Annotated in this window: 55 protein-coding genes, 2 pseudogenes and 2 riboswitches (2 of these 59 only partly in view); of the genes and pseudogenes, 32 read left to right on the top strand and 25 right to left on the bottom strand. The window is 71.2% G+C overall.

The window, feature by feature from the left end:
• On the bottom strand, window positions 1-1,249 hold the 5' portion of the coding sequence (locus tag AWC30_RS05135) for a fatty acyl-AMP ligase (RefSeq protein WP_085109120.1). Its footprint begins 578 nt before the window's first position; the window shows 1,249 of its 1,827 coding nt (coding positions 1-1,249); the start codon lies at window positions 1,247-1,249; its stop codon lies beyond the left edge, outside the window.
• A 136-nt stretch (window positions 1,250-1,385) separates the two neighbouring features.
• On the opposite strand from AWC30_RS05135, the gene AWC30_RS05130 reads away from it, so the two are divergent.
• Window positions 1,386-3,407, top strand: a complete 2,022-nt coding sequence (locus tag AWC30_RS05130; protein WP_085109119.1) for a prolyl oligopeptidase family serine peptidase — start codon at window positions 1,386-1,388, stop codon at window positions 3,405-3,407.
• Here AWC30_RS05130 and AWC30_RS05125 read toward each other — a convergent pair.
• From AWC30_RS05125 to AWC30_RS05105, 5 genes are read right to left on the bottom strand one after another with little or no spacing between them, the layout of a single operon-like run.
• On the bottom strand, window positions 3,404-4,219 hold the full coding sequence (locus AWC30_RS05125; protein WP_085109118.1) for a hypothetical protein: 816 nt from the start codon (window positions 4,217-4,219) through the stop codon (window positions 3,404-3,406). The two genes, AWC30_RS05130 and AWC30_RS05125, sit on opposite strands and share 4 nt — an antisense overlap.
• On the bottom strand, window positions 4,219-5,736 hold the full coding sequence (locus AWC30_RS05120; protein ID WP_085109117.1) for an aldehyde dehydrogenase family protein: 1,518 nt from the start codon (window positions 5,734-5,736) through the stop codon (window positions 4,219-4,221). Before AWC30_RS05120 ends, AWC30_RS05125 begins: the two co-directional genes overlap by 1 nt.
• A 53-nt stretch (window positions 5,737-5,789) precedes the next feature.
• Window positions 5,790-6,299, bottom strand: coding sequence for a mycothiol transferase (locus AWC30_RS05115; protein ID WP_085109116.1), 510 nt, complete (start codon window positions 6,297-6,299; stop codon window positions 5,790-5,792).
• 21 nt (window positions 6,300-6,320) lie between these two features.
• Window positions 6,321-6,716 (bottom strand): tautomerase family protein, encoded by a 396-nt coding sequence (locus tag AWC30_RS05110; protein ID WP_085109115.1) that lies wholly within the window; start codon window positions 6,714-6,716, stop codon window positions 6,321-6,323.
• Window positions 6,717-6,746: 30 nt separating this feature from the next.
• Window positions 6,747-7,322 (bottom strand): TetR/AcrR family transcriptional regulator, encoded by a 576-nt coding sequence (locus AWC30_RS05105; protein WP_085109114.1) that lies wholly within the window; start codon window positions 7,320-7,322, stop codon window positions 6,747-6,749.
• A 106-nt stretch (window positions 7,323-7,428) separates the two neighbouring features.
• Here AWC30_RS05105 and AWC30_RS05100 point away from each other — a divergent pair, with 106 nt between their 5' ends.
• The 3 genes from AWC30_RS05100 to AWC30_RS05090 all read left to right on the top strand — a co-directional run bounded on the left by AWC30_RS05100 (window position 7,429) and on the right by AWC30_RS05090 (window position 8,829).
• Window positions 7,429-7,899, top strand: coding sequence for a DUF1772 domain-containing protein (locus AWC30_RS05100; protein WP_085109113.1), 471 nt, complete (start codon window positions 7,429-7,431; stop codon window positions 7,897-7,899).
• A 62-nt stretch (window positions 7,900-7,961) separates the two neighbouring features.
• The gene (locus AWC30_RS05095; RefSeq protein WP_234807942.1) at window positions 7,962-8,288 is read left to right on the top strand and encodes a nitroreductase/quinone reductase family protein; all 327 of its coding nucleotides are present in this window, start codon (window positions 7,962-7,964) and stop codon (window positions 8,286-8,288) included.
• A gap of 28 nt (window positions 8,289-8,316) precedes the next feature.
• A complete protein-coding gene (locus AWC30_RS05090) occupies window positions 8,317-8,829 on the top strand; it encodes a hypothetical protein (protein WP_085109111.1) in 513 nt (170 codons plus the stop codon).
• Window positions 8,830-8,844: 15 nt separating this feature from the next.
• On the opposite strand, the gene AWC30_RS05085 is transcribed toward AWC30_RS05090, so the two are convergent.
• The 4 genes from AWC30_RS05085 to AWC30_RS05070 form a co-directional block, all read right to left on the bottom strand.
• Window positions 8,845-9,546 (bottom strand): GAF and ANTAR domain-containing protein, encoded by a 702-nt coding sequence (locus AWC30_RS05085; RefSeq protein ID WP_085109110.1) that lies wholly within the window; start codon window positions 9,544-9,546, stop codon window positions 8,845-8,847.
• A 336-nt stretch (window positions 9,547-9,882) separates the two neighbouring features.
• On the bottom strand, window positions 9,883-11,019 hold the full coding sequence (locus tag AWC30_RS05080; protein ID WP_085109109.1) for a site-2 protease family protein: 1,137 nt from the start codon (window positions 11,017-11,019) through the stop codon (window positions 9,883-9,885).
• Window positions 11,020-11,048: 29 nt separating this feature from the next.
• A complete protein-coding gene (locus AWC30_RS05075; protein ID WP_085109108.1) occupies window positions 11,049-12,236 on the bottom strand; it encodes an RtcB family protein in 1,188 nt (395 codons plus the stop codon).
• A gap of 57 nt (window positions 12,237-12,293) precedes the next feature.
• Window positions 12,294-13,472, bottom strand: coding sequence for an MSMEG_1130 family ribosome hibernation factor (locus AWC30_RS05070; protein WP_085109107.1), 1,179 nt, complete (start codon window positions 13,470-13,472; stop codon window positions 12,294-12,296).
• 119 nt (window positions 13,473-13,591) lie between these two features.
• Here AWC30_RS05070 and AWC30_RS05065 point away from each other — a divergent pair, with 119 nt between their 5' ends.
• Complete coding sequence (locus AWC30_RS05065; protein WP_085109106.1) at window positions 13,592-15,328, top strand: N-acyl-D-amino-acid deacylase family protein; 1,737 nt, start codon at window positions 13,592-13,594, stop codon at window positions 15,326-15,328.
• A gap of 197 nt (window positions 15,329-15,525) precedes the next feature.
• On the opposite strand, the gene AWC30_RS17325 is transcribed toward AWC30_RS05065, so the two are convergent.
• A complete protein-coding gene (locus AWC30_RS17325) occupies window positions 15,526-15,780 on the bottom strand; it encodes a hypothetical protein (RefSeq protein WP_109561931.1) in 255 nt (84 codons plus the stop codon).
• Between AWC30_RS17325 and AWC30_RS17320 the strand changes: the two genes are divergently transcribed.
• The gene (locus AWC30_RS17320; RefSeq protein ID WP_474623358.1) at window positions 15,770-16,378 is read left to right on the top strand and encodes a DUF8017 domain-containing protein; all 609 of its coding nucleotides are present in this window, start codon (window positions 15,770-15,772) and stop codon (window positions 16,376-16,378) included. The genes AWC30_RS17325 and AWC30_RS17320 overlap by 11 nt on opposite strands.
• A gap of 9 nt (window positions 16,379-16,387) precedes the next feature.
• Here AWC30_RS17320 and AWC30_RS05055 read toward each other — a convergent pair whose 3' ends face one another.
• Window positions 16,388-17,404, bottom strand: coding sequence for an aldo/keto reductase family protein (locus AWC30_RS05055; protein ID WP_085109104.1), 1,017 nt, complete (start codon window positions 17,402-17,404; stop codon window positions 16,388-16,390).
• 38 nt (window positions 17,405-17,442) lie between these two features.
• Here AWC30_RS05055 and AWC30_RS05050 point away from each other — a divergent pair, with 38 nt between their 5' ends.
• Window positions 17,443-17,835 (top strand): pyridoxamine 5'-phosphate oxidase family protein, encoded by a 393-nt coding sequence (locus tag AWC30_RS05050; protein ID WP_085109103.1) that lies wholly within the window; start codon window positions 17,443-17,445, stop codon window positions 17,833-17,835.
• 7 nt (window positions 17,836-17,842) lie between these two features.
• On the opposite strand, the gene AWC30_RS05045 is transcribed toward AWC30_RS05050, so the two are convergent.
• Window positions 17,843-18,637 (bottom strand): MBL fold metallo-hydrolase, encoded by a 795-nt coding sequence (locus tag AWC30_RS05045; protein ID WP_085109102.1) that lies wholly within the window; start codon window positions 18,635-18,637, stop codon window positions 17,843-17,845.
• 152 nt (window positions 18,638-18,789) lie between these two features.
• Between AWC30_RS05045 and AWC30_RS05040 the strand changes: the two genes are divergently transcribed.
• Window positions 18,790-19,197, top strand: a complete 408-nt coding sequence (locus AWC30_RS05040) for a hypothetical protein (protein WP_085109101.1) — start codon at window positions 18,790-18,792, stop codon at window positions 19,195-19,197.
• Window positions 19,198-19,416: 219 nt separating this feature from the next.
• Here AWC30_RS05040 and groL read toward each other — a convergent pair whose 3' ends face one another.
• Window positions 19,417-21,042, bottom strand: coding sequence for a chaperonin GroEL (groL, locus tag AWC30_RS05035; RefSeq protein ID WP_066851992.1), 1,626 nt, complete (start codon window positions 21,040-21,042; stop codon window positions 19,417-19,419).
• Window positions 21,043-21,550: 508 nt separating this feature from the next.
• Here groL and AWC30_RS05030 point away from each other — a divergent pair.
• Genes AWC30_RS05030 through AWC30_RS05020 form a run of 3 tightly spaced genes read left to right on the top strand, consistent with a single transcriptional unit; the run spans window position 21,551 to window position 24,420 of the window.
• Window positions 21,551-23,227, top strand: coding sequence for a DEAD/DEAH box helicase (locus tag AWC30_RS05030; RefSeq protein WP_085109100.1), 1,677 nt, complete (start codon window positions 21,551-21,553; stop codon window positions 23,225-23,227).
• A gap of 39 nt (window positions 23,228-23,266) precedes the next feature.
• On the top strand, window positions 23,267-23,818 hold the full coding sequence (locus AWC30_RS05025) for a hypothetical protein (RefSeq protein ID WP_133053654.1): 552 nt from the start codon (window positions 23,267-23,269) through the stop codon (window positions 23,816-23,818).
• 41 nt (window positions 23,819-23,859) lie between these two features.
• Entirely contained in the window at window positions 23,860-24,420 is a 561-nt protein-coding gene (locus AWC30_RS05020; protein ID WP_133053653.1) for a hypothetical protein, read from the top strand.
• On the opposite strand, the gene AWC30_RS05015 is transcribed toward AWC30_RS05020, so the two are convergent.
• Together AWC30_RS05015 and AWC30_RS05010 are read right to left on the bottom strand one after the other, a co-directional pair.
• Window positions 24,351-25,832: a PH domain-containing protein gene (locus AWC30_RS05015; protein WP_085109173.1), complete on the bottom strand. Its 1,482-nt coding sequence runs from the start codon at window positions 25,830-25,832 to the stop codon at window positions 24,351-24,353. The genes AWC30_RS05020 and AWC30_RS05015 overlap by 70 nt on opposite strands.
• A 38-nt stretch (window positions 25,833-25,870) precedes the next feature.
• Window positions 25,871-26,386 (bottom strand): PH domain-containing protein, encoded by a 516-nt coding sequence (locus AWC30_RS05010; RefSeq protein WP_234807941.1) that lies wholly within the window; start codon window positions 26,384-26,386, stop codon window positions 25,871-25,873.
• A gap of 55 nt (window positions 26,387-26,441) precedes the next feature.
• Here AWC30_RS05010 and AWC30_RS05005 point away from each other — a divergent pair, with 55 nt between their 5' ends.
• The 11 genes from AWC30_RS05005 (at window position 26,442) to mnhG (ending at window position 38,667) form a co-directional block, all read left to right on the top strand.
• A complete protein-coding gene (locus AWC30_RS05005) occupies window positions 26,442-27,365 on the top strand; it encodes an SDR family NAD(P)-dependent oxidoreductase (RefSeq protein ID WP_085109097.1) in 924 nt (307 codons plus the stop codon).
• Between the two features lie 13 nt (window positions 27,366-27,378).
• Window positions 27,379-28,587 (top strand): molybdopterin molybdotransferase MoeA, encoded by a 1,209-nt coding sequence (gene moeA / locus AWC30_RS05000; protein ID WP_085109096.1) that lies wholly within the window; start codon window positions 27,379-27,381, stop codon window positions 28,585-28,587.
• Between the two features lie 50 nt (window positions 28,588-28,637).
• Complete coding sequence (locus tag AWC30_RS04995; RefSeq protein ID WP_085109095.1) at window positions 28,638-29,342, top strand: phosphatidylserine decarboxylase; 705 nt, start codon at window positions 28,638-28,640, stop codon at window positions 29,340-29,342.
• The gene (gene pssA, locus AWC30_RS04990) at window positions 29,339-30,223 is read left to right on the top strand and encodes a CDP-diacylglycerol--serine O-phosphatidyltransferase (protein WP_085109094.1); all 885 of its coding nucleotides are present in this window, start codon (window positions 29,339-29,341) and stop codon (window positions 30,221-30,223) included. Before AWC30_RS04995 ends, pssA begins: the two co-directional genes overlap by 4 nt.
• On the top strand, window positions 30,220-32,376 hold the full coding sequence (locus AWC30_RS04985; protein WP_085109093.1) for an AAA family ATPase: 2,157 nt from the start codon (window positions 30,220-30,222) through the stop codon (window positions 32,374-32,376). Before pssA ends, AWC30_RS04985 begins: the two co-directional genes overlap by 4 nt.
• Before the next feature lie 287 nt (window positions 32,377-32,663).
• Window positions 32,664-35,534, top strand: a complete 2,871-nt coding sequence (locus tag AWC30_RS04980) for a Na+/H+ antiporter subunit A (protein ID WP_085109092.1) — start codon at window positions 32,664-32,666, stop codon at window positions 35,532-35,534.
• Window positions 35,531-35,980, top strand: coding sequence for a Na(+)/H(+) antiporter subunit C (locus AWC30_RS04975; protein ID WP_085109091.1), 450 nt, complete (start codon window positions 35,531-35,533; stop codon window positions 35,978-35,980). The genes AWC30_RS04980 and AWC30_RS04975 overlap by 4 nt, the downstream gene beginning before the upstream one ends.
• A complete protein-coding gene (locus AWC30_RS04970; protein WP_085109090.1) occupies window positions 35,977-37,578 on the top strand; it encodes a Na+/H+ antiporter subunit D in 1,602 nt (533 codons plus the stop codon). The genes AWC30_RS04975 and AWC30_RS04970 overlap by 4 nt, the downstream gene beginning before the upstream one ends.
• On the top strand, window positions 37,575-38,087 hold the full coding sequence (locus AWC30_RS04965) for a Na+/H+ antiporter subunit E (protein WP_085109089.1): 513 nt from the start codon (window positions 37,575-37,577) through the stop codon (window positions 38,085-38,087). The genes AWC30_RS04970 and AWC30_RS04965 overlap by 4 nt, the downstream gene beginning before the upstream one ends.
• Window positions 38,084-38,353 carry a monovalent cation/H+ antiporter complex subunit F gene (locus AWC30_RS04960; protein ID WP_085109171.1) on the top strand — a complete coding sequence of 90 codons (270 nt, stop codon included), beginning with the start codon at window positions 38,084-38,086 and terminating at the stop codon, window positions 38,351-38,353. Before AWC30_RS04965 ends, AWC30_RS04960 begins: the two co-directional genes overlap by 4 nt.
• The gene (gene mnhG, locus AWC30_RS04955) at window positions 38,350-38,667 is read left to right on the top strand and encodes a monovalent cation/H(+) antiporter subunit G (protein WP_085109088.1); all 318 of its coding nucleotides are present in this window, start codon (window positions 38,350-38,352) and stop codon (window positions 38,665-38,667) included. The genes AWC30_RS04960 and mnhG overlap by 4 nt, the downstream gene beginning before the upstream one ends.
• A gap of 12 nt (window positions 38,668-38,679) precedes the next feature.
• Here the strand turns inward: mnhG and AWC30_RS04950 are convergent, their stop codons facing one another.
• The 5 genes from AWC30_RS04950 to AWC30_RS04930 are packed head-to-tail and all read right to left on the bottom strand — an operon-like array spanning window position 38,680 to window position 42,010.
• Window positions 38,680-39,303 carry an LON peptidase substrate-binding domain-containing protein gene (locus AWC30_RS04950; RefSeq protein WP_085109170.1) on the bottom strand — a complete coding sequence of 208 codons (624 nt, stop codon included), beginning with the start codon at window positions 39,301-39,303 and terminating at the stop codon, window positions 38,680-38,682.
• A 16-nt stretch (window positions 39,304-39,319) separates the two neighbouring features.
• Window positions 39,320-40,474, bottom strand: coding sequence for a glutamate--cysteine ligase (locus AWC30_RS04945; RefSeq protein WP_085109087.1), 1,155 nt, complete (start codon window positions 40,472-40,474; stop codon window positions 39,320-39,322).
• On the bottom strand, window positions 40,452-41,150 hold the full coding sequence (gene sodC, locus AWC30_RS04940) for a superoxide dismutase[Cu-Zn] (RefSeq protein ID WP_085109086.1): 699 nt from the start codon (window positions 41,148-41,150) through the stop codon (window positions 40,452-40,454). The genes AWC30_RS04945 and sodC overlap by 23 nt, the downstream gene beginning before the upstream one ends.
• 17 nt (window positions 41,151-41,167) lie before the next feature.
• Complete coding sequence (locus AWC30_RS04935; RefSeq protein WP_085109085.1) at window positions 41,168-41,641, bottom strand: LytR C-terminal domain-containing protein; 474 nt, start codon at window positions 41,639-41,641, stop codon at window positions 41,168-41,170.
• A gap of 60 nt (window positions 41,642-41,701) precedes the next feature.
• A complete protein-coding gene (locus AWC30_RS04930) occupies window positions 41,702-42,010 on the bottom strand; it encodes a nucleoid-associated protein NapA (protein ID WP_085109169.1) in 309 nt (102 codons plus the stop codon).
• A 135-nt stretch (window positions 42,011-42,145) separates the two neighbouring features.
• On the opposite strand from AWC30_RS04930, the gene AWC30_RS04925 reads away from it, so the two are divergent.
• The 5 genes and pseudogenes from AWC30_RS04925 to AWC30_RS04905 all read left to right on the top strand — a co-directional run.
• Window positions 42,146-42,742: a peptide deformylase gene (locus AWC30_RS04925; RefSeq protein ID WP_085109084.1), complete on the top strand. Its 597-nt coding sequence runs from the start codon at window positions 42,146-42,148 to the stop codon at window positions 42,740-42,742.
• Entirely contained in the window at window positions 42,739-43,665 is a 927-nt protein-coding gene (locus tag AWC30_RS04920; RefSeq protein WP_085109083.1) for an N-acetylglutamate synthase, CG3035 family, read from the top strand. Before AWC30_RS04925 ends, AWC30_RS04920 begins: the two co-directional genes overlap by 4 nt.
• Before the next feature lie 16 nt (window positions 43,666-43,681).
• Entirely contained in the window at window positions 43,682-44,482 is an 801-nt protein-coding gene (locus AWC30_RS04915) for an exodeoxyribonuclease III (RefSeq protein WP_207568395.1), read from the top strand.
• Window positions 44,483-44,717: 235 nt separating this feature from the next.
• Window positions 44,718-45,158 (top strand): annotated as a pseudogene (locus AWC30_RS04910) (hypothetical protein); the annotation flags it as partial.
• 759 nt (window positions 45,159-45,917) lie between these two features.
• Window positions 45,918-49,604 (top strand): annotated as a pseudogene (locus AWC30_RS04905) (HAD-IC family P-type ATPase); the annotation flags it as partial.
• Here AWC30_RS04905 and AWC30_RS18280 read toward each other — a convergent pair.
• Window positions 49,573-49,806 carry an Rv1535 domain-containing protein gene (locus AWC30_RS18280; RefSeq protein WP_372507277.1) on the bottom strand — a complete coding sequence of 78 codons (234 nt, stop codon included), beginning with the start codon at window positions 49,804-49,806 and terminating at the stop codon, window positions 49,573-49,575. The pseudogene AWC30_RS04905 and the gene AWC30_RS18280 sit on opposite strands and share 32 nt — an antisense overlap.
• A gap of 63 nt (window positions 49,807-49,869) precedes the next feature.
• On the opposite strand from AWC30_RS18280, the gene AWC30_RS04900 reads away from it, so the two are divergent.
• Window positions 49,870-50,145 (top strand): hypothetical protein, encoded by a 276-nt coding sequence (locus AWC30_RS04900; RefSeq protein ID WP_085109080.1) that lies wholly within the window; start codon window positions 49,870-49,872, stop codon window positions 50,143-50,145.
• A 10-nt stretch (window positions 50,146-50,155) separates the two neighbouring features.
• On the opposite strand, the gene AWC30_RS04895 is transcribed toward AWC30_RS04900, so the two are convergent.
• Window positions 50,156-50,335, bottom strand: coding sequence for an Rv1535 family protein (locus AWC30_RS04895; protein WP_085109079.1), 180 nt, complete (start codon window positions 50,333-50,335; stop codon window positions 50,156-50,158).
• A gap of 230 nt (window positions 50,336-50,565) precedes the next feature.
• A riboswitch (M-box (ykoK) riboswitch) is annotated at window positions 50,566-50,734 on the bottom strand.
• A gap of 180 nt (window positions 50,735-50,914) precedes the next feature.
• Window positions 50,915-51,024: riboswitch (TPP riboswitch) on the top strand.
• Between AWC30_RS04895 and thiC the strand changes: the two genes are divergently transcribed.
• The 3 genes from thiC (at window position 51,015) to AWC30_RS17310 (ending at window position 54,096) form a co-directional block, all read left to right on the top strand.
• On the top strand, window positions 51,015-52,658 hold the full coding sequence (gene thiC, locus AWC30_RS04890) for a phosphomethylpyrimidine synthase ThiC (protein ID WP_085109168.1): 1,644 nt from the start codon (window positions 51,015-51,017) through the stop codon (window positions 52,656-52,658). Its footprint overlaps the riboswitch before it by 10 nt.
• Window positions 52,655-53,485: a bifunctional hydroxymethylpyrimidine kinase/phosphomethylpyrimidine kinase gene (gene thiD, locus AWC30_RS04885; RefSeq protein WP_085109078.1), complete on the top strand. Its 831-nt coding sequence runs from the start codon at window positions 52,655-52,657 to the stop codon at window positions 53,483-53,485. The genes thiC and thiD overlap by 4 nt, the downstream gene beginning before the upstream one ends.
• A complete protein-coding gene (locus AWC30_RS17310) occupies window positions 53,482-54,096 on the top strand; it encodes an alpha/beta hydrolase family protein (RefSeq protein WP_109561927.1) in 615 nt (204 codons plus the stop codon). Before thiD ends, AWC30_RS17310 begins: the two co-directional genes overlap by 4 nt.
• Here AWC30_RS17310 and AWC30_RS04875 read toward each other — a convergent pair.
• Both AWC30_RS04875 and AWC30_RS04870 read right to left on the bottom strand, forming a co-directional pair.
• The gene (locus tag AWC30_RS04875) at window positions 54,082-54,816 is read right to left on the bottom strand and encodes a GAF and ANTAR domain-containing protein (RefSeq protein WP_085109077.1); all 735 of its coding nucleotides are present in this window, start codon (window positions 54,814-54,816) and stop codon (window positions 54,082-54,084) included. The two genes, AWC30_RS17310 and AWC30_RS04875, sit on opposite strands and share 15 nt — an antisense overlap.
• 7 nt (window positions 54,817-54,823) lie before the next feature.
• Complete coding sequence (locus tag AWC30_RS04870) at window positions 54,824-55,006, bottom strand: Rv3202a family protein (RefSeq protein WP_085109076.1); 183 nt, start codon at window positions 55,004-55,006, stop codon at window positions 54,824-54,826.
• A gap of 92 nt (window positions 55,007-55,098) precedes the next feature.
• Between AWC30_RS04870 and AWC30_RS04865 the strand changes: the two genes are divergently transcribed.
• Window positions 55,099-55,405, top strand: the start of a protein-coding gene (locus tag AWC30_RS04865; RefSeq protein WP_085109075.1) for a flavin-containing monooxygenase. The gene runs 1,178 nt beyond the window's last position; the window shows 307 of its 1,485 coding nt (coding positions 1-307); it begins with the start codon at window positions 55,099-55,101; its stop codon lies beyond the right edge, outside the window.

Genomic DNA, 55,405 nt, shown 5'->3' with positions numbered 1-55,405 from the left:
CGGTGTCGACGATGACCGCCCATTGGCTGCGCGCCACCCGGCCACAGGACACCTGGGCGACCGCGGTGGGCGCATCGGCGGCCACCTCCACCGCCCGACCGGCCCCCAGGGCCTCCCGATCGAGGTAGGTGGCCGTGGCCCGGGCGGCGGGGTCGATGGTGGAGACGAACAACGTCGCCTCGGCCATCCCGTAGGACGGTTTCACCGTGGTCGCCGGCAAGCCGTAGGGCGCGAACGCCTCGGTGAACCGCTGGATCGAGTCGATGTTGACCGGTTCGGAACCGTTGATCAGCCCCACCACGTTGCTCAGGTCGAGCTCCTCGCCGGGCTTCGGCCGACCGCGCTGCGCGGCCAGCTCGAAGGCGAAGTTGGGTGCCGCGGCGATCGTCCGCCCGTAGCGGGACTGCTCGGCGAGCTCGCGGATCCACCGGTGCGGCCGGCGCACGAACGCGGTCGGCGACATCAACGTGATGTGTCCGCCGCACACGGCCGGGAACATGATCATCAGCAACCCCATGTCGTGGAAGAGCGGCAGCCAGCTGACACTGCGGCTGGTCCAGTCCACCCCGACCGACATGATCATCTGGATCAGGTTGGTGAACACCCCGCGGTGGGTGATCTCCACTCCGGCCGGGGTGCGGGTCGACCCGGAGGTGTACTGCAGGTAGGCGATGTCGTCGGTGCCGATCGTCGCCGGGGTGTAGCCGGCGCCGACGGCGTCCGGCAGCGCGTCGATCGCGAGGACGCGGGGCCGGCGGGTGGGCGCGATGGCGCGCACGATCGGCTGCACGGTGTCGGCCACCTCGGCGGTGGTCAGCACGACCGTCGGCTCGGCGTCGGCCAACACGGCGTGCAACCGATCGGATTGGCCGGGTAGTTCGGGGGCGAACAGCGGGACCGCGATGCCGCCCGCGGCGATCGCGGCGAAGAAGCCCACCACGTAGTCGACACCTTGCGGCGCCAGGATCGCCACCCGGTCACCGGGGGCGCTGATCTGCTGCAACCGGGCGGCCACCGCCCGCAGACGCGCACCGAGCCGGTCCCAGGACAATTCGACGGCCCGCCCGTCGGCGGTGTGACGGTAGTCGAGGTAGCGGTAGGCGGTCGTGGCGGCGAGGTCGGCGACGTTGGCCTCGAGAACCGACACCAGGGTGGCGCCGTCGGGGATGACGATGTGGCCTTCGGAGTCGAGGAAGTCGGCAAGCTCGGGCTTACGCACCGCGAAACTTGTGGCAACTCTCTGATTCATAAGGACAGAATAAGAGTTCTATCTGTGAAATCCAGTTACATGTACATAACAGTCTGGTGATTTTCGCCACGACTCGACGGTGGTCGAGACGGCCCCCACCTCCCCCTTTCCTTCGGCCTTCGCCTCGGCGGTCACAATGAGGGCCGTGAACACCGACCCGCATCTCTGGCTGGAGGACATCACCGGCGACGCCGCCCTGGACTGGGTGCGCGCCCACAACGCCCCGACCGTCGAACGGTTCGCCGGCCCGGAGTTCGACGCCCTGCGCACCGCGGCGCTGGAGGTGCTCGACACCGACACCCGCATCCCCTACGTGCGACGGCGCGGCGAGTTCCTCTACAACTTCTGGCGGGACGCGCAGAACCCGCGCGGGCTGTGGCGCCGCACCACGCTGGAGTCCTACCGCCGCGATCACCCGGACTGGGAGGTGCTCATCGACGTCGACGCGCTGGGGCGCGACGACGACGTCAACTGGGTATGGGCCGGCGCCGACGTCATCGAACCCGAGCACGACCGCGCGCTGGTCAGCCTGTCCGCCGGCGGCTCCGACGCCGCGATCGTCCGCGAATTCGACCTGACCACCTGCCAGTTCGTCGCCGACGGATTCGAGCTCCCGGAGGCCAAGACGCATCTCACCTGGCTGGACGGCGACACCGTCCTGGTCGGCACCGACTTCGGCGCGGGGTCACTCACCGAGTCCGGTTATCCGCGGGTGGTCAAACGCTGGCGCCGGGGGCAGCCGCTCACCGCCGCTGAGACCGTGTTCGAAGGCGCCGCCACCGATGTCGCGGTCACCGCCCGCTGCGACCGCACCCCCGGCTTCGAGCGCACCTTCCTCACCCGGGCCGTCGACTTCTTCAACGACGAGGTCTATCAGCTGCGGGAATCGCCCGGCGGCGACGAGTTGATCCGGTTGGACGCCCCGACCGACGCGTCGGTCTCCGCACACCGGCAGTGGCTGCTGATCGAGCTGCGCTCCGACTGGACCACACCGACGGCCTCCTATGGTGCGGGCTCGCTGCTGGCCGCCGACTACGACGACTTCCTCGCCGGCACCGCCGAACTCACGGTGGTGTTCGAACCAGACGACCACACCGCGCTGCACCACTACGCCTGGACCCGCGACAAGCTGGTGCTGGTCACCCTCGCCGACGTGGCCAGCCGGGTGCAGATCCTCACCCCCGGCAGCTGGCGAGCCGACCCGGTGCCCGAGGTGCCGGCCAACACCAGCGTTGTGGTGGTCGCCGCCGACGACGACGGCGACGAGATCTTCATCGACTACAGCGGTTTCACCAACCCGTCCCGGCTGTTGCACGGCCCCGCCGGCGGGCCGCTGCACCAGATCAAGGCCGCGCCCGCGTTCTTCGACAGCGCGAACATCACGGTCACCCAGCATTTCGCGACCTCGGCGGACGGGACCGCGATCCCCTATTTCGTGGTGCGTCCCGACGGAGCGGCAGGCCCGACCCTGCTCGGCGGTTACGGCGGGTTCGAGGTAGCCCGCACTCCCGGCTATGACGGCGTGCTGGGCCGGCTGTGGCTGGCCCGCGGCGGCACCTACGTGCTGGCCAACATCCGCGGTGGCGGCGAATACGGTCCGCGCTGGCACACCCAGGCCATGCGGGAGGGCCGGCATCTGGTGGCCGAGGATTTCGCGGCCGTCGCAGCCGACCTGGTCGAGCGGGGCATCACCACCGCCGAGCGCCTGGGCGCCCAGGGCGGCAGCAACGGCGGGCTGTTGATGGGCATCATGCTCACCGCCTACCCGCACCTGTTCGGGGCGCTGGTGTGCAGCGTTCCACTGCTGGACATGCGCCGCTATCACCGGCTGTTGGCCGGGGCGTCCTGGGTCGCGGAATACGGCGACCCCGACGATCCCGCCGAATGGGAATTCATCGCGAAATACTCGCCGTACCACAATATTTCAGCGTCCGCCGAATACCCGCCGGTGTTGATCACCACTTCCACCCGCGACGACCGGGTGCACCCCGGGCACGCGCGGAAGATGACCGCCGCCCTCGAGGAGGCCGGCCACCGGGTGCGCTACTACGAGAACATCGAGGGTGGGCACGCCGGCGCCGCGGACAACGCGCAGGTGGCATTCCGGTCGGCGCTGAGCTTCTCATTCCTGTGGGAGATGCTCGGCGGCGCAGGCTAACCGCTGCGGCGCAGCCCGCCGAGCACACCGGTCAGCACGCCGACCGCCACCAGGATCCCGCCAGCGGCCAGGGTCAGGTTCAGCCAGAGATGCAGGCTCGCCACCGCGTGATCGACCATGATCTCGGCGATCCTGCGGATGTCCCCGGCGGTGGTGTTGAGGACCGCATCGAGACGGCCGCGCCCGACCTCGATCCCGGCCCACCCGCCGGCGCCGACCAGTAGTGCCGACACCCCCAACCAGGCCAGCGCACGGCCGCGCCTGCGAGCCATCGCGACCACGCCGAGCGCGGCCGCCGCGGCGAGCACGCTCGCGCCGATGCTCACCACCGGTCCCCACACCCGCAGGGCACGCAGTTGCCCGGACCGCAGCGCCTCGGGCGTCGCGGTCACCGGCACGGTCACCGTCGCCGGCACCTCGCCGATGAAGGGTCGAAAGGCGCTGTCTTCGAGCATCGGTGCCACATCGATGCTCAGGTCCTCGCCCTGACCCGCACCGGTGAACAGCCACCGGTGCGCAGCGCGGTTGACGTGCGCGAACTGGGCCGGAAAATCCGGACCGGCGGTGTAGGCGGCAGCCACGTCGTGCACCTGCAGGCTGTCGGTACCGTCGGCGTCGGAGACCCGCATCGCCTGGGTGGTCAGCTGCGCGGCCACCGCGGCCTGCAGACCCGGGTCCTCCGCCGCCTCGGCGGCCAGCGAACCGTAACCGTCGGTGTCGACGAGGTGACGCTGCGCCCACACTCCGGGGACCGCCACCGCCAGCGCAGCCGTGGCGATCAGCCACAGCACTGCCGTGGCGAGCAGTCGCACTACTTGGCGACGCGGCGCGGCCGCGCCAGCGCCACGCGGGTCATGAGCTTGTTCATCCGCGTCAGCGCCTTGAACGAGTTGTGGTAGTAGTTGCCGCCGGCGCCGGCGTTGGTGCGCGGGATGACGACGGTCTCCTGGCGGCAGAACTTCCGGATGCCGTCGACGCCGCCGAAGCGGGCACCGATGCCGGAGGTCTTCCAACCGCCCATCGGCGCGGTGGTGCACATCAGGTTGGTGATGACGTCGTTGACGTTGACCGCGCCGCAGTCCAGTTGCAGCGCGATGTCGCGGGCGCGGTCGTGGTCGCGGGAGAACACCGAGGCGCTCAGCCCGTAGGGGCTGGCGTTGGCCAACCGGATCGCCTCCTCGACCGTCGCGACCTTCATGATCGGCAGGGTCGGTCCGAAGGTCTCCTCGGTCATACACGCCATCGAGTGATCGACGTCGACCAGCACGGTCGGCGGGTAGAAGCTACCCGGGCCCTCGGTGCGCTTGCCGCCGGTGAGCGCGCGTGCCCCGGCAGCCTGGGCGTCGCGCACGTGACGTTCGGTGACGGCCAGTTGCTCGTCGTTGATCAGCGCACCGAAATGGGTGCCCTCGCCGGCCCCGACCTGCAACGCCTCGACGTCGCGCAGCACCGCGCTGACGAACTGGTCGTAGACCGGCTCGAGGACGTAGACCCGTTCGACCGAGACGCAGGTCTGTCCGGCGTTGAACATGCCTCCCCACACCGCGGCGTGGGCGGCCAGATCGATGTCGGCGTCCTCCAGCACGATCATCGGGTCCTTGCCACCCAGTTCGAGACTGACCGGGGTGAGCCGGCGCGCGGCACGCTCCATCACCTTCACACCGGTGGCGCTCGATCCGGTGAACTGCACGTAGTCGGCGTTGTCGATGACCGCTTCGGAGACCTCGCGGGCCCCTTGGGCCAAGGTGAACACTTCCGGGCCGCCGGATTCCAGCCAGCCGCGGCGCAGCAGTTCGGCGGTCAGCGGCGTGCGCTCGGAGGGTTTGAGCAGCACTGCGCACCCGGCCGCCAGCGCGCCGATCGCGTCCATCATCGCGTTGGCGACCGGGTAGTTCCACGGCGCGATGATGCCCACGACCGGACGCGGCCGGTAGTGGACGCTGATCTTCTTGATCGCCAGCAGCTTCGACGGGGCGGGGCGCTTCTCGGGCGCCATCGCCTTCTCCATCGTCTTGATCACGTAGGACAGGATCATGATCAGCAGCGGCACTTCCTGGACCGCGTCGGTCTTGGACTTGCCGGTCTCGGCGATCAGCAGGTCCTCGATCTCCTCCCGGTGCTCGCCGAGCCACACCGCGAAGCGCGCCAGTGTCTTGGCGCGGCCCTTGGCGCCGCGTTGTTCCCATTCCCGTTGCGCGGCGCGCAGCCCCGCGGCGATCTCGGGGATGGCGGCCGGATCGGTCCAGGTCACCTGCCCGGCGACCTCACCGGTGGCCGGGTTGTGAATGGTTCCGGTGTGTGGGGTCTGCAGGTCAGAAGTCGCGGTCATGACACCATGCTAACCGCCGGATGTGATCTCCGTTACCGTGCCCTCGACGGGTGTCAAGTCGGTGCGATGCCGCGGAGGTAGGCAGCCTGGCCCAGATGCTGGGCGCAGTCGTCGACGATGCTGACCAGCCGTACCCCGGCGGTGACCGGCGGGTCCCAGTTGCGGTCCACGATCCGGCCGAGTTCGGCGGCGTCGACCCCGCCGAGATAGTCCAGCGTCGCCGCGTGCACCGCGCGGTAGTAGCCGGCCAGCAGTTCGGCCGGCGCGCGGACCTTGCCGACCTGCTCGGGGGTGTGGCCGTATCCGGTGTCGTCGCGGTCCAGGTCGAGGCCGAAACGGTCCACCCACTCACTCCACACCTGGGTGGTGCCGGCGATGTCGGCGATCTGGAAATCCTGCCCCCGCGCCGAATGCCACAGCAGCCAGGCGATGCTGTTGGCCGAGTCGGTGGGGCGGTAGTCGGCGATCTTGTCGGGCAGGCCCTCGGTGAGCGCGTCGGCGTGCTCGATGAGCCGGGTGAACGCGTCGCGCAGCAGGGCCTGGATGGCGTCGGTTTCACTCATGGGCTCGACGCTACGCCCGCCTCACACCGTGACGGTGTAGCCCAGGTCGACGTCGCAGGCCGCCCGCCCGCCGCGAATCCCGAAGTTCTCCTTGGTGTTCTCCCGGACCACGATCGCGACGTGGTCACCCGGGATGCCCAACGCGGCGAGACGTTCGACGATGCCGCGGTAGAGCGCGCGTTTGGCCTGCAGTGAGCGGCCGGCGAAGCAGTCGATAGTGACCAGCGTGTACCGCTCGGGGTCGGCGAGCTTCGCCGGGCAGGCGAACCGGTGCGGTTCGTGGACCAGTAGTCGCACGCAGCGGCCGTCGGCGGGCACGTCGAACGCGGCCATCAGCGCGGCGTGCACCGCCTCGATCAGCGCCGTTTCCTCGTCGCGGGAGTAAGTCCGGCGGATCTCGATCACGGAGTTGGGCATACCGCGATCATCACATGCCGCGGCCACGGATCACCCCGGTACCAGCGCGGCGACCAGGAGATCGAGGCGCTCATGGACATAACCGGGACGCAACCGATGATCGCGGTCCAGGGTGACCAGCCCGTGCAGCGCCGCCCACACCACCTCGGCGTAGGTGTCGACATCAGCGGTCCCGGCGACCAGCGCGACCACTTCCCGCAGCGCGGCGAACGCGTCGGTCAGCGCCGCCGGGGTGTCTTCGGCACCGAAGTGCAAAGTGGACGACCGGGTGAACATCGCGTCGTAGAGAGCCGGGTGCTCGACGGCGAAGCCGACGTAGGCGGCGGCGAGCCGGCGCAGCGCCTCCGCGCCGCTGGACGCGCCGGCACCGGCGGCGCGCAAGGCCTCGGCGAGTTCGCCGAATCCTTCCAGCGCGACCGCCGCCACCAGCTCGTCCATGCAGCCGAAATGCGCATACAGCACCGGTTGGCTGTACTCGACGGCCGCGGCGAGGCGGCGCGTGGTGACCGCCTCCCAGCCTTCGGCGGCAGCGAGTCGCCGCGCGGCCGCGACGATCGCGTCTCGGCGGGCCGCCCGGTAGCGGGCGCGTCGGTCCGAGATAGCCATGGCAAGAATATAGCGCCGCTAGAAAAATTAGCGATGCTATTGCCAGTTCGACGCGACGCGGCTAGCGTTGCTAGCGATTCTAGCGTCGAATGTAAGGCGGCTGACGATGACAGAACCGGGTCAGGCCCCGACCCTGGTCGCGCTGCTGGGGGTGGCGGTGCTCTTCGGCACCGACATGTTCTGCGCGGTGGTGTTGCGGCCCGCGCTGGCCCGCCTCGATGATCCGGCGTTGACGGCGACCGCCGGCTACCTGCACCTCTACGGGGATCGCCGGATGCCGTTCTTCGGGGTGCTGGGCGCCGCCGGGGCAGCAATCAGCGCAGTCGCGGCCGTGCTGGCCGGCCATCCGCTGCGAGCGGTGACCGCGGGAATCGCGGTGACACTGATGGCGGTCTGGCTGCTGCTGTATCTGCGGGTGAGCGCACCGATCAACCGCGCCTTGACCGCGGCCGCCACCGGCAGTGGACCGGCCGTGGCGCCCCGCCGACTGCAAGCCGATTGGGACCGCATCATTTACCCGCGTGCGCTGCTGCAGGGGCTGGCGCTGGTGGCACTGTGCCTCACCCTGACCCAATGAGGACCTGACCCGATGAGGAAAGGACAGCCATGACGAGGAAGCGCTCGCTGGGACGAACTCTCATGCGTGCCGCGCCACTGTTCAACGCCCCGGTCACCGCCCTGGCCACCTCCCGGTTCAACCGGTTGCTCACCGGAACGGTGGCGCTGGTGACCTACACCGGCCGACGCTCGGGGCGCACGTTCACCATCCCGGTGGCCTACCGTCGCACCGGCGACACGGTCACCGTCGGGGTCAACCTGCCCGACGCGAAGACCTGGTGGCGCAACTTCCTCGGCGCCGGTGGCCCGCTGACACTGCGCATCGCCGGCCGGGACCACCCCGGCCATGGGGTTGCGATCCGCGACGAGTCGGGCGCCGTGCGGGTTGTCATCACGCTGACCGGTTAGCACCGCAGCCGACGTCGGCGCGTGGGCGTTGACCCACCACGACCGACTGGTCGTGATGATGGCGCTCTACACCGTCGGCGTCATGCTCTGGCTGCCCTTCGGCGCCGCCCTCTGGGCCTACCTCCGGGAACGGATCGAAGCCGGGTCGGCGCTACCGACCTGCTTCGGCACGGGGTTCGTCGGGCTGGTGCTACTCATACTCAGCGGGTTCAGTGCCTTCAACATGTTGCTTTACCGGGACCGCAGTTCCGACACCGCAACGCTGCTCTACGACCTCGCCTTCGGGCTCTTGGCGATGTCCGGCATCCCCACCGCAGTGGCCTTGACCTCGTTCGCCATCGCCGTCTATACCCGCCGGGTACTGCCGCGCTACACCGCCCACGTTGCGGCTGCGGCGGCTGCGCTACACCTGCTGTTCCTGGTGGTCTTCGGGATCCGCGGCGGTCCGCTGTCGCTGGAGAGCTACTCGATCTGGGTGATCCCGCTGTCGCTGTTCGCCTGGATCATCGTGACCGCACGCGCCATGCCGCGAGCCGCATAGGTCTGCCTTCCGGGGTCAGCCTTCCCGGAGTTTGTTCTCGTGCTGCTCGACCACCCAGCGGGCGATCTCGACGAGTTTGATGTTCGCGTTCTGCGAGGTGCGCAACAGCAGTTGGAACGCCTGCAACCCGGTGAGGCCTTCACGGTGCATCAAAATCCCCTTGGCCTGGCCGATCAGGTCGCGGTTGACCAGTGCGGACTGCAACTGCGATTCCGACATCGCCCCGGCGAGCGCGGCGGCGGCGTGCTGGGCCAAGACCTCCCCGACCATGATCGATTCCCGGTCGAAGACGCCCGGTTCGGTGCCGTAGAGGTTCATCGCGCCGAGGTTCTCCTCCCGGGCGAACAATTGGAACGCGGCCACGCTGCGCACGCCACGCTCGAGCGCCAGTCGCGCGAACCGCGGCCACCTCGTCTCGGTGCTCATGTCGTCGATCACGACCGTGTGGTGCTCGCGGACGGCGTTGATGCACGGGCCCTCCCCGAGGTTCGCCTGCGCTTCGTCGAGCTCGCCAACCAACACGTTGCTGGGCATCCGCGACTCGATCCGCCCCCGGCGGTTGAGCGAGATCCCCGCCCAGCGCGCCCCCGGCACCAGCGCGATCGCCCCTTCAACGATCACCTTCAACGTCGCCTCGGGGTCGGTCTGGCCCTGCATCTCAACGGCGAGGTCGCCGAGCAACGACGCCAGATCGGTGCCTGCCGCGCGCTCGCTCATGCCTCCTCACCGTAATCGCAGGTGGACCACGGCGGAACCGCGGCGGCGGTCCCGCGGTGCGCCTCCGACCGCCGGACGACTTGACGGCCGGAGGCTAAGCGACGCACCAGCCCGGGCTACCGCATCGCCTGTGCGGCAGGTACCCGACATCGCGCCGGTTTACTCCGAATCCGTCGAGCTGACGGTCACCGGCTCCCCGCCGCCGACAGCGTCGAGTGAAGTTCCAGGTAGACCGAGTGAAGTTCCAGGTAGGCGGAATCGCCGATTCGTCGCCGCTGAACTTCACTCGGGGCGCGGCTGGGCGCAACTCACCGCGCGGCTCGCGGCGCGCGGGGCTCAACGCTCGTCGAAGCGCGCGCCCAGGCCGTGCAGGGCGGCGGCACGGCTGATGTCACTCGGAGAGACGATGCCCACCAGCGCGCCGTCGGCCAACACCAACGCACGCCCGTCGGTGCATCCCGACAGCCGCGGCAGCAGCGCTGTCAACGCCTCGTCGGGGTGCGCGGTCGGCACCTCGGCCGGCGGGCAAGCCACCTCCCGCAGCAGCGTGGTCCCCCGCCCGTCGGGCGCGACCGCCCGGATCCGGTTGAACGTCACCAGCCCGGCCAGCCGGCCCGCGTGGTCGAGCACCGGGAAGCTGGAGTGCCGCCGCCCCAGCGCGGTGTGCTGGATGAAGTCCGCCACCGTCACATCGCCGCCGATGGTCTCGGGGTCGGCGGTCATCACGTCGCGCACCCGCACCCCGGCCAGCGCCGTCGTGGTGCGCAGCTGTTGTTCTTCGGCGTTGGCCATGGTGACCACGAACAACCCGAGCAGCACCCACCACAGCCCGCCGAATCCGGCACCGCTGATCGCTTGCAGGATGCCCAACGCGATCAGCACGAAACCGAAGATGCGACCGGCCCGGGCGGCGACCATCGTCGCCAGGTACCGGTCACCGCGCCACGCCCAGATCGCCGAGCGCAGGATCCGGCCGCCGTCCAGCGGGGCGGCCGGAATCGTGTTGAACACCGCCAGCACCACGTTGATCACCGCGAGGTAGGCGGCCACCGCCACCAGCAGTGGGGTCGCGTCAGCCTGGGTGCCCAGCCACATCAGCCCGTAGAAACCGGCGGCGATCAACAGGCTGCTGGCCGGGCCGACCGCCGAGATGCGGAAGTCGGCCCCCGGGCTGGGCGCATCCCCGCGCAGCCGGGCGATCCCGCCCAGCAGCCACAGCGTGATGCCCTCGACCTCGACACCGTTGCGTTGGGCGACCACCGCGTGGGCCAGTTCGTGCCCCAGCAGCGAGGCCACGAACAACGTCGCCGCCAGTACGGCGGACGCCAGGTACGCCGCGGTGGAGTAGCCGGGTTCGATGTGCGGAAATTGAACCGTCAGACCGGCGACCAACAGGGCCACGATCGCCAGCACACTCCAGTGCACGCCGACCGCCACCCCGGCGATCCGACCGAGCCGTACTGTCGCCTTCATCGTCGCCTCCCAGCTTCGGGCACCTGTGTTCAGGTGCCCTTGACGTTGAGCACTTGCCGCAGTTCCCCGGTGACCTCGACCAGGCCGGCCGCGTCGGCCATGACGACATCGATGTCCTTGTAGGCCTGGGGGATCTCATCGACCCACGCGTCACCGTGCCGGTATTCGACACCGGTCATGGCCGCCGCGAGATCGTCGGTGGTGAACAGTTTGCGCGCCTGGGTGCGCGAATAGCGCCGCCCGGCGCCGTGCGGGGCCGAGCACAGCGCATCCGGGTTGCCTTTGCCCCGCACGATGTAGGAGCGCGCACCCATCGACCCGGGGATCAATCCCGCCACACCCTCGTGGGCGTCGATCGCGCCCTTGCGCGTCAACCACACCTCTTTGCCACCGTGCCGCTCACGGCGGGTGTAGTTGTGGTGACACAACACCCGTTCCTTCTCGATGTGCTCGGCGTCGGCGGGGTCCACGCCCATCCAGTGGGCGAAAGCCTGCCGGAACCGGTCGGTCATCTCCGCGCGGTTCTCCAACGCGAACCGCTGCGCCCAGGTCAGCTCACGCAGGTAGGTGTCGAACTCGTCGGTCCCCTCCTCCAGGTAGGCCAGGCCCCGGTTGGGTAATTCGATGCCGCGGCGGCGCATCGACTGCTGGGCGGTGCGGATGTGGCGCTGGGCGATCTTGAAGCCGACGCCGCGACTGCCGCTGTGCAGGAAGAGCCAAACCCGACCCCGGTCATCGATGCACAGTTCGATGAAGTGGTTGCCGCCGCCGAGGGTGCCCAGTTGTAGCCGCCAGTTTTTGCTGTGCAACAGATCGACGCCGTCGTCGTCGGCCAGTAGCTCCAGGACCTCGATGCGCCCCGCGGTGAACGGGAACCGGTCGGCGCGCCGGTTGTACCGGCCCGGCGACAGCGGAATACTCGACTCGATCGAATCGCGCAGCACGGTCAGATCGCGGCCGACGATGTCGGCTTCGGTGAAGTCGGTGCGGACCGCGGCCATGCCGCAGCCGATGTCCACCCCGACCGCAGCGGGCATCACCGCGCCGAGGGTCGGGATGACAGTGCCGACCGCCGACCTCATCCCGAAATGCGCGTCGGGCATCAGCGCGACGTGCGGGTACACGAACGGCATACCGGCCGTCTGCTCGGCCTGCCGGATCGTCTGCTCATCGACCTGGCTGGCGAAATTGACCAACCGATCTGTTGTCGTCCCCATCCCTCTCACTCCCACCACCGACACCTACTGCGCCGCGGGGTGTTTCGAGCCTCGCGCCTACCAACGCAGGAGCGCGGCGACACCGTCGACGTCGCTCAACGTCCCGGCCGCCGCGCCCTCCACCGGGCTGATGCGTGCACCGGTCTCGAAGGCCCGCTCGACCAGCCGCTCGGTCAGCCGTGGCTCCTCAGCACCCGGGCGGCCGTCGGGACCGATCTCGTCGCCGCCGTAGATCGCGCCATCGGCGCCCACGGTGCCGGCGTAGCGCACCTCCGGGTCGTACACCAGCCGGTAGACCCGACCGGCGTTGAGCGCCGCGGCCACCTCGGAGAGCCCGAGGGCGGCGTTGCCGTTGCCTGCGGCGTCGCGCACCCGCTGCAGGAGCCGCTGTTCGTCGTCCTTGTGCTGGTCGTGCGCCCAAGCGCTCACCGTTGCGGTCAACGCCGCCTCATCGAGTCCGCTGAGATTGCGAGGGTCGGCGAACACCTTGTCGCGCAACGACTGAGCGAGGCCGCCCACCGCCCGCTCGGTCCAGCGCTCGCCGCCGCTGACCAGGATCCGTTCCCAGCCGCGTTCACCGGCCAGCGCGGTCAGCACGCCGGTCGCCTGGTCCAGGAACCGCTGCGTCAGATCCCGCTGGCGGGTCTGGCGCTGTTCCCGCACCGGGGTGTTGTACTGCCCCTGCGGCCCGCCGCCGATCTGCCCGGCCCGCTCGTGTGGCGCCTCGACATAGGGCTGCTCCATCCTGCTGAGCTCCCGCAGCGAACCCACCCGCCACTCGGCGATGCGGATCTCATCGGCGGACACCAGGGCGACACCGGCAGGTCGGCCTTCGTCGAGCAGTTCCAGCAGCGGGTGGATGAACGGACCGTCGTCCAGCACCACCCGGTTGCCGACCGGCATCGCGCCGTCCAGGTGCAGCGACCAGTCGCCGCTCAACGCGACGAAGGCGATCCTGCTGCGGCCCGACGCGATCGGTCCGGCCAGCGGCTGGATCTGCGGCCACACCCGCTCGAGCGCCGCGGTGGTCGCGCGCCGCTCCCCCGGCCCGGCGCCGTCCTCGCTGACCCGGCGCTGCAGTTCCCGGAACCGATTGGACAGATCGATCTCGGCGGCCTGCCGGTTGGCGTCGCCGGCCGGATCGGCGTTGACGTAAACCGACAGCACGCCGGCACTGTCGGTGCGTCCGGACAGTTCCCGCAGATCGTCCTCGTTGAGCCGCTCGATCGCGACCACGATTGCTCACCTCGATCATCTCGATAAACCCACTGGTTCTCCCTTCGACCATGCCACAACCGGGCCGACCCCGGCCGGGACCGAGCGCGGTCGCCCCGCCGCGGCCGTAGATTGGTTCCATGAGCTATGACCTGGTGATCCGCAACGGCAGCATCGTCGACGGGCTCGGCGGGCCGCCCTATGTCGGCGACGTGGCGGTCCGCGACGGGGTGATCGCCGCGGTCGGGCACGTCGACGGCGCGGGGTCCCGCGAGATCGACGCGACCGGCCTGCTCGTGACCCCCGGTTTCGTGGACCTGCACACCCACTATGACGGGCAGGCCATCTGGTCGGATCGGCTAAATCCGTCGTCGGCGCACGGGGTGACCACCGCGGTGATGGGCAACTGCGGGGTGGGGTTCGCGCCGTGCCGTGCCGAGGACCACGACGTACTGGTCGACGTGATGGCCGGGGTGGAGGACATCCCCGGGGTGGTGATGACCGACGGGCTGGACTGGAGTTGGGAGACCTTCCCGCAGTATCTGGACACCCTGGCGGGCCGTCGTCTCGACATCGACGTCGCGGTCTACCTGCCGCACTCCCCGTTGCGGGTGTACGTGATGGGCCGCCGTGGCGCCGACCGCGAACCGGCCACTGCCGACGATCTGGCCCGGATGCGGGCGCTGGCCAAAGAGGCGGTGCAGGCCGGGGCGTTGGGCTTCGCCTCGTCCCGGTTGGCCACGCACCGCACCGACAGCGGCGACCAGATCCCCAGCTTCCAGGCCGCCGAGACCGAACTCGCCGAGATCGCTCGCGGTGTCGCCGAAGGCGGCGGCGGGCTGATCCAGTTCGTACCCGATCTGCCCGGCGGCGGTTACCAACCGGTGCTCCAGCAGGTCTTCGACGCCGCCGCCGGCGCCGACCTGCCGGTCACCTTCACCCTGATCGCCGCGAACGCCGGGGACCGGGTGTGGCCGGAGGCGATCGACATGATCGAGCGGGCCAACGCCGGTTCGCAGCCGGATGCACCGCGGGTCACCGCCCAGGTGTTCCCCCGCCCGATCGGGTTGATGATCGGACTGGAGTTGACCGCCAACCCGTTCGTGCTCTACCCCTCCTACCAGGAGATCGCCGGGCTGCCGTTGGCCCAACGGGTGGCCGAGATGCGCAAATCCGAAGTACGCCAACGCATCCTGTCCGACACACCGAGCACTGTCCCGGCCAACCCGATCCTGTACATGGCGCAGGCCTGGGACTGGATCTTCCCGCTCACCGAGGCGGATCCGGGCGGCGCCGACTACGAGCCCGATCCGGCCGATTCCATCGCGGCGCGCGCCAAGGCCCGCGGCGTCTCGCCGGTCGAGGAGGCCTACGACCGAGTGCTCGACGACGACGGCCACGCCATCCTGCTGGGCGCGCTGGCGAATTTCGAGGGCGGGTCGCTCGACACGATCGGGTCGCTGTTGCGCCGCGAGGACGTGGTACTGGGCCTCGGCGACGGTGGCGCGCACTACGGGATGATCTGCGATTCCAGTTTCCCCACCTACCTGCTCACCCACTGGGCCCGGGATCGCGCCGAGGGCCGCATCGACGTGCCCGAGGCGATCCGGCAGTTGACCTCGGTTCCCGCCCGGGTCGCCGGTCTGGGCGACCGCGGCCGGATCGCGGTGGGCGCCAAAGCCGACCTGAACGTCCTCGACCACGCCGCGATGCGGCTGCACAAGCCGGTGATCACCTACGATCTGCCCGCCGGCGGCCGACGGTTGGACCAGACCGCCGACGGTTATGTGGCCACGATCGTCGCCGGTGAGGTCATCGCCGAGAACGGGACTCCGACCGCGGCCCGACCCGGCAGATTGGTGCGCGGGCGGCGCTGATCGGCGACTTAGGATAGCGGCGGACCACCGCCTGCCCCGGGAGCCCTTATGGCCTATCCGCCGTCGCCGCACGAGCCGACGATGCCGTATCCACAACACGGGGACGGCTACCAACCGGGGTACGGACCGGGATACGGACCTCAGGGCTACGGATCCGCTTATGGGGCAAGCCATCCCGGCTATGCTGGTTACGGCGGCTACCCGATGCACCCGCCGGGCGGTGGCCCGCCACCGCCGAACAACCCCCGCTGGCTGGTGTTGATCATCGTCGCGGTCGTCGCCGTGGTGTCGGTCGCGGCGGTGGCGATCTGGAAGCTCTCCGATTCGGACGGCGCGACCACCGCGGCACCGACCAGCACCACCGCGGTCACCGTCTCGCCGGCCACCACGACCACCGCGACAAGCCCGCCGAGCACCACCTCGTCGCCGCCGACGAAACCACTGTCGAGCACCTGCGATGAGCACGGCGCCGGTCCTGGACCGCAAACCCCGGCCGGGTGGGCGACGGTGAACACTCCGCGCGGCCTGGTCTACGACGTACCGCCGGAGTGGGTCATCAAGTCGTGCTCGACGTTGATCGGCTGGGAAAAGCCCTGCGACGACGGCCCGTTCGGCTACTGCCCGATCCGGACCATGAGCGGTGCGGCCGAACTGCCCGACCCGCTCTGCGAGTCCGGGCAGTTCGCGGTGACCGGTGCGCCCGGGGCGAGCAACGCCAACGACATCGATGAGGCGGTGCGCCTGGAATCCGGCCTGGTGGCCGACATCTTCACCTCCGCCGACGGAGTCGTCCCCACCGTCAGCCTCAGCGAGCCCCGCCATCTGAGCATCGGTGACACCCCCGCGGTGGAGATCGTCGCCACCGTCTCCGGCGTCGACTCCGGGGGCTGCGCCGACTCACCGGGCGGGCTGCACGTGATGGTGGCCACCACGGTGCCCGACCAGCCCGGCTCGGTGCTGTTCGTGGTCTCGATGCGGCAAGGCGGCCCCGACGACCCGGACCCGGCACTCACCGAGCAGCTCGTCGGCACGCTGCGCTTCGCCGATTGAGCCTTGCGCTCAGAGCATCCGCTTGGTCGGGGTGGAGCGGGCCACCAGCTTCGGGTCCGCGGTCACGGCGTCGCCGAGCACCGCATCGATGCGGGTGAGCGCCTCCGCCGGAATGGCGACCCCGGCCGCTTTGACGTTCTCGGCGACCTGCTCGGGCCGCGACGCCCCGACCAGGGCGGCGGCGACATTATCGTTCTGCAGAACCCAGGCGATCGCCAACTGCGCCATCGACAGCCCCAGCTCGTCGGCGACCGGGGCGAGGTCCTGCACCCGGGTCAAGGTGTCGTTGGCGAGGAAGCGCTTGATCATGTCCGCGCCGCCCTTCTCGTCGGAGGCGCGCGAGCCGGCCGGTGGCGGTTGGCCGGGCCGGTACTTGCCCGACAGCACGCCCTGGGCCATCGGTGACCACACGATCTGGCTGATTCCCAGCTCCCGGCAGGCCGGAACGACCTCGGGTTCGATCACCCGCCACAGCATCGAGTACTGCGGCTGGCTGGAGATCAGCGAGACCCCGAGCTGCCGGGCGAGCGTGTGGCCGGCCCGGATCTGCTCGGCGGTCCACTCGCTGACCCCGATGTAGAGCGCTTTGCCGGCCCGGACGATGTCGGCGAACGCCTGCATGGTCTCCTCCAGCGGGGTGAAGGTGTCGTAGCGGTGCGCCTGGTAGAGGTCGACGTAGTCGGTGCCCAGCCGGCGCAGCGAGCCGTCGATGCTCTCCATGATGTGCTTGCGGGAGAGCCCGGTGTCGTTCTTGCCCAGCGGTGCCGGGCCGGTCGGCCAGTACACCTTGGTGAAGATCTCCAGTGACTCCCGTCGTTGCCCGCGCAGGGCCGCGCCGAGCACCTCCTCGGCGGCGCCGTTGGCGTAGACGTCGGCGGTGTCGAAGGTGGTGATCCCGGCGTCCAGGGCGGCGTGCACGCACGCGGTCGCCACGTCGTTCTCCACCTGTGAGCCGTGGGTGAGCCAGTTGCCGTAAGTGATCTCCGAGATCTGTAGGCCGGAGTTGCCCAAGTAGCGAAATTCCATACCTCCATCCTGACGCAGCGCGCGGCTATTGTCGGGTCATGTCTGCTACTCGATCCGACCTCGACCGGTTGGCCGCCGCGCTGGCCGACTACGACTTCGCCTACCTGGTCACCGTCAGCGAGACCGAGCACTCCCACGCGGTGGCGGTGAACCCGGTGCTTCGGGAGGGCCCCGACGGGGTCATCGAGGTCGGCGCGGTCGGCGGCTCCACCGCGAAGAACCTCGCCCGCCAGCCGGAGGTGTCGCTGGTGTGGCCGCCGCGCGACCCGGCCGACTACTCGCTGTTCGTCGACGGACGGGCCACCGTGGCCGACGGCACCGCCACCCTGGTGCCGATCCGCGCCGTGCTGCACCGCCGCGCCAAGCCGGGTTCGAAGGCCGCCGTCGAAGGCTGCCTGCACGACTGCGAGGTGCTCTACAAGGCGGGGTAGGCCCGCGTCAGGTCGACACCGTCTCGCCGTCGCGGCCCGCTCGCGCCCCGCAGGCGGCCAGCCGTCGGTCCAGATCCGGCGGATTGTGATGCCCGAGGTGCACCGCCACCACCTCGGTGTGCTCTGCGACGGCGCCGCACGCCCGCAACCCGGCCACCGTCTCGACGAAAGCCGGCAGGTCGTGGTGGGCGCAGCCGTGACCGGTGAAGGTGCCGAACGTCTCCTCGAGGAACACCGCATCGAAGGCGGCCCCGGCCAGTGCGGCCATCGTGTCGTCGGGCAGCGGTCCGGTGTCGGTGGCCCACAGGATCCGGCCGCCCGCGGCGTCGGTGACGTCGTAGAGCAGGGCCTCGCCGCCGAATTCGGCGGCGTGGTTGGCCTGCACCGGCCGCACCCGGTAGTCGCCGAGCGCGACGTCGTCCTCGGGTTGCAGGGTCCGGAACGTGATCGGGTTGCCCTCCTCGACCCATGGCCGGCACTGTGCCACTGCGCTCGCCGGGCCCAGGACCTCCAGCGGTGTGGTCGTTCCGGACCAGTGCCGCATGAGCAACGCCCCGGGCCCGACGTGGTCGAAGTGCGCGTGGGTCAACAGGATCTGTCGTACCCCGGCCAGGGAGGTGCCGTGGCGGACCGCGGCTCGCGGCACTTCCGGTCCGCAGTCGATCAGCACGGTGTCGTCGATCAGGGCGGCACTCTGTCCGCGGAGTTCGCCGGCTTCGGCTGCTCGCCGGCAGGACGCGCAGCGGCAGAACGGGTTCGGCCAGCCGTCGGCACTGCCGGTGCCCAGCAGCAGGATTCTCATGTCCCGGTCACCGTACCGGCCGACTGATTTACGCTCCCCGGCCCCGTTTTCTACGCGCTTTGGCCGATGTTGCGGGGATCGCGCAAACCACATAGTGGGCGGACGATTCCCTGTGCGGCGTCGGGCCTGCACCGGTGACGAGGAGGAGAACGATGAAGATGCTCAAGACAGCGGCCGCCGCCGCGATGGGGGCGGCAACCGCACTCGGCGCCGGTGTGCTGGTCGCCACCGCGCCGGCGCAGGCGATCCCGGACGGCACCTACTGGTGTTGGGCACATCTGGTCCCCAACAGCCAGGAGTGCCCGGAGGTCGCCCCGTGGGGCTCCCGGTGGGTTCCGTGCCCCTCGGATGCGCTGTACTTCGTCCTCGACGACCCGAGCAAGTGTGTCGGCAATATCCGGATGGGCTACAGCACATTCAATTGTTGGGGACGCGAGATGCAGTTGGGCAAGATCTGCCCGCCGGCGGCCCCGAAGGACTGGGAATGGAAGTTCTGCCCCGGCCCCGGCGCGCCCGTCCCGCAGACCTGGACCCTGGACGGCATCTGCCCCTTGTCGTGAGGTGGCGAACCCGCCGGGGAGCCCACCGACGAACCAGCCGGCGAACCTCGCCGACGAACCTCGCCGACTCTGCGTCCAGCACGCACTCCACTCGCACTTTTCCGTGGTGAGCGCAGAGTCGACGAGAAGAGCGGGCCCGCACCGACGACCCACACCGACGACGAAGGCCCGGACCGCATTTGCGGTCCGGGCCTTGTCGTTACAGCGTGTTCTGGACTTCTAGAAGTCCATGCCACCCATGCCGCCGGTCGGGTCGGCCGCCGGGGCGCCCGCCTTCTCCGGCTTGTCGGCGACGACCGCCTCGGTGGTCAGGAACAGCGCCGCGATCGACGCCGCGTTCTGCAGCGCGGAGCGGGTAACCTTGACCGGGTCGGCGATGCCGGCCGCGAGCAGGTCCTCGTAGTCGCCGGTGGCCGCGTTCAGGCCGGTGCCGGCCTTGGAGTTGCGGACCTTCTCGGCAACCACACCGGGCTCCAGCCCGGCGTTGGCCGCGATCTGCTTCAGCGGAGCCTCCAGCGCCACCTTGACGATGTTGGCGCCGGTGGCCTCGTCGCCGTCGAGCTTCAGCTCGTCGAGCACCGGGCCAGCCTGCAGCAGTGACACGCCGCCACCGGCGACGATGCCCTCCTCGACGGCGGCCTTGGCGTTGCGCACCGCGTCCTCGATGCGGTGCTTGCGCTCCTTGAGCTCCACCTCGGTGGCGGCACCGGCACGGATCACCGCGACACCACCGGCGAGCTTGGCCAGCCGCTCCTGCAGCTTCTCCCGGTCGTAGTCGGAGTCGCTGTTCTCGATCTCGCTGCGGATCTGGGCCACCCGGCCGGCGATGGCGTCGGAGTCCCCGGCGCCCTCGACGATGGTGGTCTCGTCCTTGGTGACGACGACCTTGCGGGCCTTACCCAGCAGCGCGATGTCGGCGGTCTCCAGCGACAGGCCGACCTCTTCGGAGATGACCTGACCACCGGTGAGGATCGCCATGTCCTGCAGCATCGCCTTGCGGCGGTCACCGAAGCCCGGCGCCTTGACCGCGATCGACTTGAAGGTGCCGCGGATCTTGTTGACCACCAGGGTCGACAGCGCCTCGCCCTCGACGTCCTCGGCGATGATCAGCAGCGGCTTGCCGGACTGGATGACCTTCTCCAGCAGCGGAAGCAGGTCCTTGACGGTGGACACCTTGCCGGACACCAGCAGGATGTAGGGGTCCTCCAGCACGGCCTCCTGACGCTCGGCGTCGGTGACGAAGTAGCCGGAGATGTAGCCCTTGTCGAAGCGCATACCCTCGGTGAGCTCGAGCTGCAGGCCGAAGGTCTGGGCCTCCTCGACGGTGATGACACCCTCGTTGCCGACCTTGTCCATCGCCTCGGCGATCAGCTCACCGATGGAGCTGTCCCCGGCGGAGATCCCGGCGGTGGCAGCGATCTGCTCCTTGGTCTCCACCTCTTTGGCGCCCTTGAGCAGGGTCTCGGCGATCTTCTCGGTGGCCGCCTCGATGCCGCGCTTCAGGCCCATCGGGTTGGCGCCCGCGGCGACGTTGCGCAGGCCCTCGCGCACCAGCGCCTGGGCGAGCACGGTGGCCGTGGTGGTGCCGTCACCGGCGACATCGTCGGTCTTCTTGGCGACTTCCTTGACCAGCTCGGCGCCGATCTTCTCGTACGGGTCCTCCAGCTCGATCTCCTTGGCGATGGACACACCATCGTTGGTGATCGTGGGAGCGCCCCACTTCTTCTCCAGGACGACGTTGCGACCCTTGGGGCCCAGCGTCACCTTTACCGCGTCGGCGAGGGCGTTCAGACCCCGCTCGAGGCCGCGGCGGGCCTCTTCGTCGTACGCAATCTGCTTAGCCATTGCGAAGTGATCCTCCGATTAGGGGGTGACACGTTTCCGGGCCGGGTCCGATGCCCGCGACGGACGACGCAGACTGTGTGGGCCTGGTCTCACCGTCCCGACCTAGCACTCACCGGTCGCGAGTGCCAAGTCATTCTTAGCACTCGCCTATGGAGAGTGCAAGATCGGCACCGCACCCGTGCAACGGGCCCGCAGGCGAGCCCGCCGGGGCCCAACGCCCCTGAAATCGACGCTCCAGCGGAGCCATAGTCCCGAAATCGGGCCCGTAACGCCGCTGAGGTGTCGATTTCAGGGCGTATCCCCGTTGCGGCCGGCACCCAGACGACAGAATGCGCGCCCCGAACAGCGGGTACCGGCCGGACGGCGCGCGTCCCGCCCGTCGCGGAGTCCCGCCCGGCACATCCGCCACCCGCGGCACATCCGCCACCCGCGACACCCCACCGACGCTAGGGCGGTCCGCCGACCGGGTTGCCCTAGACTGCAATCCGATTCGGATAGGAGGCCTCGGGTGCGGGCAATAGAAGCGCCCCGCACCCAGGCTTTGCGGGGTTGGCAGCGCCGTGCGCTGGTGAAATACCTCAGCGGCAAGCCTCGCGACTACCTATTGGTCGCCACCCCCGGGGCGGGCAAGACCACGTTCGCACTGCGAATCGCCGCCGAACTGCTGGCCGACCGCACCGTCGATGCGATCACCGTGGTGGTGCCCACCGAACACCTGAAAATCCAGTGGGCGGCGGCCGCCGCCGCAGCCGGCCTCGCCCTGGACCCCCGGTTCTCCAACACCGCCGGCCAGACCAGCGCCGACTTCCACGGCGTGGTCATCACCTACGCGCAGGTCGCCAGCCACCCCACCCGCCACCGGGTGCGCACCGAGAACCGCCGCACCCTGGTGATCTTCGACGAGATCCACCACGGCGGGGACGCCAAGAGCTGGGGCGAGGGCATCGTCGAGGCGTTCTCCGACGCCACCCGCCGGCTGGCGCTGACCGGGACCCCGTTCCGCAGCGACGACGCCGCCATCCCGTTCATCACCTATGACGCCGACGCCTCGGGAGTGCGCCGCTCCCGCGCCGACCACACCTACGGCTACACCGACGCGCTGGCCGACGGCGTGGTCCGCCCGGTGGTCTTCCTCGCCTACTCCGGGGAGGCCCGCTGGCGCGACAGCGCCGGCGAGGAGTACGCCGCCCGCCTCGGCGAGCCGCTGACCGCCGAACACACCGCACGGGCCTGGCGCACCGCCCTCGACCCGGCCGGTGAGTGGATGCCCGCGGTGATCTCCGCCGCCGACCGCCGGTTGCGTCAGCTGCGTGACCACGTGCCCGACGCCGGTGGGATGGTGATCGCCTCCGACCAGACCGCCGCGCGCGCCTACGCCCGCCTGCTGGCCCGCATCACCGGTGAAGAGCCCACCGTCGTGCTCTCCGACGACCCGGGCGCCTCGGACCGCATCACCGCGTTCAGCCAGGCCACCACCCGCTGGCTGGTCGCGGTGCGGATGGTCTCCGAGGGAGTCGACGTGCCGCGGCTGGCCGTGGGGGTCTACGCCACCAGCGCCTCCACTCCGCTGTTCTTCGCCCAGGCGGTCGGCCGGTTCGTGCGGTCGCGGCGGCCCGGCGAGACCGCCAGCATCTTCCTGCCGTCGGTGCCGGCCCTGCTGCAGCTGGCCAGCGAACTGGAGACCCAACGCAACCACGTCCTCGGCGAGCCGCACCGGGAGAAGGACCCCGAGGATGAACTGGCCGCCGCCCAGCGCACCCAGAGCGAACCCGGCGACACCGACAACTCGTTCACCTCGCTCGGCTCGGACGCCGAACTCGACCAGGTGATCTTCGACGGCTCCTCGTTCGGCACCGCCACCCCGGCCGGCAGCCCGGAGGAGGACGACTATCTGGGCATCCCCGGCCTGCTCGACGCCGCCCAGATGCGCGAGCTGCTGCGCCGCCGCCAGGACGAGCAGCTGTCGGCGCGCAGCGCAGCAGGCGCGGCCCCGATCACCCCGCACGGCCGGCTGCGGGAACTGCGCCGCGAACTCAACGCGCTGGTCTCCGCCGCCCATCACCGGCTGGGCAAGCCGCACGGCTGGATCCACAACGAGCTCCGCCGCATCTGCGGCGGCCCGCCGGTCGCGGCCGCCACCGCCGTGCAGCTCGAACAGCGCATCGAAGCCGTCCGCGGCCTGTAAACCCTGCGGCGGGCCCGCCCGCGTGCCAAACTCGACGGCATGAGAATTCGACAGCTTGGCATCGTTGTGATCGCAGGGGGGCTCGCGCTGGCGGGCTGTAGCAGCAAAACCGACACCGACGTCGACACCACACCGTCGACCGACCGCGCCGCCGCCGACTCACTGCCGAGCGGCTTCCCGTCGGACGTGCCGGTGGTCAACGGCGACGTGCAGGGCGACTACTTCGCCGGGGCCAACGGCTCCGGGGTCTGGACGCTCAACGTGACCGGCATCGACAGCGAGGCCTTCGCCACCGCCGAGCAGTTGCTCGCCGACGCCGGGTTCAAGACCACCGATCCCGCGCCAACCCCAGGCCCGTGCGAACGCCGCTCCGGCTTCGACAACACCGACACCACCGAGGGCGACATTCACTACACGGTCGGGCTGTGCGGCAACCAGACCGACACCGGCTACAAGCTCGACTACGACGTCGGGGTGTTCCCGGCCGCCGCGACGACGACCACCACCGCCGCCGAGGACACCGCGGCGCCGACCACCACCGCCGCCGACGAGTCCGAGGCACCGACCTCGACCGTGCCGCACGGACGCTGACACCGCGCACCTTCGCGTCGCGGTGATGTTTAACTACCGCCATGGATTCGTGGCGGTATCGCATGCTCGTGGTCGTCGCGACGGCGTCGGCCGTGGTCGCCGGGTGCGGTCGGCACGCCGCTGACACCGCCGAGCCGGCCGCACCGCCGGAGGCGGCGTCGTCGTCGACCTCGCCGGCTCCGCCCGTGCTGCCCGGCGCCGCACCGCCCGACGCGCTGCCCGCCGACTTCCCCGCCGACGTGCCGATCGTGGCCGGCGACCTGCACGCCGACTCCCGTGACGTGCTGGGGTCCCTCGGCAAGATCTGGACGGTGACGGTCGGCGGGCTGCCGCCGGCCGGTCTGGACGACGCGGAGCGGCTGCTCACCGATACCGGTTTCGAGCCGATCGAGGACACCTCGCAGTGGAGCGGCGGGCCCTGCGAACGGGAGTCGCAGTTCCGCAAGGAGGACGCCGCCACCGGCGCTTACATCGTCCACCTGTGCGGCAACCCCGACGCCGAGCACTACCGGCTGGAATACACCGTCAACGTCTATCCCAAGGACGGCTGGGCGCTGCCGGACCTCCCGGACATCCCGGCGCCACCCGAGCCACCGCGCTGACCGTCGGCCGGGCCGGCCCACACCGACTCGGCGACCCACGGCGAGGCGGTCGCGGCGATCGTCCACGCCCACCCGGCCGGCACGTCGAGCAGTTGGTAGGCCTTGACCCCGGCGGCGGTCGCGGCGACCAGCGTCGCCACCCCGGCCCGGCGCTGAAACCAGCTCTGCCGCACCGTCCAGGCCAGCACCCCCGCGGTGGCGATGCAGTCGCGGCGCCGCTCCAGGCTGCCCGAGCGGGCCACCAGCCAACGCCGGTCCACCCGATGCCCCAACGCGCGGACCCGGTCGGCGGCCAACGCCACGCAGCAGCCGGTCACCGCCGCCCACACCGCCCACGCCCACACCGGCGCGGACGCCAGCAGCAGCACGGGCACCGCGGCCGCCGGCACCGCCAGCGCCCGGGTGAAGCGGCGCCGGGCGGCGGCCGGGCCGTGACCGCGCAGCGGCCCGGTCACCGTCTCGGCGTCGCCGATCAGCCGGGTCAACACCCGCCGCGCGGTCGGCGCCGGACACGGCGGCAGCAGCAGCGACGCCTCGCCCGCGCCGCGCACCCCGGTCATCACCGCGTCCAGTTGCGCACCGCCGAGCGCGCGCACCAGCAGCGGCTCGCGCACCGTGCCACCCCGCAGCCGGCGCATGTCGAAGGTGGCGGCGCGCTGCCGGATCAGCCCGTGCTCGAGGTGCAGCACCCCGGCGCGGCGGGTCAGCACCAGGTTGCCGTAGACCAGCAGTGAACGCCCGACCGCGCCGAGCACCGAGAACACCACCACCGCGGCCACGACCACCGCGACGGTCAGCGGGACCCCCCACTCCGCGGTGGTGGCGGCCGCCGACTCCCCCAGCCGCGAGTCCTCCAGCAGTCTGTCGGCGCCGGCCTGATAGGCCAACCCGACGACGGCGCCGATCCCGACCAGCCCGGAGACGCTCAGCGGGCTGTAGCGCAGCCAGGACGGCTGCCACCGCGCCAGCACCCGGCCCGTCCGGCGCGGGGCGTCGGCGTCGGTCTCGCCGGTTTGCTCGGATCCGGCGAGCAGCAGCGTGCGCAGCGCGGGCACCTCGTCGGCCGCGACCGCGTCGAGTTCGAACACCGATGCGCCGGCTTCAGCGGTGGACACCCGCAACACCGTCAGCCCCAGTAGCCGGTGCAGCAGCCGGGCGTCGGTGGACACCGATCGGATGCGGGTGCGCGGCACGGCCACCGTGGTGCGGCGCAGCAGCCCGGACCGCAACTGCACCTCGGCCGCGTCGATGCGGTAGCTGGTGGTCGCCCAGCGCGCCACCCCCACCCCGACGGTGATGGCGACCGCGACCAGCAGCCAGGTCGGGTCGCCGGTGGTCGAGCCCAGCACGACCGCACCGAACACCAGCGGCAGGTTGCGCAGCACCTCGTGCAGCGGGTGCACCAGCAGCATCCGCGGGCTCAGCCGCTGCCAGCCGGGTTCGGGCGCGCTCACGTGGCGTCCTCGGCCGCGGCGGCGGCGATCCCGGTCAGCCAGGTCACGGCATGGTCGGCGACGTCGGCGTCCAGCGCCACGATCCGCACCGCCCCGGCCGACGACGCGGTGGTGACGGTGACGTTGGCCAGCCCGAACAACCGGTCCAGCGGGCCGCGGTAGGTGTCGACGGTCTGCACCCGCGAGATCGGGGCGATGCGGCTCTCCTGCACCAGCCAACCGGTGCGGGTGTACACCGCCTGCGGGCTGATCTCCCACCGGTGCACCCGGTAGCGCCACAGCGGCGCCACCACCGTCGCCACCAACAACCCCAGCAGGGTCAACACCCCCAGCAGCGCGTGCAGCCACGCCAGCCGCGGATCGGTGAGCGCCCACACCAGCTGCGCCAGCGCCAGCACCGCCCACGGGATCGCCCCGCCGAGCGCCCACACCAGCGGCGCCTTGGTGCTGGGCCGGTGTGCCGGCGCAGCCATCGTCACCATGTCGCGAACGTCCTCGTTGCCGGCAGCCATGCCCTAAGAATGACCCACCCCGACGCTCCGGTGCCCGCCGGTAGGGTCAGAAACCATGAGCTCACCGCAGCAGTGGAGCGCCGCCGACGTGCCGGACCAGACCGGTCGCACCGCGGTCGTCACCGGATCCAACACCGGAATCGGCTACCAGGCCGCCGCGGAACTCGCCGGACACGGCGCGCACGTCGTGCTGGCGGTCCGGGACCCGGCCCGCGGCGAAGCGGCCGCCGACCGGATCCGCGCCGACCATCCCGGTGCCACGGTCAGCACCGCCCGACTGGACCTGGCGTCGCTGGCCTCGGTGCGCGCCGCCGCCGCCGACCTGCGCGCGGCGCACCCGCGGATCGACCTGCTGATCAACAACGCCGGGGTGATGTTCACCCCCCGGCAGGACACCGCCGACGGCTTCGAGATGCAGTTCGGCACCAACCATCTGGGGCATTTCGCGCTGACCGGGCTGCTGCTGGATGCGATGCTGACGGTCCCGGGTTCGCGGGTGGTCACCGTCTCGTCCAACGCGCATCGGTTCAAGGCCGCCATCCACTTCGACGACCTGCAATGGCAGCGGTCCTACAGCCGGGTCGGCGCCTACGGCCAATCCAAGCTGGCCAACCTGTTGTTCACCTACGAGTTACAGCGCCGGCTCAGCGCCGCGGACGCCCCGACGATCGCGGTCGCAGCGCACCCCGGCGCCTCGAACACCGAGCTGATCCGCAACCTTCCGGCGCCGATGCGTCCGCTCGCCGCCTGGACCAGCAAGCTGCTGTTCCAGCCCGCCGAGATGGGGGCGCTGCCGACCCTGCGGGCGGCCACCGACCCGGCCGTGACCGGCGGGCAGTACTTCGGCCCCGACGGCTGGCAGCAGCAGCGCGGGCACCCGGTGCCGGTGCGGTCCAGCCGCCAGTCCCACGACGAGGAGATCCAGCGCCGGCTGTGGGCGGTCTCCGAAGAGCTCACCGGCGTGAGCTACCGCGTCTAAACGGAGGTCGGAATTGCGTGCCGTCGAAGAACACCAACGGGCGGTCGCCGAACTGATCGGCGCCGGCGACCCGGTCCTGCTACCGCTGGTGCAGGCCGAGGGACTGGTCCTGGCCGCCGACGTGGTCGCGCCGATCTCCCTGCCGGTGTTCGACAACTCCGCGATGGACGGCTACGCCGTGTACGCCGCCGACGTCGCCGACGCCGGCCCCGAGCAGCCGGTGACCCTGCCGGTGGCCGAGGACATCCCGGCGGGACGCACCGACGAGATCCCCGCGCTGACGCCGGGAACCGCGCACCGGATCATGACCGGCGCGCCGATGCCGGCCGGGGCGACCGGGGTGGTGCCGGTGGAGAACACCGACGGCGGGGTCGAGACCGTCACGTTCCGGGCGCCGACCGGCGAGGGACGCCACATCCGGCGCGCCGGTGAGGACGTCGCCGCCGGCGACACCGTGCTCACCGCCGGGCGCCGGGTCTCCCCGCCGGTGGTGGGGCTGGTCGCCGCGCTCGGGATCGACCGGGTGAGCGTGTGGCCGCGGCCGCGGGTGTTGGTGATCTCCACCGGCACCGAGCTGGTCGCCCCCGGCACCCCGCTGCGGCCCGGCCAGATCTATGAGTCCAACGCCGCGATGCTGGCCGCGGCGATCCGGGAGGCCGGCGCGGAGGTGGCCGCGGTGGCCACCGTCAGCGACGACGTGGCCGAGTTCGGCGCCGTGCTCACCGCCCACGCCGGCGACACCGACCTCATCGTCACCAGCGGCGGGGTCTCCGCGGGCGCCTACGAGGTGGTCAAGGACGCGTTCGGCCGCGACGGCGGCCAGGGCGTCGAGTTCGTCAAGGTGGCGATGCAGCCCGGCATGCCGCAGGGCATCGGCCGGGTCGGCGAGGTGCCGGTGATCACCCTGCCGGGCAACCCGGTCAGTGCGCTGGTCTCCTTCGAGGTGTTCCTGCGACCGGCGCTGCGCGCCGCACTCGGCTTCGCCGCGGCGCACCGCCCCACTCTGGAGGCGGTGCTCGCCGAGCCGCTGACCTCGCCGCGCGGCAAGCGGCAGTTCCGTCGCGGCGCCCTCGACGCCGACAACGGCACGGTGACCAGCGCCGGGCCGCCCGCCTCCCACCATCTGCGGTTCCTGGCCTCGGCGACCTGTCTGTTGGACATCCCCGCCGACGTCACCGATCTGCCGGTGGGCGCGCCGGTGCGGGCGTGGGACCTGCGCTGACCGGATCGTCCGCGGACCGACCGGGCGTGATGCCCCTCTAGGATGTCCGAATGGCCCGCCCGCCCGACCTCGAGACCGCCACGACGTCCCAGCGTCTGTTGAACCTGGTCCGCACGACGGTGCCGCCGGTGCACCCCGCCGGCCTCCCGTTCGTCGCCGCCGGGCTCTCGGTGGCGCTGGCCGGGCACCGGTACCGCTGGGTGCGCCGCGGTGGCCTGGCCGTCGCCGGCGCGTGCGCGGGCTTCTTCCGGCACCCGCCGCGGGTGCCGCCGTCGACCGTCGGCGCCGTGGTCGCGCCCGCCGACGGCACCGTCTGCCTGGTCGACACCGCCGCCCCGCCGCCCGAGTTGGGGCTGGCCGACACTGCACTGCCCCGGGTGAGCATCTTCCTGTCCCTGTTCGACGTGCACGTGCAGCGCGCCCCGGTCTCCGGTGAGGTGCTCGCGGTGCACCACCGCCCGGGCCGGTTCTACTCCGCGGAGCGGCCGGTGGCCAGCACCGACAACGAACGCACCAGCCTGGTGTTGCGCACCCCCGAGGGCGCGCAGGTGATCGCGGTGCAGATCGCCGGACTGCTGGCCCGCCGCATCGTCTGCGAGGCCAGGTCCGGCGACACCGTGGCGATCGGCGACACCTACGGACTGATCCGGTTCGGCTCCCGGCTGGACACCTATCTCCCCGCCGGGACCGAGCCGACGGTGCGGGTGGGCCAGCGCGCCGTCGGCGGCGAGACCGTCCTGGCCGAGTTGGCATGACCCGCGCCGGCCGGCGGGCGGTGGGCCTGCGCATCCTGCCCGGGTCGATGACGGTCCTGGCGATCTGCGCCGGGCTGACCTCGATCAAGTTCGCACTGGATGCCGAGCCGCATCTGGCGATGGCGATGATCGCCGCGGCCGCCATCCTCGACGGCCTCGACGGGCGGGTGGCCCGGCTCCTCGACGCCGCGTCCCGGATGGGTGAAGAGATCGACTCCCTGGCCGACGCGGTCAACTTCGGGGTGGCGCCCGCGGTGGTCATCTACGTCACGATGCTGCCGACCTCCCCGGCCGGCTGGATCGCGGCGCTGCTGTACGCGGTCTGCATCGTGTTGCGGCTGGCCCGGTTCAACGCACTGCTCGACGACACCGCTCAGCCCGCCTACACCCGCGAGTACTTCGTCGGGATGCCCGCCCCGGCGGGCGCGCTCGCGGTGATCGGGCCGCTGGCCGCCGCCATGCAGTTCGACACCGGCTGGTGGACCTCGGAGTGGTTCGTCTGCGCCTGGCTGGTGTTCTGTTCAGCCCTGGTGGTCTCCCGCATCCCGATGCGCAAGATGCACGCGGTGGCGGTGCCGCCGAACCTGGCGGCGTTGCTGCTGGCCGCGGTGGTGGTCGTGGCGGGCGCGGCGCTGCTGTTCCCCTACATCCTGATCCTGGTGCTCATCGCCGCCTACCTGATCCACATCCCGTTCGGGGTGCGCGGCCACCGCTGGGTGGCGGCCCACCCGGAGACCTGGGAGGACAAGCCGCACGAGTGGCGGGCGGCCCGCCGGGCGATTCGGCGTGCCCAGCCCGGACCGGCCCGACGGGCCATCCGGCGCGCTCAGCCCAACCGGCGCTCGATGACGCGGCTGGGGCTGCGCAAGCCGGGCCGATGAGCCGGCACCTGCGGCTGACCGCGCGGCTGAACACCTCCGCGGTCGACGCCCGCCGCGGTGTGGTGCGGCTGCACCCCGAGGCGCTGGCGGCGCTGGGCATCCGCGAATGGGATGCCGTGTCGCTGACCGGGTCCCGCACCACCGCCGCCGTCGCGGCCGCCGCCGACCCGGCCGGCGCCCCCGGCCTCGCGCTGCTCGACGATCTGGCCTTGTCCAACGCCGGGCTCGCCGAGGACAGTGAGGTGCTGGTGGCCGCGGCCGACGTCGCCGCCGCCCGCACGGTGCGCCTGGCCGGCTCGGCGCTGGCCGCCTCGCTGCCGACCGCCACCCTGCGGCGGGCCCTGCTGGGCAAGGTGCTCACCGTCGGCGACGCCGTCTCCCTGCTCCCCCGCGACCTGGGCCCGCGCGACACCGTCGACGTGGGCAGCGACGCGGCGGCCGGCGCGGCACTGGCCGCCGCGGTCGGCATCACCTGGACCTCCGAACTGCTCACGGTGACCGCGGTCGACCCGGCCGCGCCGGTCAGCGTGCAACCCAACACCGCGGTGAGTTGGGGCAGCGAGGCCACCGCACCGCCGCCGGCCGCCGCCGCCGAACCGGCCCCGGCGGTCGACGACCTCAAAGGCGTCGGCGTCCAGGCCGACAAACTCACCGAATGGCTGAAGCTGGCGCTCGACCAGCCGCAGCTGCTGCGCAGCCTGGGCGCCGACCCGCACCTGGGGGTACTGGTGTCCGGGCCGGCCGGGGTGGGCAAGTCCACCCTGGTCCGTTCGGTGTGTTCCGGGCGCCGGCTGGTGGAACTCGACGGCCCGGACACCGGCGCGCTGGCCCCCGACGACCGGCTGGCCGCGGTCCGCGACGCGGTGGCTCGGCTGCGCATCGACGGCGGGGTGCTGCTGGTCACCGACATCGACGCGCTGCTGCCCGAGACCGTCGCGCCGGTGGCGACCCCGATCCTGGCGGAGCTGCGCACCGCCGTGGCCGCCGACGGGACGGCGTTCATCGCCACGTCGGCGACGCCCGACCGGCTGGACGGGCGGCTGCGCGGCCCGGAGTTGTGCGACCGGGAACTGGTGGTCAGCCTGCCGGACGCGACGACCCGCCGCGCCCTGCTGGAGTCGCTGCTGCGTTCGGCGCCCACTGCGGACCTGCAGCTCGGCGAGGTCGCCGACCGCACCCCCGGCTTCGTGGTCGCCGACCTGGCCGCGCTGGTCCGGGAGGCGGCGTTGCGGGCTGCCGCCCGGGCCAGCGACGACGGCACACCCCCGACGGTGCGCCAAGAGGACCTGCTCGGCGCGCTCGGGGTGATACGGCCGCTGTCCCGCTCGGCGGGCGCGGAGATCGCGGTGGGCGATGTGACCCTCGACGATGTCGGGGACATGGCCGAGACCCGGCAAGCGCTGACCGAGGCGGTGCTGTGGCCGCTGCAGCATCCCGACACCTTCGCCCGCCTCGGCGTGGACCCGCCCCGCGGGGTGCTGCTGTACGGGCCGCCGGGCTGCGGCAAGACATTCCTGGTCCGGGCACTGGCCAGTTCGGGGCGGCTGAGCGTGCACGCGGTCAAGGGCCCGGAGCTGCTGGACAAATGGGTGGGCAGCAGTGAGAAGGCGGTGCGCGACCTGTTCCGCCGGGCCCGCGACTCCGCGCCCGCGCTGGTGTTCCTCGACGAGATCGACGCGCTGGCGCCGCGGCGCGGTCAGAGCGTGGACTCCGGGGTCAGCGACCGGGTGGTCGCCGCCCTGCTCACCGAGCTCGACGGGGTCGAACCGTTGCGCGACGTGGTGATCGTCGGGGCGTCCAACCGGCCGGACCTGATCGACCCGGCGCTGCTGCGGCCGGGCCGGCTGGAGCGGCTGGTGTTCGTCCAGCCACCGGACGCCGCGGCCCGCGCCGACATCCTGCGCACCGCGGCCCGCTCGGTCCCGCTGGCCGGCGATGTCGACCTCGATGAGGCCGCGGCGGAGTTGGACGGCTACAGCGCCGCCGACTGCGTCGCCCTGCTGCGTGAGGCCGCACTCACCGCGATGCGCCGGTCGCTCGACGCCGCCGAGGTGGGTGCCGCCGACATCGCCGCTGCCCGCCGGGCGGTGCGCCCCTCGCTGGACACCGCGCAGGTCGCGGCGTTGCGGAGCTTCGCCGCCGGGCGTTCCTGACCCGCGCCCGACCCCCGCTGCCCCTGAAATCGACACCGATTCGGCCGCCAAGGCCCTGTTTTCGTCCTCCGGGCCCGCTGCGACGTCGATTTCAGCGCCAGCCGGGTGGTTTTGCAGCCGCGGTGAACCGCTTTGGCCGCAAGGATTTTCGGCGTGAACGGGCCTGATCGGGCGGATACCGATTCGGTGCCTACACCCGCTGATCGGTAGACTGCCTAGCGAAAAACCTGCCAACCCGCCCGCGGGCTGACCGGCCTTGCGTCCAGCGCAGACCACACCGGAGTGTGATGCTCGCGATCCTGCTCGCCCACGCGCTCGCCGCCTCGGCGGCACCGCTGCTGGTGCGCCGGTGGGGGCGGCGAATGTTCTACCTCCTCGCGACCGTGCCGGGCGCGTCGCTGGTCTGGCTGGTGGTCTCCTGGCCGCAGACCGGCGAGCACCGCCGGACCGTGTCCTGGGTGCCGGGCCTGTCGATGGACATCGCGCTGCGCCTCGACACCCTCGCGGCCGTGTTCAGCGTGCTGGTGCTCGGCGTCGGCGCGCTGGTGCTGTGTTACTGCGCCGAATACTTCCGGCCGGTGCCCGGCCACGCCCCCGACCCACGGGTGCCGGGCTTCGCCGGGAAACTGGTCGCCTTCGCCGCCACGATGTTCGGGCTGATGGTCGCCGACAACATGCTGGTGCTCTACGTGTTCTGGGAGCTGACCACCGTGCTGTCGTTCCTGCTGATCGGCCACTACGCCGACCGCGCGGTGAGCCGGCGGGCGGCGACCCAGGCCCTGCTGGTCACCACCGCGGGCGGGTTGGCGATGCTGGTCGGGATCATCATGGTCGGCCAGGCGGCGGGCAGCTACCTGCTCTCCGAGGTGGTGTCCCATCCGCCCACCGGAACCACGGTCACCGTCGGTGTCCTGCTGGTGCTGGTCGGCGCGCTGAGCAAATCGGCGATCGTGCCGCTGCATTTCTGGCTGCCGGGAGCGATGGCAGCACCCACGCCCGTCAGCGCCTACCTGCACGCCGCCGCGATGGTCAAGGCCGGGATCTATCTGGTGGCCCGGCTGGCCCCCGGGTTCGCCGACGCTCCCGGCTGGCGGGCCACCGTGCTCGGGCTGGGGCTGGCCACGCTGCTGGCGGCCGGGTGGCGCGCGGTCCGCGAATACGACCTCAAGCTGCTGCTGGCGTTCACCACGGTCAGCCAACTCGGGTTGATGATCGCGCTGGTTGGGGCGGGCAGCGGCGATCTGATGCTGGCCGGGCTGACCGTGATGTGCGCCCACGCCGCCTACAAGGCGGCGCTGTTCATGGTGGTCGGGATCGTCGACCACGCCACCGGCACCCGCGACATCCGTGACCTGGCCGGGCTGGGCCGGCGCTTCCCGGTGCTGGCGACGATCGCGGTCCTGGCCGCGGCCAGCATGGCCGCGCTGCCCCCGTTCCTGGGTTTCGTGGCCAAGGAGGCCGCGTTCGCCGGGCTGGCCGAGTCGTCGGGCCCGACCGGCCCGGTCGCGCTGACCGCAGTGGTGATCGGCTCGGTGTTCTCGATGATCTACAGCCTGCGGTTCGTCTGGGGCGCGTTCGCCGCCAAGGGGCAGAACGGGCCGAGCACCCGGGTCGCCCTCGCGCACCGGCCGGCGCGGATGTTCCTGCTCGCGCCCGGCGCACTGGCCGTCGCCGGGCTGGCCCTCGGGCTGGGCGCCGGCCGACTGGACGCGGTGTTGCGCGGCTACGCCGCCACCCTGCCCGGCGGGGTGACCGGTTCGCTGGGGCTCTGGCACGGCGCCAACCTGCCGTTGTTGCTGTCGGCGCTGGTGATAGCGGCCGGTGCGGCGGTGTTCGTCGCGCGCGGTCCGATGCAGCTGACCCGGTTGCGCCGGCTTCCGCTGGGCAACGCCGACCGGGTGTACAACGCGGTCATCCAGGCCCTCGACGTGACCTCGGTGCGGGTCGCCGGGCTCACCCAGAGTGGTTCACTGCCGGTCAACCAGACGATGATCCTGGTCACGTTCGTCACGGTGCCGCTGGTGGCCCTGGCCGCCGGGGCACGCCCGGAACTGAGCGTGCTGTGGTGGGACTCCCCGCTGGAGGTGACCATCACCGTCGTGATCGTCACCGCCGCACTCGGTGCGACCCTGACCCGCAACCGGCTCTCGGCGGTGCTGATGGTCGGGATCACCGGGTACGGCTGCGGAATGGTGTTCGCTCTCCACGGCGCCCCCGACCTGGCCTTGACCCAGGTGCTGGTCGAGACCATGACGCTGGTGATCTTCGTGCTGGTGCTGCGGGCGCTGCCGGCCGAGACCGCCCCGGTCCCCCGTCGCAGCCGGTTGCCGCGGGCCGCGCTGGCGGTGGCCGTCGGGGCGGCGGTCACCGTCCTGGCGGCGTTCGCGATGGCCGCCCGCTCCGGGGTGGGGGTCGCGGCGCTGCTGCCCGAGGCCGCCTACCAGCGCGGCCACGGCTCCAACACGGTCAACGTGCTGCTCGTCGACATCCGGGCCTGGGACACCCTCGGTGAGATCTCGGTGCTGCTGGTCGCCGCCACCGGGGTGGCGTCGCTGGTGTTCCGGCATCGCCGGTTCGGGGTGGCCCCGCGCGTCATCGACGCCGCCGGGCACGACTTCGGCACCGCCACCCCCTACAGCCCGGCCATCGGGGACACCACCTGGTTGCGGGGTAGCGACTACCGCGACCCCAACGAACGGTCCCTGGTCCTCGAAGTGGTCACCCGGATCATGTTCCCGCTGATCATGGTGGTCTCGGTGTACTTCTTCTTCGCCGGCCACAACACCCCCGGCGGCGGGTTCGCCGGCGGGTTGACCGCCGGGCTGGCGCTGACCCTGCGGTATCTGGCCGGGGGCCGCTACGAACTCGGCGAGACCCTCCCGCTGGACGCGGGCAAGGTGCTGGGGGTGGGGCTGACCCTGGTCGGGGGCACCGCGATCGGCTCGCTGCTGCTGGGGGCGCCGGTGTTGTCTTCGGCGGTGCTGTCGGTGGACCTGCCGGTGCTCGGCCACCTCACCCTGGTGACCGCGCTCTTCTTCGACCTCGGGGTCTACCTGGTGGTGGTCGGGCTGGTGCTCGACGTGCTGCGCAGCCTGGGTGCCCGCCTCGACGAGGAGGTTCCGGCCGCCCCGGCCGGCCCACTGGTGGAGGCCCGGTGAACGCGCACCTGTTCTCCCTGCTGACCATCGGCGTCCTGGTCGCCGCCGGTGTCTACCTGCTGCTCGAGCGGCAACTGACCCGGATGCTGTTGGGGCTGTTGATGATCGGCAACGCGGTCAACCTGCTGATCGTGCACGTCTCCGGCCCGCCGGGCAACCCGCCGGTGCAGGAGAGCTCGTCGGGCAAGGACACCGTCGCCGACCCGCTGGCCCAGGCGATGGTGCTCACCGCGATCGTCATCACGATGGGTGTCGCCGCGTTCGTGCTGGCGCTGGCCTACCGCTCCTACCGGCTGACCACCGCCGACGTCGTCGGCGACGACCCCGAAGCCACCCGCGTCTCCCAACTCTCCGACGAGGAGGCCATCGCCGCCGAGCGCGACGTCGACGACGCGGTCGACCCGCACGAACTGGACGCGGTGGTCGACAGCGGGGAGCCGTCGTGAGCCTCGCCGCGGCGCTGACGCCGCTGCCGGTGCTGCTGCCCACGCTGGGCGCGGCGCTGACCCTGGTGGTCGGACCGCGGCCGCGGGTCCAGCGCGCCATCACCCTGGCCGTACTGGGCGCGGTGACCGCGGTCGGCGCCGCGCTGCTGTACCTGACCGACCGGGACGGCACGCTGGCGGTGTCGGTCGGCGGCTGGGGGCCCACCGACGCGGGACTCGGCCCGCTGGGCATCTCCCTGGTGGTCGACCGGCTCTCCGCGCTGATGCTGGTGGTCTCGGCGATCGTGCTGCTGTGCGTGGTGGTCTACGCGATCGGGCAGGGTGTGCGCGACGGCGACGACCGCCAGCCGGTCTCGATCTTCCTGCCCACCTACCTGTCGTTGGCCGCCGGTGTCGGCATGGCGTTTCTGGCCGGGGACCTGTTCAACCTGTTCGTCGGGTTCGAGGTGCTGCTGGCGGCCAGTTTCGTGCTGTTGACCATCGGCGGCAGCGCCGACCGGGTGCGGGCCGGCATCGGGTACGTGATGGTCTCGATGGTGTCGTCGCTGATCTTCCTGGTCGGCATCGCGCTGGTGTACGCGGCCACCGGGACCCTCAACCTCGCCGAATTGGCCACCCGCACCGGCGATCTGGGCGCGGGCATTCGCAGTGCCATCTTCGCGGTGCTGCTGGTGGCGTTCGGGATCAAGGCGGCGGTGTTCCCGCTGTCGGCGTGGCTGCCCGACGCCTACCCGACCGCCCCGGCCCCCATCACCGCGGTGTTCGCCGGTCTGCTCACCAAGGTCGGGGTGTACGCGATCATCCGGGCCCATTCGCTGCTGTTCCCGGCGGGCCGGCTAGATCCGGTGCTGCTGGTGGCGGCGCTGCTGACGATGCTGGTGGGGATCTTCGGCGCGATAGCGCAGAGCGACATCAAACGTCTGTTGTCGTTCACCCTGGTCAGCCACATCGGCTTCATGGTGTTCGGGGTGGCCGTCGCCAACGAGACCGGCATGGCCGGGGCGATCTACTACGTCGCCCATCACATCATCGTGATGACCACCCTGTTCCTGGCCGCCGGTCTCATCGAACGGCAGGGCGGCTCATCGAGCCTGCAACGCCTCGGCGGACTTGCCGCCAGCCCGCTGCTGGCGGCGGTGTTCCTCGTTCCGGCCCTCAACCTCGGTGGCATCCCGCCGTTTTCGGGGTTCATCGGCAAGGTCGCACTGCTCCAGGCCGGGGCCGAGAACGGCTCGGTGCTGGCCTGGACGCTGGTCGGGGGCGCGGTCGCCACCAGCCTGCTCACGCTGCTGGTGATGGCCCGGGTGTGGACCAGGGCGTTCTGGCGGCCGCGGGTCGACGCGCCGGAGGGCGCGCTGGCCGCCGCCGCCCCCAGCGTGCTGCTCGACGAGGCCGAGGACATCGCGTTCGTCGACCGCGACGACGTCGGCCGGATGCCGGCCGGGATGCTGGTGCCCACCGTCGCGCTGATCGCCGTGGGCCTGGCGATGACGGTGGCGGCCGGGCCGGTCTTCGGCTACGCCGGCCGCGCCGCCGCCGAGGTGATCGACCGCGGCGAGTACATCTCGGCGGTGCTGACCCCCGGCGGTGACCGATGAGGGCGGTCGCCCTGCGCGGGCTGACGGTGGTGGCGCTGGCCGCGGTCTGGGTGCTGCTGTGGGGACGGGTCACCCCGGCCAACGTGCTGGGCGGTCTGGCGGTGGCGGCGCTGGTGCTGGTGGCCCTGCCGATGCCGCGGGTACCGGTGCAAGGGTTGGCGCACCCGCTGTCGGTGCTGCACCTGCTGGCCCGGGTGACCGGGTATCTGATCCAGTCCAGCTTCCAGGTGGCGTGGCTGGCGGTGCGCCCCGGACCGGTGCCGCGCAACGGGGTGTTGCGGGTGCCGCTGAGCATCAAGTCGGATCTGGTGCTGGTGCTGGCCGCCAACATCACCACGCTGATCCCCGGCTCGATCGTGTTGGAGATCGACCAGGTGCGCCGCATCCTGTACTGCCACGTCCTCGACGTCGGCTCACCACGCGCGGTGGCGCAGTTCCGCCACCAGGTCGCCGAGGTGGAACGCCTCCTCGTGGCGGCGTTCGAGCGGGACAAGGAGTGGCGGGCGTGACCGGGATCTGGTTGGCCGTCGGGGTGATCCTCGGCGTGGCGGCGATCATCACCATGTACCGGCTGCTGGCCGGGCCGACCACCCTGGACCGGCTGGTCGCCGTCGACACCCTGGTCGCGATGGCGATGTGCGGGATCGGCACGTTGGCCGCGGCCACCGGGGACACCACCGTCACCTACAGCCTGGCCGCGTTGGCGCTGATCAGCTTCGTCGGCTCGGTCAGCGTCGCGCGGTTCCGGGTCCCCGACAAACGGAGGGAACCGTGACCGTCGCCGACCTGATCGCCGGCCTGCTGGTGCTCGCCGGCTCGCTCCTGGCGCTGACCGCCGCGATCGGGGTGCTGCGGTTCCCCGACACCCTGGCCCGCATGCATTCGGCCACCAAACCGCAGGTGCTCGGCTTGCTGCTGGTGCTCGCCGGCGCCGCGGTGCGCCTCCGCGGCAGCTTCGACGTGGGGATGCTGGTGGTCACCGGGCTGTTCATCGTGATCACCGCCCCGGTGGTGGGCCACCGGGTGGGTCGGCTGGCCTACCGCGAGCAGGACATGAGCGAGCTGGCGGTCGACGAGATGAACGAGTAGGGAACCCCGGGCCTACTCCTGTCCGCGGGCTCGGTTCAGCTCGAATTCCACCCGGTCGGCCAGGCCGTCGATCACGTCGCGCAGCACCGCCAGCCGCGCCGCCGGCGACCCGGCCGCCAGCACCGAGTAGCGGTCCGCCGGTCCGATCGGGGCGCCGGCCGCCAGCGCGTACAGCCGCTCCCCGGGCGGGCCGGGCAGCTCACCGAAGATCGACGCGGTCGGCGCGCGCACCCCGCGCGCCGCTGCCAGGCGCCGGTACACCGCGAGCAGCCGGTCGGCCACGTCGGTCAGCTCGGCGTCGGACACCCGCTCGCCGGGCTCGTCGGGCCAGCTCTGCACCTGCGCCCGCGGATAGGGGGCGTCGGGCAGCCAGTCCAGCACCCGGATGCGTTGCCGCACCTCCCCGAGCACCGCGTGCTGGCCGAATCCCAGCTTGCGGTGCCGGGCGATGCGCACCGTCACCCCGACGTCGCAGCGCCGCTCGCCGCCGCCCACCTCCCGGCCTGCGGCGATCAGCACCACCCCGAAGCGCCGGTCGGCAGCCAGGCAGTCGGTCAGCAGGTCGCGGTAGCGCGGCTCGAAGATCCGCAGCGGCAGTTCCTCCCCGGGCAGCGGGGCCGTCTCCAGCGGGAACATCGGCAGCAGCACGCGTCTACAGTTCCAGTTCGTCGATGAGGGTGTCGACCACCACCCGCAGATCGCCGTCGTGTTCCTCGGCGACCCGGCGCTGCCGCTGATACGACGCGCCGTGGCGGTAGATGTCTTCCACCGCGGCCAGTTCGTGGACGCAGTTGAGGGTCTGCGCCACCGGTTCCAGCCGGGTGAGCAGATCCTCGATGTCCGCGGTGACCAGCCGCTCGTTGCTGTCGGAGTCGAGGATGATCTCGGCGTCCAGGCCGTAGCGCGCGGCCCGCCACTTGTTCTCCTGCACGTGCCAAGGCGGCATCACCGGCAGCGACTCGCCGGCTTCCAGCCGGTTGTCCAGATCGACCACCAGGCAGTGGGTCAGCGCCACCAGGGCGCCGAGCTCGCGCAGGTTGGACACCCCGTCGCAGACTCGCAACTCCACCGTGCCCAGCCGTGGCGACGGCCGGATGTCCCACCGGATCTCGTTGAGGTCGTCGATGATTCCGGTCTTCTTCTGGTCGTGGACGAACCGTTCGAACTGCCGCCAGGTCTGGAACTGGAACGGCAGCCCGGCGGTCGGCAACTGCTGGAACATCATCGACCGGTTGCTGGCGTATCCGGTGTCGTCCCCGCCCCACCACGGCGACGACGCCGACAACGCCAGCAGGTGCGGGTAGTAGTTGAGCAGCCCGGAGATGATCGGCATCGCCTTGGGCGCCGAACGGATGCCGACGTGCACGTGCACCCCCCAGATCAGCATCTGCCTGCCCCACCACTGGGTGCGTTTGATCAGCTCCGCGTACCGGGGTGCGTCGGTGAGCTCCTGGGCGGACCAGCGGGCGAACGGGTGCGTCCCGGCACTGAACAGTTCCATGCCCCGGTCGCGCACGACCTGCCGCGCGGTGCGCAGCGTGTCACGCAGGTCGGCCATCGCCTGCGGGGTGTCCTCGCAGATGTCGGTGACGATCTCAACGGTGTTGCGCAGCAACTCCTTGTGCACGCGCGGGTTCTCACCGATCTCGGCGATCACCTCGGCGGCCTCGTTGGACAGGTCGCGGGTGGTCGCGTCGACCAGGGCGAACTCCCACTCCACCCCGATCGTGGGCCGCGGCGAGCCGAGGAACCCGATCCGAGCGGGCGTGTGGTCGTCGGTGGGGTCAGCTCCCCGAACTGATGACACCGCAGGCCGCCCGCTGCCCGGCGTCGCCGGTCTTCAGCGTGGTCTCATCCGGGCCCGGGGTGCCGTCGATCTGGACGTACCGGTCGGCGGGGATGTTGGCGAAGTTGTCGTCTCCGGCGTGGATGATGATCGACGTGCCGGCGCCGGCCTCCAGGTCCTCACGGGTGAACGCGTCGGTGGTGGTCACCAGCAGGCCTTCCCCGTTCTGCCGGATCTGCAGCGAGGTCAGGTCGCCGCTGGCCGGGTGGCCGTGGTGGTCAGGTGCGCGGAAATGCCCACCGGCGGAAAGGAAGTCGCCGGGCTCCCCACCCGCGGGGGCAACCGAGTCGGGCTCACACTTGCCCACCTCGTGCAGGTGCAGGCCGTGGAAGCCCGGGGTCAGCTGACCCTCGCCGGTGGTGCGGACGGTGATCTTGACGAAGTCTTCGGTGAAGTCGAACTGGGCGGTCGCGATCTGGGCGCCGTCCGGCCCGCGCAGCTCGGTGGTCACGATGTCGGACTGCGCCGCCTGCTCGTCGGGGGTCTCCGGGGCGGCCGACCCGGTCCAGATCGACGGCGCAGGCCCGGGACCGTCGGCCTCCGGCTGGTGCGGGCTGCAGCCACTGAGCAGCACGGCGGGTACCGCCAACGCAGCGGCGGCAAGCGGGGCAACTGTGTGACGACTGGGCTTAACCATGGGGAGAGCTTAGCGGGTCAGCCGGCGACCACGACGATGACGCCCGGTGGCTGCTCGGCGACGTCCGGGTCGTCGATGCGCGGCTCGGCCGGGGCGTTGAGCAGCGTGCCGATCGACTCGGCGACCCGCTTCTCCGCGGCGTCGTCCGCGGTGAAGTAGACGGTGGTCTGCGAGACGTCGGTGAGCACCAGGTTGGTGACGTCGGTGACGTTGTAGTGCGCCTCACGCAACTGGTCGGCGGTGGCGCCGGCCAGCCCTTCCTGGTCGGAGATGTTGTACACCCGCACATCGACGTCGGGCAGCGCCGCTTCCGACGTCGTGGTGGTGGTCGTGACGCTGCTGGTGGTGGTCGAGACCGCGTCATCGTCGGAGGAGTCACTCGACGTCAGCCACTGGAAACCCAGCAGCAGGAAGATCACGCCGAGAAACAGCAGCACCATCACCATGGCGCGCAGCGGCAGTCCGGAGGAGTCCGGGACGTGGTCGTTCATCGCGCCCACTGTATCGGGGCGCCGGAGCGGCGGCGCAATCCCGCCCGCCGTCGCGGGCCGTTAGGGCAGCTCAAAGCCGAGCCGCCGGGCCGCCTTCGCCTTGAGTCGGGTGGCCCGCATCCGCCGTAGTCGTTTGACCAGCATCGGGTCCGCGGCCAGCGCGTCGGGACGCTCCACCAACGCGTTGAGCACCTGGTAGTAGCGGGTGGCCGAAAGCCCGAACAGCTCTTTGATCGCTTCTTCCTTGGAGCCGGCGTATTTCCACCACTGCCGCTCGAAGGCCAGGATGTCGTGCTCGCGGCGGGTCAAACCGTCGATGGTTTCCGAGTCGTCTGCTGATCGATTAGTCCGCGCCATGGCGCCGTCCATCTGGTTGACCGGACCCTTCCCCACACTGAAATGACAACACTGTGTTTCGGCGCATATTCAATCACGTTCGCGCCGACCGGCCGGTAACCCGACCCCGCGAGTCGCGCGCGCCGTCGCGATTTAAGCTTGCGATTCATGGCCGTCGTACCCATCCGCATCGTGGGCGATCCCGTCCTGCACACCCCGACCCGCCCGGTGCCGGTCGGCGAGGACGGGACACTGCCCCCCGACCTGGCGGACCTGATCACCGACATGTTCGACACCATGGACGCCGCCAACGGGGTGGGGTTGGCCGCCAACCAGATCGGCGTCGACTTGCGGGTGTTCGTCTACGACTGCGCCGAGGACCGTGGCCGGCCGACCCGGCGCCGTGGCGTGGTGGTCAACCCGGTGCTGGAGACCTCGCCGATCCCCGAGACCATGCCCGACCCGGAGGACGACGACGAGGGTTGCCTGTCGGTGCCCGGGGAGTCCTTCCCGACCGGGCGCGCCGAGTGGGCGAAGGTGAGCGGCCTCGACGCCGACGGCTCGCCGGTGAGCCTGGAGGGCACCGGGCTGTTCGCCCGGATGCTGCAGCACGAGACCGGCCACCTCGACGGCTTCCTGTACCTCGACCGGCTGATCGGCCGGCATGCTCGGGCCGCCAAACGCACGGTGAAAAAGAACGGCTGGGGGGCCCCGGACCTGTCCTGGCTGCCCGGCGAGGTCCCCGACCCGTTCGGGCACCGATGAGCGAGTTGCCCAGCGTCGGCACCCGGGTCGCGGTGCGGTTCCGGCTGCCCGCCGGCTCCGAGCCACCGCTGAGCGACGCGGTCGGCCACCTGCTGGCGGTGGCGCCGATGGTGCGGGTGCGCACCAAGACCGGGGAGGTCGTCGAGTTCGCCCCCGGCGACGTGCTCACCGTGCGCCGCCTTACCGACGTGCCGGTGCGCAATTCCCAGATCCGCGCGGTGGAACACGCGGCGGCACTGGCGTTTCCCGGTATCGAGCACCGCTGGATGGACGGGTGGCTGCTGCGCGCCGGCGCCGGCGACACCTTCCGGGCCAATTCGGCGATCCCGCTGGAGATGGGCGCGTCGTTCGCGTCGGTGCCCGCCATCGTCGACTTCTACGTCGAACGCGGCCTCACCCCGCTGTTCGCGATCCCGGATCGGCTGGTGTCGATGCGCGACGACACGACCGTCGAACGCGAGAACCGCACCCTGGTCGCCGAGTTGCCCGGCACGCTGCCGCCGCGCCCCGACGTGGCCCTGGCCGACTCCCCCGGGCCGGACTGGCTGGCCGGCTATGACCGCGACGTCGCCGTCGAGGAGCTCGCCGCGGTGCTCGACGGCCGACTGTGCTTCGCCGTCGGCCCGGCCGGCGCGGTTGCACGGGCGGCGATCACCGCCGCCCCGGACGGCACCCGCTGGGTGGGGATTTCCGATGTCCATGTCGATGCCGGGCAACGCCGCCGCGGCCAGGCGTCGGCGGTCTGTGCGGCACTGTTGGCCTGGGCCGTCGAGCACGGCGCCACCCACGGCTACGCCCACGTCCGCGACGGCGATGACGCCGCGCTCGGATTGTTCGCCGGGTTGGGTTTCGCCCCGCAGCATCGTTTCCGCTACGTGCGCACCGAGGCGATCTGGGTCGACCCGGGCACCCGGAGGCGCTGAGGTGGCCGGCGACACGCTGCGGTTGGCGACCTGGAACGTGAACTCGATTCGCACCCGGGTCGGCCGGGTGACCGACTGGCTGGCCCGCGCCGAGGTGGACGTGCTGGCCATGCAGGAGACCAAGTGCACCGACGCGCAGTTCCCCACACTGCCGTTCGTCGAACTCGGCTACGAGGTCGTCCACACCGGCGTCAACCAGTGGAACGGGGTGGCGATCGCCTCCCGGGTGGGCTTGGCGGACGTGCAGGTGGGTTTCCCCGACCAGCCGGCCTGGGCCAAGGGGGACGCCGAGCCGGTGACCGAGGCGCGTGCGCTGGCGGCGACCTGCGGCGGGGTGCGGGTGTGGAGCCTGTATGTGCCCAATGGGCGCACCCTCGACGATCCGCACTACGTCTACAAGCTGGACTGGCTGGCCGCGTTGCGCGCCAACGCCGAGCGCTGGGCGGCCGAGGAACCGTCGGCGCCGATCGCACTGGTCGGTGACTGGAACGTTGCCCCCTTCGATGACGACGTGTGGAGCATGGAGTTCTTCGACGGCGCCACCCACGTCTCCGAACCCGAGCGCCGCGCCTTCCACGCGTTCGCCGACGCCGGGTTCACCGATGTGGTGCGGCCGTTTACTCCCGGTCCCGGCGTCTACACCTACTGGGACTACACCCAGTTGCGGTTCCCGAAACGGCAGGGCATGCGCATCGATTTCATCCTCGGCTCCCCGGCCTTGGCCGAGCGGGTCGCCCACGCCGAGATCGTGCGTGAGGAACGCAAGGGCAAATCGCCCAGCGACCATGCCCCGGTCCTGGTGGAGTTGCGCCGCTAGCCCTCGCGCCGCCCGGCCCGGCCCGACGCCCGCGCGCACACCCGAGGTGGGCGATCGCCGACGATTGACGCGAATGAAGTTGTACGGCGGTATTTTTCGAGTTTTTCCGCCCTGAGGCTTCACTCGTCGCCGATGCCGCCATGCGACGACGGCCTGCGGGCTTCGCGCGCGAGACCCTCGCGCGCCGCCCCGAACCCGACTAGGCTGGACGGTCTTGTAGCTAAAGGGGAGCGTGATGGACATCCAAGGCGCACTGCGCAAGGTGGCCCGGACGGCGGGGCGGGCCGCGGACGCGACCACGATGGCGGCCGGAGCGGTGGGGGGCGCGGTCATCAACGGTGTCGTCGGCGGGGTCAAGGGCACCGTGACGGGCACGGTCGCCGGCGTGCAGAGCGGGGTGGACCGGGGCAGTCATTCCACCCCGGTCGCCGCGGCGACGCTCGGCGCCCTCGGGGTGATCGGCCTGGTGGAGTGGCCGGTGCTGCTGGTCGTCGGCGGCGGCGCTCTGGCACTGCGCCAGATCAAGCAGCAGCGCGCCGCGCAGGTCGCCGCGGCCGCACCGTCTCAGCTGCGCGCGGTGCCGGGCGGGGACGCCGCCCCGCGCGCAGGCAACACCTCCGCCCCGACCACCGGCGGCCAGAAGACGCCTGCCAAGACGGCGGGCCGCACGACGGGCGGCGGCAAGGCGCCGTCGGCCGCCACGAGGAGTGCCCCGAAGAAGACGGCCGTCAAAAAGACGACAGCCAAAAAGACAACAGCCAAAAAGACGACAGCCGGAAAGACTGCGGCGAAGAAGACAGCGAAGAAGTCCGCCGCGAAGACCACACCGGCGAAGACGGCGGCGCCGGACCGGAACGACCCCCGATAGATTTTGGACATCAGTCGCTCATCGGCCAGTTCCCTCCCGTTCCGGCTGGCCTCCTGGGGCCTGCAGACCTCGGTCCGCATCGCCGGCGCCTCGGTGGCCGCAGCAGCGACCGCCACCGCCACCGGCTTCGACCTGGCCACCCGGCCCGCGCGCGACGCGGTGGACACCGTCTCGCGCGGCCTGACTGACGTGATCGTCGGCCGCCGCAGTTGGCACGGCAACGGGCGGGCCTGGATCGAGGTCCGCGGCCTGCACGGCAGCCGCGGCCGGGAACTGGGCCCGGCGGTGGTGGCCGCGGTCAGTGAGACCCCCGGGGTCACCGCGGCGAGGCTGAACTACCCGCTGTCGCGGCTGATCGTCACGCTCGGCGCCGACGCGTCGCTGCGGCGGATCTGCGCGGTGATCACCGAACTCGAGCAGCAGTACCGCACCGCCGCCGACGCCGACGTCCCGGCCACCAGCCTGCCCGGGGACGGACTGGTGGCCGCGGCCCAGGCGATCACCGCCGGTGCCAACGCGGTCGGGTTCGGCGCCGCGCTGACGGGCAGCCTGCTGCGACTCACCCCGATGCCGCCGACGGTGGAGGCGGTGGTGGCCGCGGTCGTCTACCAACCTCGACTGCGCGGCATGCTCGAGGACCGCATCGGCAGGGCGGCCTCTGACGCCGTGCTCAACGTCGCGATGGCCGCGGCGCACACCGTCACCCTCGCCCCGGCGTCGCTGCTTCTCGATGTGGCGATGGAAACGCTCGCCATCGGCGAGCACCGGGCCGGCCTGCGCGCCTGGCACCGCCACGAACCGGCACTGGCCCGCCACGGCGACGACAGCCGCTCGCACCGACCGGCCCGCCCGGTGCCCGAACCGCCCGGCCCGGTCGAGCGACACGGCGGCCTGGCCGCACTGGTGCAGGCGCTGGGGACGGTCGCGATCGCGGCCACCACCCGCAACCCCGACACCGCAGGCAACGCGGTGCTGGTGACCGCACCGAAAGCGGCCCGGGTGACCCGGGAGGCCTACGCCGCGACACTGGCCCGTGAGCTCGCCGACCGGCACGACGTCCTGGGCCTGCAGGCCGATGCGCTGCGTCGGCTGGACCGGGTGGACACCCTGGTCATCGACCCGCGGGTGCTGTGCACCGACCGGCTCAAGGTCGTCGGCGTGCGCGGTGTCCCCGACCGGGACCTGGCGGCTGCCTGGGATCGCGCCCAGGCCCGCCTCGACGATCCCGACCTGACCGCGGGCTGGCACTCGCTGGATCCCGACACCGCGTTGGAGGCGCTGTACCGGCCCGCGCACGATCCGCTGGCGGCCACCCTGGTCGCCGAGGCACGCACCGCGGGCTTGGAAGTCGTCTCGGTCGACATCGACGTCCTCGACGACCTGGCGCCCGCCTTCGACGAGATCGAGCCCGTAGGGGCCCGCCGGGTGGCGGACGTGTTGACCGATGTCGTGGTCGACCGGCAGCGCCGCGGTGGCCATGTGGCGGTGCTGTCGACCGAGGCGATCCGTGCCCTGTCGGCCGCCGACATCGGCCTCGGTGTGCTCACCGACGTCGCCCTGCCCTGGTACGCCGATCTGCTGGTGGTCGACCTCGCCGGTGCGTGGCAGGTCATCCACGCCATCCCGGCGGCGCGGACCGCGAGCCGCCGCGGCACCGAGATCGCCACCGGTGCAACCGCGTTGGGAGCTCTTCTGATGCTTCCCGGCGTGCGCGGCGCCGGTCCCGGGCCGGTCACCAGCGGAGCTGCCGTCGGGTTCCTGTCCGGTTACCTGCTGGCGCGCCGCACGGCGGCCGTGCCGACCCCACAACCGCCGCCGGTGCACGAGTGGCACGCGATGTCGGTGGCACAGGTCCGCAAGCTGCTGCCGCCGCCCGAACGGCCGGCGTCCGCCGACGTCGTCGCCCCGACCCTGGCCGGCCGTCTGGAGCCGGGGTTGGCGGCGGGTCGCCGCCTCGTCGAGGTGAGTTCACGCCCGCGTCGCGCCCTGGGGCAGTTCGCCGGTGCGGTGCGTGCCGAACTCTCCGATCCGCTCACCCCGATGCTGGCCCTCGGCTCGGCGGCCAGCGCCATCCTGGGTTCACCGGTGGACGCGATCATGGTGGGCTCGGTGCTCACCGGTAACGCGTTCCTGGCCGCCGGCCAGCGGTTGCGCGCCGAGTCGAAGTTGAACCAGCTTCTGGCCCAGCAGATCCCGACTGCTCGGCTGTACACGACCGGACCGGACGGCGGGGCGGTCTACACCGAGGTAGCCGCCGAGGAACTGCGGCCCGGTGACGTGATCGAGGTGCGGCCCGACGAGGTGGTGCCCGCCGACGCCCGACTCATCGAGTCCGACGAGGTCGAGGTCGACGAGTCCTCGCTCACCGGCGAGTCCATGCCGGTGGACAAGCAGGTCGCCGCCACCCCCGGCGCCGACCTCGCCGAGCAACTCTGCATGGTCTTCGCCGGCACGACGGTGATGACCGGCACCGCACGCGCCCTGGTGACCGCCGTCGGCGGCGACACCCAGGTGCGGCGCGCCGCCGAACTGGCCGGCGACCGCAACGAGACCATCGGCCTGCAGCACCAGCTGAGCCGGTTGACCAACCGCGCCTGGCCGGTCAGCATCGGCGGCGGCGCCGCGGTCGGGTTGCTCGGGATGCTGCGGGGCAAGGGACTGCGGGAGGCGGTGGCGTCGGGCATCGCGGTCACGGTGGCCGCGGTCCCCGAGGGCATGCCGCTGGTGGCCACCCTGGCCCAGCAGGCCTCCGCCCGGCGGTTGACCCGCCTCGGCGCGCTGGTGCGGATCCCCGGCTCGGTGGAGGCGTTGGGCCGGGTCGACGTGGTCTGCTTCGACAAGACCGGCACGCTCAGTGAGAACCGGCTGCGGGTCACCCAGGTGCACCCGGTCAACGGCAGCGACGAGGCCGAGGTGCTGCGCTGCGCCGAAGCCGCCACCCCGGTCCTCAACGGTCGCGCCCACGTCCACGCCACCGACACCGCGATCACCGACAAGGCCGTCGCGGTCAACGGCGGCCGGCCGCACACCGAACCGCTGGCCCACCTGCCGTTCCGCCCGGGCCGGTCGTTCTCGGCCTCGGTGTCGGGCCGCGAACTCACGGTCAAGGGCGCCCCGGAGGTGCTGGTGGCCGGGTGCAGCGCCCGCAGCGGGGAGTTGGCCGACATCGTCGACGGGATGGCCGCCGACGGGCTGCGGGTGATCGCGGTGGCCCGTCGCGAACTCGACGACGCACAGCTGCGCGCCGCCGCCGACGATCCGGACACCCTGGTCGAGCTGTGCGCCGACGGGCTGGAGTTGACCGGGTTCCTCGGGCTTTCCGACACCCCGCGCCCGGAGTCGGCGGCGCTGCTGGCCGATCTGCGCGAGCACGGCCTGGGGATCCGCCTCATCACCGGCGACCACCCGATCACGGCGGCCGCCATCGCCCGCGACCTGGGCATGCCGGTGCGACCCGATCAGGTGATCAGCGGCGCCCAGTGGGATGCGTTGTCCCGCAAGGATCAGGAGCGCGCCGTCGGCCGGCTCGTGATCTTCGCCCGGATGACCCCGGCGAACAAGGTGCAGATCGTCCAGACGTTGGAGCGCACCGGCCGGGTCTGCGCGATGGTCGGGGACGGCTCCAATGACGCCGCGGCGATCCGTGCCGCGACCGTCGGGGTCGGGGTGGTCGGCCGGGGCAGCGACCCGGCCCACAGCGTCTCCGACGTGGTGCTCGTCGACGGCCGGATCGAGTCGTTGGTGGCGGCGGTGGAGGAAGGCCGTCAGCTCTGGCAGCGGGTGCAGGCCGCGGTGGCGGTGCTGCTCGGCGGCAACGCCGGGGAGGTGGCGTTCGCGACGCTGGGCACCGCGATCACCGGGACCTCGCCGCTGAACACCCGCCAGTTGCTGCTGGTGAACATGCTCACCGACGCGCTGCCCGCCGCCGCACTGGCGGTCAGCACACCCCGCCACCCGATGTCGCACCAGACCCGCGGGCCCGACGAACGTCGGCTGTGGCGCGCGGTGGGGGTACGCGGCGCGACGACCGCGGTGGCCGCCAGTTCTGCCTGGGCGCTGGCGTCGCTCACCGGCCCGCAGCAGCGCGCCTCGACGGTGGCGCTGGTGTCGTTGGTCTCCGCTCAGCTGGGCCAGACTCTGCTGGACTCGCGCGCACCGCTGGTGGTGCTCACCGCGGGCGGTTCGCTCGCGGTGATGGGCACGCTGATCAGCATCCCCGGGCTCAGCCAGTTTCTCGGCTGCACTCCGCTGGGTCCCATCGGGTGGGCGCAGGCGCTCGGGACGGCCGGGGTGGCTGTGGGTGCTGCCGCAGTGGTGCCCCGGCTGATCGGGCTGGGCGATCTACCCGCATCACCCCCGCCCGCCACAACAGCGCATACGCGTGTTGCAGTGGAACGGTCAGAATCTCCGCAATCGCCAGAACCGCACGGTCGGCCGGGAGGTCGATCGTCGCCATATGCCCGACGATGACCGCCGCAGCCGACCCGCCGGCGAACCCTCCGTTACTGAAAGGCAAACGATGGTGGACAAGCAGTCTCGCCGCGAGACATCACACCGGGACGCGGTGCAGGAGATCCGTGAAGGCGAGTCGTTCGCGCTGAACCTCCCGGTGGTGGGCGAGGTCGCAGTGCCCCCGCCGGAGCAGTTGGCCTACTACGGCGGGTTGGCACTGCTGGCCACGTTCGAGCTGATCGAATGGCCGGTCGCGCTGGTGATCGCCGCCGGCCACCTGATGGCCGCCAACCAGCGCAGCCGGATCCTGGAGGAACTCGGCAAGGCGATGGAGGACGTCTGAGCCGTCCGGTTCAGCGCACGGTGAGGATGCCGGCCCGCCACGCCAGCGCGTACACCTGACGCAGCGGCACGCTGAGCAGCCGGGTGGCACCGTCGACCAGCGGGTCGCCGTCGCGGCGGTGCAGCTCGGCAAAGCCGTTCACCGCGGTGCGGGCCGGGGTGGTTACGTCGCTGTATGCAATGGTCGCCATGATTGCCTCCTGGCCGAGAAAACGTGAGGACGAGGTGGCGATGGCGTTCCGTTCTGGCGGTCAGTGCCGGGGCACGGCGGCCGAGCGCGGGGACGGAACGATCGCCCTGGGTCGCGATGGACTATCACCGGAGCTCATTTCGCCCCTCACCTCCTCTCGGCCATGGCACCCTGTGGCGCCGGCAGCGTGCAGTGCACATCAGGAGGCGGAATCCGGCTCACACCGGAAGAACCGCACCCCACTCGTTCGGGCTTTGGCACTGCACGGCGTGTCCGGGAACCGGAAGCCACTTGGGCTCAACCCTTAAGCCGGGAGGAGCTGTCCTGACCTTGGCCGTCTCTCGACGTTAGAGGTCAGTGGCCTATGTCCGTGCAGACGCCTCGCTTAACGAGGTGCTTGCGTCACCTATGGTGCACCAGGGCGCCGACCGGGTCAACCACACCCCCCGGTTATGGGTTGATTCGCAGGTCAGCGGCGTGTCTACGGTCGCGCCGCGCCGGTTCGCGCCGCCCCCTGGGCAGCGGGCTCGGACTGGGATAGCGTGAGGCGTGCGTCCGGCACCGACCGGATGCGCACAACCACACACCGCACGGGAGCGTCCATCGAGGGCGCTGAGAGGACGGCTGGAGCCGTCGACCGTCTGAACCTGACCGGGTAATGCCGGCGTAGGGAGATGAAGATGACCGACCTTTCCGTTTCCGTGGACCCGGCCGTGACCACCGGCCCGATCCCCTACAGCACCAAGCACTACGTCGACCTGGAGGGTGTGCCCGGCGCAAAGGTGCCGTTCCGCCGGGTGAACCTCACCAACGGTGAGCACTTCGACCTCTACGACACCTCCGGCCCCTACACCGACGCCGACGCCACCATCGACCTGCACGCCGGGCTGCCGCCCCGCCCCGGCGTGGTGACCGACCGCGGCACCCAGTTGCAGCGAGCCCGCGCCGGTGAGATCACCGCGGAGATGGCGTTCATCGCCGCCCGCGAGGGGATGCCCGCGGAGTTGGTGCGCGACGAGGTGGCACGCGGCCGGGCGGTGATCCCGGCCAACCACAAGCACCCCGAGATCGAGCCGATGATCATCGGCAAGGCGTTCGGCGTGAAGGTGAACGCCAACATCGGCAACTCGGCCGTCACGTCCTCGATCGGCGAGGAAGTCGACAAGATGGTGTGGGCGATCCGGTGGGGCGCCGACACCATCATGGACCTGTCCACCGGCAAAGACATCCACGAGACCCGCGAGTGGATTCTGCGCAACTCGCCGGTTCCGGTGGGAACGGTCCCGATCTACCAGGCCATGGAGAAGGTCAACGGCGACCCGGCGAAACTGACTTGGGAGATCTACCGCGACACCATCATCGAACAGTGCGAGCAGGGTGTCGACTACATGACCGTGCACGCCGGCGTGCTGTTGCGCTACGTGCCGCTCACCGCCAAGCGGGTCACCGGAATCGTCAGTCGCGGCGGGTCGATCATGGCGGCGTGGTGCTTGGCGCACCACAAAGAGTCGTTCCTCTACACCCATTTTGATGAACTCTGCGAGATTCTGGCCCGTTACGACGTCACCTTCTCCCTGGGCGACGGGCTGCGTCCCGGCTCGATCGCCGACGCCAACGACGAAGCGCAGTTCGCCGAACTGCGCACCCTCGGTGAACTGACCAAGATCGCCAAATCCCACGGTGTGCAGGTGATGATCGAGGGCCCCGGGCACGTCCCGATGCACAAGATCGTGGAGAACGTCCGGCTGGAGGAGGAATGGTGCGAGGAGGCACCGTTCTACACCCTCGGACCGCTGGCCACCGACATCGCCCCGGCCTACGACCACATCACCTCCGCGATCGGGGCGGCGATCATCGCTCAGGCTGGCACCGCCATGCTTTGCTACGTCACCCCCAAGGAACACCTGGGCTTGCCGGACCGTAAGGACGTCAAAGACGGCGTGATCGCCTACAAGATCGCCGCGCACGCCGCCGACCTGGCCAAGGGCCATCCGCACGCCCAGCGCCGCGACGATGAGCTCTCCAAAGCCCGCTTCGAATTCCGTTGGTATGACCAGTTCGCGCTCTCTTTGGACCCCGACACCGCGCGCGAGTATCACGACGAGACCCTGCCGGCCGAACCGGCGAAGTCCGCGCACTTCTGCTCGATGTGCGGACCGAAGTTCTGCTCGATGCGGATCACCCAGGACGTGCGCGATTACGCCGCCGAGCACGGGCTGGAGACCGAGGAAGACATCGACGCCGCGATCGCGGCGGGGATGGCGGAGAAGTCAGCCGAGTTCGCCGAACAAGGCAATCGGGTATATCTGCCGCTGTCGCAGTGAATTTCCTGCCGCTGGCTCCGCCCGGAACCGCACCCGCGCGAATCCTGACGATCGCCGGGTCGGATTCCGGTGGCGGGGCCGGAATCCAGGCGGACATGCGCACCGCCGCACTGCTGGGCATGCACGCCCTCGTGGCGGTCACCGCGGTCACCGTGCAGAACTCGGTGGGAGTGCGCCGGGTTCACGAAGTTCCCGCCGACGTGGTCGCCGATCAGATCGACGCGGTGGTCACCGATATCGGCCTCCAGGCCGCCAAGACCGGGATGTTGGCCTCCCCGCGGATCATCGACGCCGTGGCCACCGTCTGGCGCCGCTTGGACCCGGGTGTGCCGCTGGTGGTCGACCCGGTCTGCGCCTCCATGCACGGTGACCCGCTGTTGGTGCCCGAAGCGCTGGATACCTTGCGGGAAACCCTGTTTCCGTTGGCCACCGTGGTGACCCCGAACCTCGACGAGGTGCGTCTCCTGGTCGGCATCGACGTCGTCGACGCCGACAGCCAGCGCGACGCCGCCAGGGCGCTGCACGCACTCGGACCGGCCTGGGTCCTGGTCAAAGGCGGCCATCTGCGGTCGGCGACCCGAAGTCCCGACCTGCTCTACGACGGCTCCGAGTTCCACGAGTTCCCGGCCGTGCGCATCGACACCGGCGATGACCACGGCGCCGGTGACACGCTGGCCGCGGCCACCGCATCGGCACTGGCGCACGGATTCACCGTGCCCGACGCCGTGGGATTCGCCAAGCGGTGGGTGACCGACTGTCTGCGCGCCGCCTACCCGTTGGGCCACGGCCACGGGCCGGTCTCGCCGCTGTTCCGGCTGGGCTCGTGAACCTCTCCCCGATCGAGGGGGTCGCCCACCGCCCGGCCGGGGACCCGGACGGTGTCGTGCTGTTGGCCCACGGTGCGGGTGGCAATCGGGACTCCGTTCTGCTGCAACGGGTCTGCGAAGTCTGGGCGGCCCGTGGGTGGCTCGCGGTCCGCTACAACCTGCCGTTCCGGCGGCGTCGGGCCAGCGGGCCGCCGGGGGGCAACGGCCAGGCCGACCGCGACGGCATCCTCGAGGCGGTCGGGTTGGCCCGCGGCCTGGCCGACGGACCGCTGATCGCCGGCGGGCACTCCTACGGCGGACGGCAGACCTCGATGGTGGCCGCGGCGGCGTCGCTTGACCTGCTGACCCTGTTCTCCTACCCGCTGCACCCGCCCGGAAAGCCGGAGCGGGCCCGCACCGCGCACCTGCCCGACCTCACCGTGCCGACGGTCTTCGTGCACGGCGGTCGGGACCCCTTCGGCAGCCTGGCCGAGATGCACGCGGCGGCGGCCTTGATCCCCGCGGCGACCGAGATCGTCGAGGTCGTCGACGCCCGGCACGATCTCGCGTCGAAGACCCTCGATGTGCCGGAGCTGGCCGTGTCCGCCGCGCTGCGGTTACTGGGCCGCTGAGTTCGGATCCAGCCGCCCGCTGCCGGCGATGACCTGCGCGGCGACCTTGGCGAGCTTGACGTTGGTCTCCTGGGAGACTCGGCGCAGCATGTCGAAGGCATCGGCGTCACTGACCCCGTTGAGCAACATCAGCATGCCGATCGCTTTGCCGATCTCGCGGTTGCTGTCCAGGCCACGCTGCAGCGTCGCGACATCCTCGCCACGGACCACCGCGTTGACCGCCACCGAGGCGAACGCGGCCAGGACGACGGCCCGTTCGGCCGCAGCGGTGTCGAACGCGTCGGGGGTGTCGCTGAACAGGTTCAGCGCCGCCTCCTTGCGATCGTTGACCAGCAGCCGGAACCCCATCACACCGCGCACCGGGGTTTCGGCCATGACCCGCTCGGCCAGCCGCGGCCAGGTGCTGCGCACCGTGATGTCGCTGTCGATCTGAGCGGCTTCGTCCTCGATGGCGTCCAGGCACGGGCCCTCGCCGAGTTCACGTTCCATCTCGTCGATGCGGCGAGCGACCCCGTCGCTGGCCGCGGCGATCTCGTATCGCCCGCCCCGGCGCACCAGCATGCTGGCGTGGTCGCAGGCGGGCACCAACAGCGTCGCGGCCATGCAGATCGCGCTGTAGACCTCACTGAGGTCGCTGCCGCGGTAGACGATTTCGGCGAGCGCCGCGAACACATTGGCCGGGTCCACGTCCGTCGGCGCGCCGGGGGCCGGTTCGGTCATCGACGGCCTAGCCGGTGGGGTAATCGTCGTCGTCGAGTGGCACGCTCTGCTGCTGGTCGAACACGTCGGCCGGGTTGGCCTCGCCGCTGGCGAGGGCGCCGGGGTCGAACGCGTCGTCGTGCTCCTCGTCGACTGCCATGGCCTGCTCGGCGATGTCGAGGTCGCTGGCGCTCGGAATCGGCTCGGTCATGACTCCTCCCCCTGTTCTGACTGCGTCGGCCCGTCCAGATTACCCGGTCGCAATCGCTACAAACTTACTCATGAGTAAGGTATCGTTGACGCATGAGTGTCGAGCACGTCGACGCGGTCATCGTGGGCGCCGGGTTCGGTGGGATCGGGGCCGCAATCCAGCTCAGCCGGCTGGGTTATCGCGACATGGTGATCCTCGACCGGGAGAGCGACCTCGGTGGGACCTGGCACGTCAACCGCTATCCCGGCCTCGCGGTCGACATCCCGTCAACCACCTACTCCTACTGGTTCGAACCCAACCCCTATTGGTCGCGCCTATTCGCCCCCGGCGAGGAGCTGAAACGCTACGCCGAGCACGTCGCCGACAAGTACGACGTGCGGGGGTACATGCGGTTCAACA

The sequence above is a fragment of the Mycolicibacillus trivialis genome (genome assembly GCF_002102395.1).
GTDB classification, from domain to species: domain Bacteria; phylum Actinomycetota; class Actinomycetes; order Mycobacteriales; family Mycobacteriaceae; genus Mycobacterium; species Mycobacterium triviale.
The sequence above is the reverse complement of the archived record's forward strand: the minus strand, read 5'-3'. Positions and strand labels throughout refer to the sequence as shown.

What these genes read in the sequence shown, in the direction of transcription:
- AWC30_RS04870 (WP_085109076.1), bottom strand. Translation starts at nt 55,006, where the DNA reads ATGACCGAGCCGATTCCGAGCGCCAGCGACCTCGACATCGCCGAGCAG.
- AWC30_RS05100 (WP_085109113.1), top strand. Translation starts at nt 7,429, where the DNA reads ATGACAGAACCGGGTCAGGCCCCGACCCTGGTCGCGCTGCTGGGGGTG.
- AWC30_RS04980 (WP_085109092.1), top strand. Translation starts at nt 32,664, where the DNA reads ATGCTCGCGATCCTGCTCGCCCACGCGCTCGCCGCCTCGGCGGCACCG.
- AWC30_RS04930 (WP_085109169.1), bottom strand. Translation starts at nt 42,010, where the DNA reads ATGGACGGCGCCATGGCGCGGACTAATCGATCAGCAGACGACTCGGAA.
- AWC30_RS05010 (WP_234807941.1), bottom strand. Translation starts at nt 26,386, where the DNA reads ATGGCTGCCGGCAACGAGGACGTTCGCGACATGGTGACGATGGCTGCG.
- AWC30_RS05065 (WP_085109106.1), top strand. Translation starts at nt 13,592, where the DNA reads ATGAGCTATGACCTGGTGATCCGCAACGGCAGCATCGTCGACGGGCTC.
- AWC30_RS04935 (WP_085109085.1), bottom strand. Translation starts at nt 41,641, where the DNA reads ATGAACGACCACGTCCCGGACTCCTCCGGACTGCCGCTGCGCGCCATG.
- AWC30_RS18280 (WP_372507277.1), bottom strand. Translation starts at nt 49,806, where the DNA reads ATGGCGACGATCGACCTCCCGGCCGACCGTGCGGTTCTGGCGATTGCG.
- AWC30_RS05015 (WP_085109173.1), bottom strand. Translation starts at nt 25,832, where the DNA reads ATGCTGCTGGTGCACCCGCTGCACGAGGTGCTGCGCAACCTGCCGCTG.
- AWC30_RS05080 (WP_085109109.1), bottom strand. Translation starts at nt 11,019, where the DNA reads ATGAAGGCGACAGTACGGCTCGGTCGGATCGCCGGGGTGGCGGTCGGC.
- AWC30_RS05095 (WP_234807942.1), top strand. Translation starts at nt 7,962, where the DNA reads ATGCGTGCCGCGCCACTGTTCAACGCCCCGGTCACCGCCCTGGCCACC.
- AWC30_RS04895 (WP_085109079.1), bottom strand. Translation starts at nt 50,335, where the DNA reads ATGGCGACCATTGCATACAGCGACGTAACCACCCCGGCCCGCACCGCG.
- AWC30_RS05120 (WP_085109117.1), bottom strand. Translation starts at nt 5,736, where the DNA reads ATGACCGCGACTTCTGACCTGCAGACCCCACACACCGGAACCATTCAC.
- AWC30_RS05055 (WP_085109104.1), bottom strand. Translation starts at nt 17,404, where the DNA reads ATGGAATTTCGCTACTTGGGCAACTCCGGCCTACAGATCTCGGAGATC.
- AWC30_RS05045 (WP_085109102.1), bottom strand. Translation starts at nt 18,637, where the DNA reads ATGAGAATCCTGCTGCTGGGCACCGGCAGTGCCGACGGCTGGCCGAAC.
- AWC30_RS05105 (WP_085109114.1), bottom strand. Translation starts at nt 7,322, where the DNA reads ATGGCTATCTCGGACCGACGCGCCCGCTACCGGGCGGCCCGCCGAGAC.
- AWC30_RS05040 (WP_085109101.1), top strand. Translation starts at nt 18,790, where the DNA reads ATGAAGATGCTCAAGACAGCGGCCGCCGCCGCGATGGGGGCGGCAACC.
- AWC30_RS05020 (WP_133053653.1), top strand. Translation starts at nt 23,860, where the DNA reads ATGGATTCGTGGCGGTATCGCATGCTCGTGGTCGTCGCGACGGCGTCG.
- AWC30_RS04875 (WP_085109077.1), bottom strand. Translation starts at nt 54,816, where the DNA reads ATGACCGAACCGGCCCCCGGCGCGCCGACGGACGTGGACCCGGCCAAT.
- sodC (WP_085109086.1), bottom strand. Translation starts at nt 41,150, where the DNA reads ATGGTTAAGCCCAGTCGTCACACAGTTGCCCCGCTTGCCGCCGCTGCG.
- AWC30_RS04950 (WP_085109170.1), bottom strand. Translation starts at nt 39,303, where the DNA reads ATGTTCCCGCTGGAGACGGCCCCGCTGCCCGGGGAGGAACTGCCGCTG.
- AWC30_RS04920 (WP_085109083.1), top strand. Translation starts at nt 42,739, where the DNA reads ATGAGCGAGTTGCCCAGCGTCGGCACCCGGGTCGCGGTGCGGTTCCGG.
- AWC30_RS05005 (WP_085109097.1), top strand. Translation starts at nt 26,442, where the DNA reads ATGAGCTCACCGCAGCAGTGGAGCGCCGCCGACGTGCCGGACCAGACC.
- AWC30_RS05130 (WP_085109119.1), top strand. Translation starts at nt 1,386, where the DNA reads ATGAGGGCCGTGAACACCGACCCGCATCTCTGGCTGGAGGACATCACC.
- AWC30_RS04925 (WP_085109084.1), top strand. Translation starts at nt 42,146, where the DNA reads ATGGCCGTCGTACCCATCCGCATCGTGGGCGATCCCGTCCTGCACACC.
- thiC (WP_085109168.1), top strand. Translation starts at nt 51,015, where the DNA reads ATGACCGACCTTTCCGTTTCCGTGGACCCGGCCGTGACCACCGGCCCG.
- AWC30_RS05110 (WP_085109115.1), bottom strand. Translation starts at nt 6,716, where the DNA reads ATGCCCAACTCCGTGATCGAGATCCGCCGGACTTACTCCCGCGACGAG.
- AWC30_RS04995 (WP_085109095.1), top strand. Translation starts at nt 28,638, where the DNA reads ATGGCCCGCCCGCCCGACCTCGAGACCGCCACGACGTCCCAGCGTCTG.
- AWC30_RS05115 (WP_085109116.1), bottom strand. Translation starts at nt 6,299, where the DNA reads ATGAGTGAAACCGACGCCATCCAGGCCCTGCTGCGCGACGCGTTCACC.
- AWC30_RS04985 (WP_085109093.1), top strand. Translation starts at nt 30,220, where the DNA reads ATGAGCCGGCACCTGCGGCTGACCGCGCGGCTGAACACCTCCGCGGTC.
- AWC30_RS04900 (WP_085109080.1), top strand. Translation starts at nt 49,870, where the DNA reads ATGGTGGACAAGCAGTCTCGCCGCGAGACATCACACCGGGACGCGGTG.
- AWC30_RS05075 (WP_085109108.1), bottom strand. Translation starts at nt 12,236, where the DNA reads ATGGGGACGACAACAGATCGGTTGGTCAATTTCGCCAGCCAGGTCGAT.
- AWC30_RS04965 (WP_085109089.1), top strand. Translation starts at nt 37,575, where the DNA reads ATGAGGGCGGTCGCCCTGCGCGGGCTGACGGTGGTGGCGCTGGCCGCG.
- groL (WP_066851992.1), bottom strand. Translation starts at nt 21,042, where the DNA reads ATGGCTAAGCAGATTGCGTACGACGAAGAGGCCCGCCGCGGCCTCGAG.
- AWC30_RS05025 (WP_133053654.1), top strand. Translation starts at nt 23,267, where the DNA reads ATGAGAATTCGACAGCTTGGCATCGTTGTGATCGCAGGGGGGCTCGCG.
- AWC30_RS05085 (WP_085109110.1), bottom strand. Translation starts at nt 9,546, where the DNA reads ATGAGCGAGCGCGCGGCAGGCACCGATCTGGCGTCGTTGCTCGGCGAC.
- pssA (WP_085109094.1), top strand. Translation starts at nt 29,339, where the DNA reads ATGACCCGCGCCGGCCGGCGGGCGGTGGGCCTGCGCATCCTGCCCGGG.
- AWC30_RS05050 (WP_085109103.1), top strand. Translation starts at nt 17,443, where the DNA reads ATGTCTGCTACTCGATCCGACCTCGACCGGTTGGCCGCCGCGCTGGCC.